Origin of the sequence: Gordonia sp. VNK1, assembly GCF_040049135.1 — a bacterium.
In the GTDB taxonomy this organism is placed as follows: domain Bacteria; phylum Actinomycetota; class Actinomycetes; order Mycobacteriales; family Mycobacteriaceae; genus Gordonia; species Gordonia oleivorans.
The window spans coordinates 57165-105876 of sequence record NZ_JBDZDJ010000022.1; the positions used below are offsets into that span (position 1 = coordinate 57165).

46 protein-coding genes (1 of these 46 running past the window's edge) are annotated in these 48712 nt (G+C 66.7%); 25 read left to right on the forward strand and 21 right to left on the reverse strand.

Annotation, left to right across the window (positions count from 1 at the left end):
- A protein-coding gene (locus ABLE94_RS21390) for an FAD-dependent monooxygenase (protein ID WP_348807082.1) crosses the window boundary here: on the reverse strand, positions 1–928 show its 5' portion. The gene continues 287 nt to the left of window position 1, outside the view; only the first 928 of its 1215 coding nucleotides appear in the window; the start codon lies at positions 926–928; its stop codon lies beyond the left edge, outside the window.
- A gap of 65 nt (positions 929–993) precedes the next feature.
- Positions 994–1164, reverse strand: coding sequence for a hypothetical protein (locus tag ABLE94_RS21395; RefSeq protein WP_348807081.1), 171 nt, complete (start codon positions 1162–1164; stop codon positions 994–996).
- 49 nt (positions 1165–1213) lie between these two features.
- Here ABLE94_RS21395 and ABLE94_RS21400 point away from each other — a divergent pair, with 49 nt between their 5' ends.
- The 4 genes from ABLE94_RS21400 to ABLE94_RS21415 all read left to right on the forward strand — a co-directional run bounded on the left by ABLE94_RS21400 (position 1214) and on the right by ABLE94_RS21415 (position 4835).
- On the forward strand, positions 1214–2011 hold the full coding sequence (locus tag ABLE94_RS21400; protein WP_348809803.1) for an IclR family transcriptional regulator: 798 nt from the start codon (positions 1214–1216) through the stop codon (positions 2009–2011).
- Positions 2012–2129: 118 nt separating this feature from the next.
- Complete coding sequence (locus ABLE94_RS21405; RefSeq protein ID WP_348807079.1) at positions 2130–3230, forward strand: cupin domain-containing protein; 1101 nt, start codon at positions 2130–2132, stop codon at positions 3228–3230.
- Positions 3231–3274: 44 nt separating this feature from the next.
- Positions 3275–4093 (forward strand): fumarylacetoacetate hydrolase family protein, encoded by an 819-nt coding sequence (locus ABLE94_RS21410; protein ID WP_348807078.1) that lies wholly within the window; start codon positions 3275–3277, stop codon positions 4091–4093.
- A gap of 10 nt (positions 4094–4103) precedes the next feature.
- The gene (locus ABLE94_RS21415) at positions 4104–4835 is read left to right on the forward strand and encodes a maleylpyruvate isomerase family mycothiol-dependent enzyme (protein WP_348809784.1); all 732 of its coding nucleotides are present in this window, start codon (positions 4104–4106) and stop codon (positions 4833–4835) included.
- 90 nt (positions 4836–4925) lie between these two features.
- Here ABLE94_RS21415 and ABLE94_RS21420 read toward each other — a convergent pair whose 3' ends face one another.
- The 5 genes from ABLE94_RS21420 to ABLE94_RS21440 all read right to left on the reverse strand — a co-directional run bounded on the left by ABLE94_RS21420 (position 4926) and on the right by ABLE94_RS21440 (position 9827).
- A complete protein-coding gene (locus ABLE94_RS21420; RefSeq protein ID WP_348807076.1) occupies positions 4926–6068 on the reverse strand; it encodes an acid phosphatase in 1143 nt (380 codons plus the stop codon).
- A 404-nt stretch (positions 6069–6472) separates the two neighbouring features.
- Positions 6473–7162 (reverse strand): TrmH family RNA methyltransferase, encoded by a 690-nt coding sequence (locus tag ABLE94_RS21425; protein ID WP_348807075.1) that lies wholly within the window; start codon positions 7160–7162, stop codon positions 6473–6475.
- 5 nt (positions 7163–7167) lie between these two features.
- Positions 7168–7734: an orotate phosphoribosyltransferase gene (pyrE, locus tag ABLE94_RS21430; RefSeq protein WP_348807074.1), complete on the reverse strand. Its 567-nt coding sequence runs from the start codon at positions 7732–7734 to the stop codon at positions 7168–7170.
- Positions 7735–7780: 46 nt separating this feature from the next.
- A complete protein-coding gene (locus tag ABLE94_RS21435; RefSeq protein WP_348807073.1) occupies positions 7781–8800 on the reverse strand; it encodes a TtfA family protein in 1020 nt (339 codons plus the stop codon).
- 16 nt (positions 8801–8816) lie between these two features.
- Positions 8817–9827 carry a D-2-hydroxyacid dehydrogenase gene (locus ABLE94_RS21440; RefSeq protein WP_348809785.1) on the reverse strand — a complete coding sequence of 337 codons (1011 nt, stop codon included), beginning with the start codon at positions 9825–9827 and terminating at the stop codon, positions 8817–8819.
- 117 nt (positions 9828–9944) lie between these two features.
- On the opposite strand from ABLE94_RS21440, the gene ABLE94_RS21445 reads away from it, so the two are divergent.
- Positions 9945–10553: a DJ-1/PfpI family protein gene (locus ABLE94_RS21445; protein ID WP_348807071.1), complete on the forward strand. Its 609-nt coding sequence runs from the start codon at positions 9945–9947 to the stop codon at positions 10551–10553.
- The gene (locus ABLE94_RS21450; RefSeq protein ID WP_348807070.1) at positions 10550–10993 is read left to right on the forward strand and encodes a MarR family winged helix-turn-helix transcriptional regulator; all 444 of its coding nucleotides are present in this window, start codon (positions 10550–10552) and stop codon (positions 10991–10993) included. The genes ABLE94_RS21445 and ABLE94_RS21450 overlap by 4 nt, the downstream gene beginning before the upstream one ends.
- Positions 10994–11090: 97 nt before the next feature.
- Here the strand turns inward: ABLE94_RS21450 and ABLE94_RS21455 are convergent, their stop codons facing one another.
- Together ABLE94_RS21455 and ABLE94_RS21460 are read right to left on the reverse strand one after the other, a co-directional pair.
- The gene (locus ABLE94_RS21455; protein ID WP_348807069.1) at positions 11091–11657 is read right to left on the reverse strand and encodes a hypothetical protein; all 567 of its coding nucleotides are present in this window, start codon (positions 11655–11657) and stop codon (positions 11091–11093) included.
- A gap of 120 nt (positions 11658–11777) precedes the next feature.
- Positions 11778–12341, reverse strand: coding sequence for a hypothetical protein (locus ABLE94_RS21460; protein WP_348807068.1), 564 nt, complete (start codon positions 12339–12341; stop codon positions 11778–11780).
- A 94-nt stretch (positions 12342–12435) separates the two neighbouring features.
- On the opposite strand from ABLE94_RS21460, the gene ABLE94_RS21465 reads away from it, so the two are divergent.
- From ABLE94_RS21465 to ABLE94_RS21490, 6 genes are all read left to right on the forward strand, one after another.
- Positions 12436–13746 carry an aspartate aminotransferase family protein gene (locus ABLE94_RS21465; protein ID WP_348809786.1) on the forward strand — a complete coding sequence of 437 codons (1311 nt, stop codon included), beginning with the start codon at positions 12436–12438 and terminating at the stop codon, positions 13744–13746.
- Entirely contained in the window at positions 13743–16778 is a 3036-nt protein-coding gene (locus tag ABLE94_RS21470) for an FAD-binding and (Fe-S)-binding domain-containing protein (RefSeq protein WP_348809787.1), read from the forward strand. The genes ABLE94_RS21465 and ABLE94_RS21470 overlap by 4 nt, the downstream gene beginning before the upstream one ends.
- A complete protein-coding gene (locus ABLE94_RS21475; protein WP_348807065.1) occupies positions 16775–18274 on the forward strand; it encodes an NAD-dependent succinate-semialdehyde dehydrogenase in 1500 nt (499 codons plus the stop codon). Before ABLE94_RS21470 ends, ABLE94_RS21475 begins: the two co-directional genes overlap by 4 nt.
- Entirely contained in the window at positions 18275–19468 is a 1194-nt protein-coding gene (locus ABLE94_RS21480; protein WP_348809788.1) for a M24 family metallopeptidase, read from the forward strand.
- A gap of 9 nt (positions 19469–19477) precedes the next feature.
- On the forward strand, positions 19478–20704 hold the full coding sequence (locus ABLE94_RS21485) for an aminotransferase-like domain-containing protein (protein WP_348809789.1): 1227 nt from the start codon (positions 19478–19480) through the stop codon (positions 20702–20704).
- 70 nt (positions 20705–20774) lie between these two features.
- The gene (locus ABLE94_RS21490; protein ID WP_348809804.1) at positions 20775–21920 is read left to right on the forward strand and encodes a M20 family metallopeptidase; all 1146 of its coding nucleotides are present in this window, start codon (positions 20775–20777) and stop codon (positions 21918–21920) included.
- A 295-nt stretch (positions 21921–22215) separates the two neighbouring features.
- On the opposite strand, the gene ABLE94_RS21495 is transcribed toward ABLE94_RS21490, so the two are convergent.
- The 8 genes from ABLE94_RS21495 to ABLE94_RS21530 form a co-directional block, all read right to left on the reverse strand.
- Complete coding sequence (locus ABLE94_RS21495) at positions 22216–23613, reverse strand: MFS transporter (protein WP_348809791.1); 1398 nt, start codon at positions 23611–23613, stop codon at positions 22216–22218.
- Between the two features lie 107 nt (positions 23614–23720).
- Entirely contained in the window at positions 23721–24443 is a 723-nt protein-coding gene (locus tag ABLE94_RS21500) for a GntR family transcriptional regulator (protein ID WP_348809792.1), read from the reverse strand.
- Positions 24444–24627: 184 nt separating this feature from the next.
- Positions 24628–25323 carry a response regulator gene (locus ABLE94_RS21505; protein ID WP_348809793.1) on the reverse strand — a complete coding sequence of 232 codons (696 nt, stop codon included), beginning with the start codon at positions 25321–25323 and terminating at the stop codon, positions 24628–24630.
- A complete protein-coding gene (locus ABLE94_RS21510) occupies positions 25316–27880 on the reverse strand; it encodes a DUF4118 domain-containing protein (RefSeq protein WP_348809794.1) in 2565 nt (854 codons plus the stop codon). Before ABLE94_RS21510 ends, ABLE94_RS21505 begins: the two co-directional genes overlap by 8 nt.
- 9 nt (positions 27881–27889) lie before the next feature.
- Positions 27890–28513 (reverse strand): potassium-transporting ATPase subunit C, encoded by a 624-nt coding sequence (locus ABLE94_RS21515; protein WP_348809795.1) that lies wholly within the window; start codon positions 28511–28513, stop codon positions 27890–27892.
- A 5-nt stretch (positions 28514–28518) separates the two neighbouring features.
- Positions 28519–30678 (reverse strand): potassium-transporting ATPase subunit KdpB, encoded by a 2160-nt coding sequence (kdpB, locus tag ABLE94_RS21520; protein ID WP_425476257.1) that lies wholly within the window; start codon positions 30676–30678, stop codon positions 28519–28521.
- Positions 30675–32543, reverse strand: a complete 1869-nt coding sequence (gene kdpA / locus ABLE94_RS21525; RefSeq protein ID WP_348807057.1) for a potassium-transporting ATPase subunit KdpA — start codon at positions 32541–32543, stop codon at positions 30675–30677. Before kdpA ends, kdpB begins: the two co-directional genes overlap by 4 nt.
- A gap of 6 nt (positions 32544–32549) precedes the next feature.
- Positions 32550–32648, reverse strand: coding sequence for a potassium-transporting ATPase subunit F (locus tag ABLE94_RS21530; RefSeq protein ID WP_348807056.1), 99 nt, complete (start codon positions 32646–32648; stop codon positions 32550–32552).
- Positions 32649–32992: 344 nt separating this feature from the next.
- Here ABLE94_RS21530 and ABLE94_RS21535 point away from each other — a divergent pair, with 344 nt between their 5' ends.
- Positions 32993–33514 carry a DUF6611 family protein gene (locus tag ABLE94_RS21535; RefSeq protein ID WP_348807055.1) on the forward strand — a complete coding sequence of 174 codons (522 nt, stop codon included), beginning with the start codon at positions 32993–32995 and terminating at the stop codon, positions 33512–33514.
- A gap of 28 nt (positions 33515–33542) precedes the next feature.
- On the opposite strand, the gene ABLE94_RS21540 is transcribed toward ABLE94_RS21535, so the two are convergent.
- The gene (locus ABLE94_RS21540; RefSeq protein ID WP_348807054.1) at positions 33543–33947 is read right to left on the reverse strand and encodes a PPOX class F420-dependent oxidoreductase; all 405 of its coding nucleotides are present in this window, start codon (positions 33945–33947) and stop codon (positions 33543–33545) included.
- Positions 33948–34170: 223 nt separating this feature from the next.
- Between ABLE94_RS21540 and sigK the strand changes: the two genes are divergently transcribed.
- Complete coding sequence (sigK, locus tag ABLE94_RS21545; RefSeq protein WP_348807053.1) at positions 34171–34737, forward strand: ECF RNA polymerase sigma factor SigK; 567 nt, start codon at positions 34171–34173, stop codon at positions 34735–34737.
- On the opposite strand, the gene ABLE94_RS21550 is transcribed toward sigK, so the two are convergent.
- A complete protein-coding gene (locus ABLE94_RS21550) occupies positions 34738–35796 on the reverse strand; it encodes an oxygenase MpaB family protein (RefSeq protein WP_348807052.1) in 1059 nt (352 codons plus the stop codon).
- A 129-nt stretch (positions 35797–35925) separates the two neighbouring features.
- Positions 35926–36522, reverse strand: coding sequence for a DNA-3-methyladenine glycosylase I (locus ABLE94_RS21555; RefSeq protein WP_348807051.1), 597 nt, complete (start codon positions 36520–36522; stop codon positions 35926–35928).
- Positions 36523–36823: 301 nt separating this feature from the next.
- On the opposite strand from ABLE94_RS21555, the gene ABLE94_RS21560 reads away from it, so the two are divergent.
- The gene (locus tag ABLE94_RS21560; RefSeq protein ID WP_348807050.1) at positions 36824–37141 is read left to right on the forward strand and encodes a hypothetical protein; all 318 of its coding nucleotides are present in this window, start codon (positions 36824–36826) and stop codon (positions 37139–37141) included.
- A gap of 85 nt (positions 37142–37226) precedes the next feature.
- On the opposite strand, the gene clpB is transcribed toward ABLE94_RS21560, so the two are convergent.
- On the reverse strand, positions 37227–39779 hold the full coding sequence (clpB, locus tag ABLE94_RS21565; RefSeq protein ID WP_348809796.1) for an ATP-dependent chaperone ClpB: 2553 nt from the start codon (positions 39777–39779) through the stop codon (positions 37227–37229).
- 205 nt (positions 39780–39984) lie between these two features.
- Here clpB and ABLE94_RS21570 point away from each other — a divergent pair, with 205 nt between their 5' ends.
- The 10 genes from ABLE94_RS21570 (at position 39985) to ABLE94_RS21615 (ending at position 48440) form a co-directional block, all read left to right on the forward strand.
- The gene (locus ABLE94_RS21570; protein ID WP_348809797.1) at positions 39985–40938 is read left to right on the forward strand and encodes a LysR family transcriptional regulator; all 954 of its coding nucleotides are present in this window, start codon (positions 39985–39987) and stop codon (positions 40936–40938) included.
- 230 nt (positions 40939–41168) lie between these two features.
- On the forward strand, positions 41169–42140 hold the full coding sequence (locus ABLE94_RS21575) for a putative oxygenase MesX (RefSeq protein WP_348807306.1): 972 nt from the start codon (positions 41169–41171) through the stop codon (positions 42138–42140).
- 26 nt (positions 42141–42166) lie between these two features.
- Complete coding sequence (locus ABLE94_RS21580) at positions 42167–43192, forward strand: methionine synthase (RefSeq protein ID WP_348809798.1); 1026 nt, start codon at positions 42167–42169, stop codon at positions 43190–43192.
- Positions 43193–43355: 163 nt separating this feature from the next.
- On the forward strand, positions 43356–43592 hold the full coding sequence (locus ABLE94_RS21585; protein WP_348807308.1) for a type II toxin-antitoxin system Phd/YefM family antitoxin: 237 nt from the start codon (positions 43356–43358) through the stop codon (positions 43590–43592).
- Positions 43589–43987: a type II toxin-antitoxin system VapC family toxin gene (locus ABLE94_RS21590; RefSeq protein WP_348807309.1), complete on the forward strand. Its 399-nt coding sequence runs from the start codon at positions 43589–43591 to the stop codon at positions 43985–43987. Before ABLE94_RS21585 ends, ABLE94_RS21590 begins: the two co-directional genes overlap by 4 nt.
- Before the next feature lie 45 nt (positions 43988–44032).
- The gene (locus ABLE94_RS21595; protein ID WP_348807310.1) at positions 44033–44512 is read left to right on the forward strand and encodes a TspO/MBR family protein; all 480 of its coding nucleotides are present in this window, start codon (positions 44033–44035) and stop codon (positions 44510–44512) included.
- A gap of 93 nt (positions 44513–44605) precedes the next feature.
- On the forward strand, positions 44606–44842 hold the full coding sequence (locus tag ABLE94_RS21600) for a type II toxin-antitoxin system VapB family antitoxin (protein WP_348807311.1): 237 nt from the start codon (positions 44606–44608) through the stop codon (positions 44840–44842).
- Entirely contained in the window at positions 44839–45258 is a 420-nt protein-coding gene (locus ABLE94_RS21605; protein ID WP_348809799.1) for a type II toxin-antitoxin system VapC family toxin, read from the forward strand. Before ABLE94_RS21600 ends, ABLE94_RS21605 begins: the two co-directional genes overlap by 4 nt.
- Positions 45259–45411: 153 nt before the next feature.
- Entirely contained in the window at positions 45412–46278 is an 867-nt protein-coding gene (locus ABLE94_RS21610) for an alpha/beta fold hydrolase (protein ID WP_348807313.1), read from the forward strand.
- 338 nt (positions 46279–46616) lie between these two features.
- The gene (locus tag ABLE94_RS21615; protein ID WP_348809806.1) at positions 46617–48440 is read left to right on the forward strand and encodes a sulfatase-like hydrolase/transferase; all 1824 of its coding nucleotides are present in this window, start codon (positions 46617–46619) and stop codon (positions 48438–48440) included.
- The last annotated feature ends 272 nt before the right edge of the window (positions 48441–48712 follow it).

Sequence of the window (48712 nt, forward strand, 5' to 3'; positions counted from 1 at the left end):
TGGCCATCACCGCGCCGGAGGCGAGGTACTGCAGCGGCGGATGTGCGGCGTCGCCCAGCAGGATCATCCGTCCGTCGACCCAGTTGTCGATGGGCTCACGGTCATACATCGGCCACCAGCGGTCCCGCCACAGGTGATCGGTGGCGGCGCGGACGGTCTCGTGGCAGTGGTCGTAGGCGTGCGCCAGTTCGTCGGGACCACCCCACTCCTTCTCGCCCGCAAGGTATTTGGGTGATCCGAACACCGCCACCTGATTGAGCATGGAGCCGCCGCGCAGCGGGTACTGGATGAAGTGGCAGCGCGGTCCGATGTAGCCGACCACGTCGGTGATGTCGGCACCGGCGGACACCTCCTCCCGCGGGAAGGTGCCACGGTAGGCGACATACCCGGATGCGACGGGTTCATCGTCGGAGAGCGTGCGGCGCAGACGGGATTTCAGACCGTCCATCGCCAGCACCACGTCGGCCTCGTGGGCCTGCCCGTCGGCGGTCGACAGCACCGCCCGGTGGCCTTCGGTGACGACGTCGGCGACGGTCTGCCCGGTGAGCATCTCGGCGCCGGCCGCACGCGCCGCGTCGATGATGAGCGAGTGCAGATCGCTGCGGTGGATGACGAAATACGGTCCGCCGTAACGGTTCCGGAACTCGGTACCGAGATCTACACGGGTCAGTTCCGCGCTGGTGACGGCGTCGCGAAAGACGATATTGCCGGGCAGCACGCCGCGTTCCAGGGCGGCGTCGAGCAGACCCCACGAGTCGAGCATGCGTGCTCCGTGCGGGCCGATCTGCAGGCCGGCACCGACCTCACCGAATTCGGCGGCGCGTTCGAAGAGAGTGACCGAGGCACCCTTGCGTGCCATGGCGAGGGCGGCGGCCGCACCGCCGATTCCGCCGCCGGCGATCAGGACCCGGGACGTTGACAATGACATTTCTGACTCCGATCTGAAGACGAGGATTGAGGGAGAACCGGTGACGGACCAGGGGTCACCGACGCTCAGGCGGCAACCGTGGACGTGGCGATGGCGGACGGCTGCGGGCCGCCCGCCGCGGAGACCGCGACGAGCACCACCGAGGCGATCAACGCGCCGACGCCGAAGAGTGGAGACAGGCCGTGGTGTGCCGCCGCGTCACGCGGGGCGTGGGTGCCGTGCGGTGAAGCGGTCATGACAATCACGGTGATGGACACCACAACCCCGTCGCAATACAGTTCTGCTATGCAGAAACGCGTGATCGAGCGGCCGTCGTACGTCATCACCTCCGTCGACAACGCCCTACGCCTGGTCGTGCTGCTCCGTGACGTGGGCGCGGTGCGACTGTCGGATGCGGCCGCCGAACTCGGGGTGGCCAACTCCACCGCCCACCGACTCCTCGCGATGCTCGTGTACCGCGGTTTCGCCGTACAGGACGAGCATCGCGTCTATCACCCCGGGCCGGCACTCGGAGCCGGACCGGCACGACGCGGCTGGACCCGCGACCTCACCGATCGCGCACGGCCCTACCTCGAGGCGCTGACCGCCCAGACCGGGGAGACCTCCAACCTGGTGATCCGGGTGGGCACCCAGGCGAGATTCCTCTACTCGGCCGAATCCGCCACCATCCTGCGGGTCGGTGACCGGCAGGGCCAGGTGCTCGACGCACACCGCACCGCGGGTGGCCGGGCCCTGCTCGCCGAACTCGACGACGCGGTGCTCACCCAGCTCTACCTGCTACCCGACGGTCAACAGCGGCGCGACGACGCCGATCCCCGGCTTCCGGCCGACGAGTTCGCCGCGTTCAGCACGTCGCTGCGCACGATCCGCGACTCCGGCGTAGGCATCAACTTGCAACTGTCGGAGAACGGGGTGTCGGCATTCGGCATGGCCATCCACAATCACCGGGGTCTGACCCTCGGCGCGATCACCGTCGCCGTCCCGTCCACCCGCTACGAGCAGCACGCCCGCGGGCCGCTGATCGGCCAGATGCGGCGATGTGCGCACGAGATCGAGATCGACGTCGCCGACCTCGAACCCTGACGCCGGGACCCACCCGACCATCACCCACGTTCTGCTATGCAGAAACTCCGAGATCTTCCGTCGCCCTGCCCCTACCGTCGAGAGCAGTGATCCATCCCATAGGCAGACGGAGAACGCGATGACCACCACCACCCCCGGCGGGACCGACACCGCCCATGGCAGCGCCCCCGAAGAGGACGCGGCCCTCGACGCCCTGTATTCCGACTTCAACGCCGCCAACCTGATCCCGCTGTGGACCCAGATCGGCGACCTGATGCCGATGTCGCCCGCGCCCCGGGCGATCCCCTATGTCTGGCGATGGGCCGAGCTCCTCCCCCTGGCCGAGCAGGCCGGCAAGCTGGTGCCCGTCGGCCGCGGCGGCGAACGCCGCGCGATCGCGCTGGCCAACCCCGGTCTCGGTGGACGCCCGTACGTCAGTCCCACTCTGTGGGCAGCCATCCAGTACCTCGGACCACGCGAGACCGCACCGGAGCACCGGCACAGCCAGAACGCCTTCCGCTTCGTCGTCGAGGGCGAGGGTGTGTGGACCGTGGTCAACGGCGACCCGGTCGCGATGCGCCGCGGCGACTTCCTGCTGACCCCCGGCTGGAACTTCCACGGCCACCACAACGAGACCGACCAGCCGATGGCCTGGATCGACGGCCTCGACATCCCGTTCAGCCACTACGCCGACACCGGCTTCTTCGAGTTCGGCTCCGACGGCGTCACCGACGAGTCGATGCCCGAGGTCTCGCGGTCCGAACGCCTGTGGTGCCACCCCGGCCTGCGTCCGCTGGTCGGGCTCGACGCCAAGGTCAGCTCGCCGATCGCGTGCTACCGCTGGGAGTACACCGACGCCGCGTTGCGTCAGCAGCTCGAGCTGGAGACCGAGGGCTACGCCTCGACCACCGAACCCGGCCATGCCGCCGTCCGCTACACCAACCCGACCACCGGGGGCGACGTCATGCCGACCATCCGCGCCGAGTTCCACCGGCTGCGTGCCGGCGCACAGACCGCCACCCGCCGCGACGTCGGCTCCACCGTCTTCCAGGTGTTCGACGGCGAAGGCGAGGTCACCATCGGCGACGACCGCCGCGAACTGTCCACCGGCGACCTCGTGGTCGTCCCCTCCTGGGTGCCCTGGTCGCTGGCCACCGATCCCGGCATCGACCTGTTCACCTTCTCCGACGCTCCGATCATGGAGCGCCTGCACTTCGATCGCACACAGATCCAGAAGTAGCCCACCCCATCACCCGCCCCGCCCACGATAAGGACCACCACCCGATGAAACTCACCACCCTCCGCCTCGCCGGCACCACCACAGCCGCCCGCGTCGACGAGACCACCGCAACCGTGATCGATGGCTACGCCGATCTGGGAGCCCTTCTCGCCCAAGACAACTGGCGTGACATCGCCGAGGCCGCCGACGGCACCACCGTCCCCCTCGCCGACGCCGACCACGCCCCGGTGATCCCCCGCCCCGGCAAGATGTTCTGCGTCGGACTGAACTACGCCTCGCACATCGTGGAGATGGGCCGCGACCTACCGGAGTACCCCACCCTGTTCCTCAAGGTCGCCGAGGCCCTCACGGGCCCGTACGACGACGTCGTCGTCCCCGAATACGCTGCCGCACAGCTCGATTGGGAGGCCGAACTGGCCGTCGTCATCGGCAAGCATGCCTACCAGGTCACCGCCGCCTCGGCTGCCGACCACATCGCCGGCTATTCGGTCATCAACGACTACACGATGCGTGACTACCAGTACCGCACCCTGCAGTGGGATCAGGGCAAGAACTTCGAGAAGACCAGCGGTTTCGGGCCGTGGCTCGACACCGACTACCAGCTCGGCAGCCGCATCGAGACCCGCCTCGAAGGCGAGGTCATGCAGGAGTCGACCACCGATGACCTGGTGTTCAAGCCCGCCGAACTCGTCGAATACATCTCGCACATCGTGACCCTCAACCCGGGCGACGTCATCATCACCGGCACCACCGGCGGCGTCGGCCACGCCCGCAAGCCGGCCCGCTACATCGGCGACGGCCAGACCGTCGAGGTCACCGTCGAGGGTCTCGGAACCGTCCGGAACAAGACCATTGTCAAGTAACGTCAGCGCGGTGAGTGCCGACATCGCGGGCTTCCACCAGCTCCCCATCGACGAGCAACTGGCCATCGCCCGCAACGGAACCGCGTACTTCGTGCAGCACCTGGCACGCGTCTCCGACGACGAGCTCGCCGGGCCGTCACTGCTTCCCGGCTGGTCACGCAAGCATCTCGTCGCGCACGTCGGCTACAACGCCGCAGCCCTGTGCAACCTGATGACCTGGGCCGCGACCGGAGTCGAGACACCGATGTATTCCTCGGCCACACAACGCAACACGGAGATCGAGGACGGATCGACGTTGGGCGCGCAGGCCTTGCGCAACCTCGTCGATCACACCGCGGCACGTCTCGACGAGGCATGGCGGCGGCTGCCCGCCGAGAAGTGGGAGGCGCAGGTCAAGACCATCCAGGGTCGCACGGTTCCGGCCGCGGAGACCGCGTGGATGCGCACCCGGGAGGTTTGGATTCACACCATCGATCTCGGCGCGGGTGGCTCCTTTGCCGACTTCCCCGAGGCCGTGCTGCTCGACCTGTTCGGCGACATCGCCGGCGCTTGGGCCCGCAAGGGCAGCGGTGCCGAACTCCGGCTGATCACACCGGCAGGCACCACCGACGTCGACCCGGATTTCGCCGGTGATCACACCGAGGTGCGCGGGGAGTTGTCGGCCGTCGTCGGCTGGATGGCCGGGCGCACCGTCGACGGCGTGCAGACGACCACGGAAGTCGCTGCGCCGCACTGGCTGTGAACCACCGACGCCAAGCCGGCTGAGCTACGAAAAGTGGGGGAAGAAATCTCTTCCCCCACTTTCTCAGATTCGCCGACGTCGAGCCGTCCGCTACCCCGCCAGCGCCGCCGCGAGGTTGATCCGCAACCAGCCGCCGTTGGCGCCACTCTGATCGAGGGGGTAGCCGGCCGGAATCGCGGTGCGACGCAAGATGTCCAGCCGCTGCGCGTCGGTCAGGTTCGGGTACCGGCCACGCAGAAGCGCGGCGGCCTGCGCCGGGATCGTATTGGTCTGATTCGGGTTGATCCGCGCGAAGCCCCAGGTCATCTGCTCATCGGCTTCGGCGACGGCGGCGGTGTCGCTCAGATACGGCGTGTCCGCGGCGACGGCCTGCGCGACGGAGGTGCCCAGCGCGGCGCTCAACCGCGTACGCAACTGGACCCCGGCGCTGTCAATGAGCCTCGCGAACGCCGGGTCGGCCAACCGCTCGGCGGCCACGGCGAGCCCCATGATCCGCCCGCCCATCACATCGAGCGGATAGTGCACACCGAGAACCATTCGGCCATACCCGATCTCACCGGATCGGGCGATGATCTGCGGTCCGAGTTCGGGCAGCCAGTAGGCCAGCAGCGCACCCATCCAGTAGCCCTGGCTGGCGTGGCCCGACGGGTACGATCCGTTGCTCGCGAGTTCGGGGTACAGATCCGAACCCGGCCGGTTGTAGCGCTTGATCCGTGTCGGTGCGACGACGAAGGGCCGCGGGTTGTTGTAGTACTGCTTCTCGATCAGGGTGGTCTGCAACGGAATCCCGGCACGCGCGGTGTCACCCTCGACCAACTGGGCCACCTCGGGGATCCGACCCTCGGTGAGCAGTTGACGGAAGGTCGCACCGACCTTGGCGCCCAACGCCTCCGACAGCGACACGATCCGATCGTCGTAGTTGATGGCCAGCGCGTCGGCCTGCTGCGCGGCGGTGGCGTGGTTGTTGATGGCGACGACCGTCGACAGGTTCTGACCGATGACCTCGGGGTGGTCGGCCTTCACCGACGCGAAGCCGTCGAGGATCGGGATGTAGGTTCCGCCGGGCGGGACGTCCGAGGCAAATGGGCCGACGAGTTGTGCGGTGGAGAAACCCGCCGGCGGAGCCGCCGGAGCAGGTGCGGCCTGCGCGGTACCCGCGCCGACGAGGGTGAGGACGACGACCAACGAGACCAGGACAGTACGGATACGCATCGACAGCGACGGGACATGCATGGGAAACACTCTCGCGCATGCACATACACTCGGGCAAGACGGACAGGTGGCCGGTGAGCAGAATCGCGGCCCCAGGCGGGTCCGTTCATCCGATGTTTGCCGTCCGGTCACCCCGGTCGGATCACTCACCCGAGATCGATGTCCCCGGCCTCGACGCGCTGCCAGATCTCGTCGGTCTTCTCGATGGGAGCAACCAGACGACATGACACCTCGACCCTGCATCGATGCCTCCCCGGTGGCCTCCGTCAACCATGCCGATCCCCCGTGAGGCCGGATCGGTCGGCCGGCCCGTCGCCGGCGTCAAGCGCAATGTCATCGGGCGAGGACGAGATCCGCGGCTCGCGAAGAATCGGCGGGCGGCCTACGAGTATCCGCGCATCATCCGGACCGTCGACGAACTGCCATCACCACGCCTGCCCGAGATCGGCGTGCTGCCGAATCCACGCGTGCATCGCAATGCCCGCTGCCACACCGGCATTGATGCTGCGAGTGGATCCGAACTGGGCGATCGACACCGTCAGGTCGGCCCGCGACTGTGCATCGGCGCTCACCCCGGGGCCTTCCTGCCCGAACAGCAGGACGCATTCGCGGGGCAGATCAGCGGTCTCGAGCGGCACCGCGCCGGGTGTGTTGTCGACGGCGACGATCGCCAGGCCACGCTCCCGAGCCCAGGTGATGAGGTCGGCGACGGTGTCGTGGTGTTCGAGATGCTGATAGCGATCGGTCACCATGGCGCCCCGGCGGTTCCAGCGTCGCCGTCCGACGATGTGCACCGCTGCGGCGGCAAAGGCGTTGGCGGTGCGCACCACCGTGCCGATGTTGGCGTCGTGGGCGAAGTTCTCGATCGCCACGTGGAACGGGTGGCGGCGGGCGTCGATGTCGGCGACGATTGCCTCCCGCGTCCAATAGCGGTAGGCGTCAACCACATTGCGGGTGTCACCGTCGGCAAGGAGTTCCCGGTCGTAGCGGGGATCGTCGGGGATCGGGCCGTCATGTTCGGCCGACCAGGGGCCCACCCCGACGGGTGGGGTCGACGCCGACTGCCATTCGGTGGGGCCGGGCTCACCCGGACCCGACGCCGTTTCCGGTGTCACCGACCTCAGGCGAGGCCGAGATCGGCCAGGCTGAGCAGTGAACGGTAGGGCACACCCAACGCCTCGATGACGGCATCGGCGCCGGTCGCGCGGTCGACCACCGTCGCCACGCCGACCACGGTCGCGCCGGCCTCACGGGCGGCCTCGACGGCCGTCGACGGTGACGCGCCGGTCGTGGAGGTGTCCTCGACGACGAGTACCCGCTTGCCGACGATGTCGGGTCCTTCGATCCGACGCTGCATACCGTGCGCCTTGGCGGCCTTGCGCACGACGAAGGCATCGATGGCGCGGCCCGGTGCGTGCATGATCGCGGTGGCCACGGGATCGGCACCCAGTGTCAGCCCGCCGACCGCGTCGAAATCCCAGTCGGCGGTCAGCTGCCGCATCAGGGTGCCGATCAGCGGGGACGCCTGATGATGCAGGGTCGCCCGGCGCAGATCGACGTAGTAGTCGGCTTCCTTACCCGAGGACAACGTCACCCGCCCGTGAACCACCGACAGGTCGGTGACCAGGGCGGCGAGAACGTCACGGTCGGCGGCGTCGACGGTGGGCTGGGGGGTGGGCGCAGACACGGGCGAACTCACTCTCTTGCTGAACTGATCGGGTCGCGACCGGAGATCACTGACGCCGGTGGCGGTTGCGTCGCACCGGCATCTCGCTGGGGCCGGTGCGCGTCGCGCGTGGGGCGATACGGGTCTCCGGTGCGGGTGGCTCGTCATCGAAGTCGAGGTCGGCGTCCACGGGATCGAAACCGGTGGGATCGAAGCCGGGATCGAGGTCGGCACCGACGTCGCGCCGGGCCCGACGCGGGGCCGGCGGGCGTTCGGCCGGACCGCCGCCCCGCGCCCCGTCGGGACGCTTGCTCAGCAGGGTGGGCGGCGCCGCCCCGTCGGCGCCGTCCTCGCGGGCCGCGGCCTCGAGGCGGGCGCGACGATTCTTGTCCCGCATGTGGTCGGTCTTCTCGTCGGCCAGCTCGGCCCGGGTCGGGCCGTGCGGATCCCGCGGGTCCGGCGCGTCCTGCGGTTCCCGCAGCGGCGGCAGCACCCGCAGCAGGTCGGCGAATCGACGCACGACCTCCAGGGCCGTGTCCAGTTCGGCCGGGTCATCGGTCAGCGGGATCGACCCCAGCGCCCAGTTCCCCTCGTTCCACAGCACCTCGACGTAGGTGGGTGCCTTGGTGGCCAGCGCGACCATGCGGCGGTCGCAGACGCGGCGCGCGGCGTCGAGGTTGTTGGAGAACATCACCCGCGATCCCATCGCGCCGAGCAGTTCGACGTCGTCCTCGGCGGGCGCGAGAACATCCTCGTGGCGCAGGTCGACGACAACGCTCGACGGCGTGGACCTTCGGACGGCGATCACCGTCGCGGTCTCGGCGAGGTCGAACACCACTGCCTCGGCGCCGCCGTAGTGCCCGTAGGCCACGTTCTGGACTGCGATGTGGCCGGGGACGTTCATGGTCGCGCGGCGGAACACCGTTCGCAGCTTGGAGTCGGATTCACGGAACTTGAAGTCGTGCTCGTCGCCCCAGATGGCGCGTTGATGCCGCGTGACCGAGGAACGCCGGCGATCCAGCCACAGCAGAAACACCGCACCGGCCAGTGCGATGGCGGCGATCACGAAGTAGACGATGGTGGTCATCGCGCTACAGAGTACTTCAGGCGGTCGGCGGACCGCCCGGCACGACGTATCCGCGCCCCTTGTCGACGACGTTGTTCAGCGTCGCCGACAGCTTCGCATCGGGGTCGTCGGCATATCGTCGCAGGTTGTCGAGGATTTGCGCGGCGATCACCTCCCGCCAGCCCGCGACGTCGCCGCTCATGTGCGCCGAGATGGACACGTTGTCCATGTCCCAGAGCGGGCTGTCGGCGGGCAGCGGTTCGGTGACGAACACATCGAGTGAGGCCGCGCCGATCTGCCCGGCGCGCAGCGCCTCGATCAGCGCGGCCTCGTCGACGAGTGCGCCGCGGCCGACGTTGACGAGGTGCGCGTCGGGACGCATCGCGGCCAGCACGTCGGCATCGATCATGTTCTCGGTCTCGGCGGTGAACGGAGCGATCACCACGACGGTGTCGAAGTCGCCCACGTAGTCGGCCAGCTGTGCGGACTCGCGCACCTCACCGAAGTCGGGGTCGCCGGTCCGGGCGCGGCGTCCGGCCCCGGTCACCTCGATGCCGACCGCCCGCAGCAACCGTGCGATCTCGCGGCCGATACCGCCGGTGCCGATGACCAGCGCGGAGCGACCGGCGGCCATCAGGGTTTCACGATGCTGCCACCGATGTTCCCGCTGCAGTTCCCTGGATTCGTGTAACCGCTTGTCGCGGGCCAGGATCGAGGCCAGGACGAACTCAGCGATGGGGCGGTCGAAGGCGCCGTGCGCATTGGTCACCACGACATCGGAGGCGACCAGATCGTCGAACAGCAACGAGTCCACTCCGGCCGCGCACACGTGTATCCACCGCAGCGAGTCGGCGGCGGCCCAGTTCTCGCGGAGCGCGCGGGAGAAGTAGTCCCAGAGCACGAGGGCGTCGGCGCCCGGCAAAGCAGTGCCCAGGTCGTCGGCGGTGGCGTGCCGGATGACGGCGAGTTTCTCCAGTTCGGCCAGGTTGGGAGGGGGTGGCGCATCGGGCGAACCGAGCAGGACCACCACCGGATCGGGTGCAGCCATGCGCCCCACGCTACCGGCCGCGGAGATCCCCCGTTCGGGTACATTGACAGAACATTGTCATATTGACAGCTTTCTGTCATTATGGAGGAGCGCCCACCTCAGAGATCGGAGCTCCCCGTGCCCACCGTCCACCTCGCCCTCTACGACACCCTGGCCGACTGGGAATACGGCTACGTCGCCGCCGGCATCAACAACCCTGAATTCCAGCTCACACCAGGCGAATTCCGGATCGTCACGGTCGGCGCGTCCACCGACCCGATCACAACGCTCGGTGGCATCCGGATGGTCCCGGACATCGCACTGCCCGAGGTCGACCCCACCGACAGCGCCATGCTGGTGCTGCCCGGCGCGCAAACCTGGGAGAGCGACAATGACGACTTCGTCGAAGCCGCACGGCGATGGGTCTCCGCCGACGTTCCCGTCGCCGGGATCTGCGGCGCCACCATCGGATTGGCACGCGGCGGACTCCTCGACGACCGCGCTCACACCTCCAACGCCGCCGAGCAGCTCGCGCCGACCGGATATCGAGGAGCCGGCCACTACGTCGACGCTCCCGCCGTCACCGGACGCGGCGTCATCACCGCGGCCGCCGTCGCGCCGGTGGAGTTCGCGCGAGAGATCTTCGCGCAGTTACGGATCTACGACGAAGCCGTCCTCGACGCCTGGTACCAGCTCTACGGCCACCGCGATCCGTCCGGCTTCTATCGGCTGGCGGGTCAGCAATGAGAGAGCAGCCTTCTCATCAGGAACTCTTGAGCCGGTCGGCACTGACGGCGTTCCGACTCAACGGCCAGTTCCTCGCTCTCGCCGAGGAACTGGCCCGCCCGGCCGGCCTGACCGCGACTCGGTGGCAGGTGCTCGGTGCCGTCCTGGAACGTCCGCTCACCGTGTCCGACATCGCCCGCGCCATGGGCATCACCCGTCAGAGCGTGCAGCGCACCGCCGACATCCTCGCCGCCGACGGCCTGATCGCGTACCGGGACAATCCCGCCCACGTTCGCGCCAAACTCGTCGCACCCACCGACGCCGGGATCGCCGCGGTACGACGGATCAACCCGCAGCACAGTGCCGCCGCAGACGCGCTCGCCGAGCGACTCGGCGAGCAACGATGGCAGGCCGCACTCGAAGCACTCGAAGCACTCTCGGCCGCGTTGACAGCGCCCTGAATCCCGCTGACAGCGCTCTCAATTCCGTTGACAGCGCCCTGAATCTCGTTGACAGCGCCCCGAAGCCGGATGCGTCGGTTCCCCAGGTGACGAGTGATCAGATCCGCACCGCGATCACGCACGTCTCATGACCGAGTTCGCGCGTCAGGTCGGCCACGAAGTCCTCGGACAGCGGCCACCACCACGTCCAGAACCTGATCGCGAACTCGCCGAGCGCCCACCGTTCGCCGTCGGCCCACTCCCAGTCACTCGTGCGCAGTACCGCACCACACCCGGGACAGGGCAGCGAGTCGACGGCTTCGGGCGATTCCAGCCACTCGGTGAACATCTCCGATGCCTGCGCAACCCAGTCGTCGAGGTCGACTTCGCAACCGCAGCGAGGGCACCGTGCTGCGGTCCCCACATTCTCACCCGGATGGAACACCCGGCGTTCGGTGACGAACTCGATGCCTTCGGCCTCCATGTCACAGCCCGGGTCAAGGTGCACCGTCGTTGCGGCGCCCGATCCGGGTAGCCAGAGCGCCCCGCCACCGAGCGCATCGGTCCGCTCGTCGACGATGACACCGCGGCCCAGGAGCCATTCCCGCATGCGTTCGTAGAGAGCCGCCACGTCACCCTCGCCCCCGACGTCGAGGTCCACGATGTCGACACTGGTATCACTCACCGGTCAATCCGATCACGGATCGGTCCTGCGCGCCCGACGCCGGATACACATCCGGGCGCCGTCAACGGAATCCGGGCGCCGTCAACGGAATCCGGGCGCCGTCAACGGAGATCAGAGTGATCACATCCGCACCGAGATCACGCACGTCTCATGACCGAGTTCGCGCGTCAGGTCGGCGACGAACTCCTCGGACAGCGGCTGCCACCAGTTCCAGAAGCTGATGGCGAACTCGCCGAGTGCCCAGCGTTCCCCGTCCACCCACTCCCAGTCACTCACGCGCAGGTCGGCACCGCACCGAGCGCACGGGAGAAGGTCGACACCATCGGAATCCCACCACTCGTTGAACACGTCCCAAGACCTGGCCTGCCAGGCGTCGCAGTCCTCCTCGCCACCGCAGCGCGGACACCGCGCGGCCCGCCCCACCAGCTCGACCGGGCTGAACACCTGCCGCGCGCTGACGAATTCGACACCCTCGGACCACATCTCACGACCCGGGTCGAGGTCGACGGTCGTCGTGGCGGCCGGTCCCGGCAGCCAGAGCACCCCGCCGCCGAGCGCACTGTCCCGCTCATCACGGATGACGCCGCGGTCCAGGAGCCACTCGCGCATCCGGTCGTGAACAGCCACGACGTCCACCTCACCCCGGACCTCGATGTCCACGATGTCGACCTTCGTATCACCCATGACCGCCATCTGATCACGCCGCACCTTCCCTCGAGCACGGCAGACGCGGTGTCTAATTGTTGACAATCCGACGATGAGGCCTCACGGTGGACCCATGACCGCCGTGGCACCCCGCACCCAGACCGCATCGTTGTCGCCGATCCTCAAACAGGCCACGCCGGTCGTGGTCGATCACGCGCAGGGTTCGTGGATTCACGGCACCGACGGCAGGGATTACCTCGACTTCACCACCGGAATCGGCGTGACCAGCACCGGACACTGCCACCCACGCGTCGTCGCCGCGGCACAAGCGCAGTGCGCCAAGGTGATTCACGCTCAGTACACGACGGTGATGCATACGCCGCTACTGGAACTCACCGAACGGCTCGGCGGAGTCCTCCCACCCGGACTCGACTCGGTCTTCTACGCCAACTCCGGCTCGGAGGCCGTCGAGGCCTCCATCCGCCTGGCCCGGATGGCCACCGGACGGCCCAACATCATCGTCTTCCAAGGCGGATTCCACGGACGCACCGTCGCCGCGGCCAGTCTGACCAGCGCCGGAACCCGATTCTCGGCCGGCTTCTCCCCGCTGATGGGCGGTGTGCACATGGCGCCCTTCCCCTACGCCTACCGATACGGGTGGGACGTCGAGACCACCGTCGACTTCGCGCTCGCCGAACTCGACTACCTGCTCACCTCGCACGTCGCCCCCAATGACACCGCCGCATTTCTCATCGAACCCGTCCTCGGCGACGGTGGCTACCTGCCCACCCCGCCTCGATTCCTGCACGGCCTGCGTGAACGTGCCGACGCACACGGCATCCTGCTGATCGTCGACGAGGTGCAGGCGGGCTTCGGCCGCACCGGCAGGTTCTGGGGACACCAGCACGCCGACGGCCTCATCCCCGACATCCTCATCACCGCCAAGGGACTCGCCTCCGGCTTCCCGATCTCGGCGATCGCCGCTCCCACCGAGGTGATGAGCAAGGCATGGCCGGGTTCGCAGGGTGGTACCTACGGCGGCAATGCGGTCGCCGCGGCAGCCGCCATCGCCACCCTCGACGTCATCGACGACGAAGGCCTCGTCGAGAACGCCCGGGTACGCGGGCAACAGTTGATCGACGGAATCCGGAGCGCCACCGCACCTTTCGACACTGTCGGTGACGTCCGCGGACTCGGACTGATGGTCGGGGTCGAGTTCGTCACCCGCGACGGGGAACGCACCGTCCCCGATCCGGCAGCCGCCCTGGCCGTCCAGCAGGCCACCACCGAACACGGCCTGCTCACCCTCACCTGCGGGCCGGCCGGCAACGTGGTCCGCCTGATCCCGGCGCTGGTGGTCACCGAGGACGAGATCGCCACCGGCGTCGACCGTTTCACCGCCGCACTGGAATCGGCGCTGGGCGCACGAGCGCTGGGCGGATGAGCTCGCCCGTCCTCGCCGACCTCGCCGCGCACGGTCTGTCCGTCGACGACTCATCACGCCGACGCGCCGAATACTCCTACGACGCCTCCAATTACCGTGTCCCACCCCTGGCGGTGGTGTTCCCCCGCAGCGCCGACGAGGTGGCGACCGTCGCGCTTCTGTGTCATCGCCACCGGGTCCCCATCGTCGCCCGCGGCGGCGGAACCTCCATGGCAGGCAACGCGATCGGCGCCGGGATCGTCCTCGACCTCTCGCGTCACCTGACCACGGTCAGCACGATCGACGCCGACGCACGCACCGCCACCGCCGACGCCGGCGTCATCCTCGCCGAACTCGCCACCGCGGTCGGACACGCCACCGACGGTGCCCTCACCTTCGCGCCCGATCCGTCGTCGGCGTCCCGGGCCACCATCGGCGGAGCGATCGGCAACGATGCCTGCGGCAACCACTCCGTCCGGTACGGACGTACCAGTGACCACGTGTTGTCACTGGACCTCGTCACCGCCGACGGCCTGCGGATCACCGCCACCCGAACGGGTTTGGCCGCCACCCGGCCCGGCGACGCCGCCGCCACGGCACGCGCCGCCGACCTCACCGAGTCGATGCGCGAGCTCATCGCACGCAATCTCGCACCCCTGCGCACCGAACTCGAGACCATCTCTCGACAGGTATCCGGATACCACCTCGCACACCTGTTGCCGGAGAACGGGTTCGACGTCGCCCGTGCACTCGTCGGCAGCGAGGGCGGCTGCGCAATCGTGGTGGCCGCCACCGTGCGACTCGTACCGGCCGCGACGTCGCAGCAATTACTCTGCGTCGGTTACCGTTCCGTCGCCGACGCCGCCCGCGACGTGCCGGCGATCCTGCCGTTCGAACCGTCCGCGATCGAGGGGATCGATCACGCCATCGTCACCACCATGGCGGCCCGACGCGGACCCGACACCATCACGGGTCTGCCCGACGGGCAGTCGTGGTTGTTCATCGACCTCGACGACCACAGTGCCCGGGCCATATCCGAACCCGATGTGGCGTCGACCAGCAAACGACTGCTCGAGCACCTCACCGCGCAGGGCCGGATGGTCGATGCCGTCCTCGTCGACGATCCGTTGACCCGAAAGTCCCTGTGGCGCATCCGCGAGGACGGAGCGGGATTGTCGGCGCGCCTGGTCACCGACAGCACAGCCGACAGCCCACCCGAGGACGACACCACCGCCGCAACGGCCTATGAATCCTGGCCCGGCTGGGAGGACGCGGCCGTCGCCCCCGACCGGCTCGCCGACTACCTCGTCGACTTCCAATCACTGCTCGACGAGTATCGCCTCACCGGGGTGATGTACGGCCACTTCGGCGCCGGCTGCATGCACGTGCGCATCACCTTCGACCTCCGTACCGCCGACGGGCGGGACACGATGCGCCGATTCTGCACGGCCGCAGCACGACTCGTCGTCGCCCATGGCGGTTCCCTGTCCGGCGAGCACGGTGACGGACGTGCCCGGTCCGAGTTGCTGCCCATCATGTACTCGCAGGCCATGCTCACCGCATTCGGTGAGTTCAAGAGGGTCTGGGACCCCGACGGCATCCTGAACCCCACGGCCATCGTCGATCCCGCGCCGATCACCGCGAATCTCGCGTTGGCCGACGTGAGCAATCGGCCGTGGTCGGACACCGACGACTCATCCACGCCGCCAACGACACTCGATCCCTTCATCCATGCCGTCCAGGGATGTATCGGCGTCGGACGGTGCCGCAGCTCCAGCGGCGGCGTGATGTGTCCGTCGTATCGGGCCACCCGCGACGAGAAGGACTCCACCCGCGGCCGGGCCCGGGTGCTCCAGGAGATGGTGCGCACCGCCCCCGACATCCAATCCGGTTGGCGGTCCGACGATGTGGCCGAGGCCCTCGACCTTTGCCTGTCCTGCAAGGCGTGCTCCTCGGACTGCCCGACCGGCGTCGACATGGCGTCCTACAAGTCGGAGTTCCTGCATCAGCACTACCGGAGACGACTGCGTCCCGCATCGCACTACTCGCTGGGATGGATGCCCGCGTGGCTTCCCGCCGCCACCGCGACCGCACCGATCATCAACCGCTTTCTGCACATTCGCCCGGTCCAGCGGGTCGCCTCACGGCTCGCCGGCGTCGATGCCCGCCGAGCCATGCCCGCATTCGCCACCCGACGCCGGGTGCGGGAATCCCTCGACGGATTGACCGCCCCGGACCCGCACAGCGACACCATCCTCCTCGTCGACACCTTCACCCGCGCATTCCGGCCGCAGGTGGCCGCCGCCACCGCCCGTCTCCTCTGCGCCACCGGCGACGCGGTGGGTACCCGCAGTGACGTCTGCTGCGGCCTGACCTGGATCTCCACCGGGCAGCTCACCCACGCCCGAAAGGTTCTCGCCCGCACCGCCGATGCCCTTGACGACGGTACCGACCGCCCCATCGTCGTACCCGAACCGAGTTGCGCCTCGGCACTGCGCACGGATCTCCCCGAACTCGTCGACTCCCCGGCCGCGCATCGGGTGGCGGCGCGGGTCCACAGCATCGCCGCATTCCTCCCGCGGTTGATCGAGGCGGGATTCACCCCCGAGGGCCTACCCGAGTCGGTGACGCTGCAGACCCACTGCCATGAGTACGCCACGTTCGGGGCGTCGACCGGCGCGGCCGCGCTGCGCAGCCTGGGTCTGACCGTCCACACCGCCGACGGATGCTGCGGCGTGGCGGGCAATTTCGGTTTCGAACGCGGCCACTACGAGGTCAGCCGCCAGGTGGCCGAGCAGGCCCTCGCACCGGCCTTGCGTACCGATCCACGAAACCCGGTGATCACCGACGGGTTCAGCTGTGCCATGGCCGTCGATCACCTCGCCGCCACCGATCCCCTGATCTCGGCCACCGGCACTCACCTCGCCGAGATCCTCGCGCCACCACCGAAAACCGTTGACAGCGCCCGATTCCCCGTTGACAGCGCCCGCGCACCCGTTGACAGCGCCCGATTCCCCGTTGACAGCGCCCACCCACCCCGGAGGCACCCATGACCACCACCGAATCCCGCACACACCCGGCGATCGACGGTATCCCCACCGATCTGCTGATCGACGGCCGGTCGACGCCCGCCGCGTCGGGTCGCCGATTCGACGTCGAGAATCCCGCCACCGGCGAGATCCTGACCACCGTCGCCGATGCCGACGCCGATGACGCGATGGTCGCCCTGCGAGCCGCGGCCGCACACCAGGCCCGGTGGGCGACGACGAGTCCCCGCCACCGCAGCGAAATCCTCTACCGCGCCTATCAACTCATCACCGACCGCGCCGACGAGTTCGCCGCGGTGATGACCGCCGAGATGGGTAAGCCCCTCGCCGAGGCCCGCGGTGAGGTAACCTACGCTGCGGAGTTCTTCCGGTGGTTCGCCGAAGAAGCGGTCCGTATCCCCGGCGATGCGACCACGACCGGTGACGGCGGCAACCGGATCGTCGTCACCCGACGTCCCGTCGGCCCGTGCGTGCTCATCACTCCCTGGAACTTCCCGCTCGCGATGGGAACCCGCAAGATCGGCCCGGCCATCGCCGCGGGATGCACGATGGTGTTCAAACCCGCCGAGCTCACGCCCCTCACCTCCCTCCTGCTCGCCGAGGTGCTGCGCGACGCCGGACTCCCCGACGGCGTTCTCAACGTCGTGACCACCACCGATCCCGCCGACGTCGTCGGCGCCTGGATGAGTTCGGGCCTGGCCCGCAAGGTCAGTTTCACCGGCTCCACCGAGGTCGGCAAACTCCTCATCGCGCAAGCCGCCGACCATGTGATGCGCACCTCGATGGAGTTGGGTGGCAACGCACCGTTCATCGTCTGCGATGACGCCGACATCGACCGCGCGCTCGACGCCGTGATGGTCGCCAAGATGCGCAACATGGGGCAGGCTTGCACCGCAGCCAATCGAATCTTCGTCCACCGCAGCATCTTCGACGAGTTCGCCGACGGACTCACCCAGCGAATGCGCGCCCTGACGATCGGCGACGGCGCCGCCGACGGCACGCAGGTGGGTCCACTGGTCGAAGCGAAGGCCGTTGCCAAGGTGGAGCGGCTCGTCACCGACGCGGTCGATCGTGGCGCCGAAATCCGTTGTGGCGGTATTCCTGTCGATGGTCCCGGACACTTCTATCCGCCGACCGTGCTGACCGGTGTGAGCGGCGACGCCGAGTTGATGCGCACCGAGATCTTCGGTCCGGTCGCGGCGCTGATCCCGTTCGACGGCGACGGCACCGACGCCGACGACACCGTGATCGGCATGGCCAATGCCACCCCGTGGGGTCTTGTCGGTTATGTCTGCTCCGCCGACGCCGACCGCCTCGCCGAGATTGCCGATGCGCTCGAAGTGGGTATGGTCGGACTGAATACCGGCCTCGTCTCCAACCCGGCCGCCCCGTTCGGGGGTGTCAAGCAGTCCGGGCTCGGCCGCGAGGGCGGTCGGCTCGGGATCGAAGAGTTCCTCGACGTCAAGTACACATCCACCCCGATACGGCAGAGGAAGCGTTAGGTGTATCTCGGAACCCAGCTGTTCACCGACAGTGAGTACGCCGACCGGCTGACCCGCGTGCGGGAACGTATGGATCAGCAGGGGCTCTCGGCACTCATCGTCACCGAACCGGCAAACCTCTTCTACCTCATCGGCTACAACGCGTGGTCCTTCTACACCCCGCAGATGCTCTTCGTACCCATCGAGGGCGACCTGGTGTTCTTCGCTCGCGAGATGGATGCCCATGGCGCTCATCGCACCACGTGGCTGCCGGAGGAGCAGATCGTCGGCTATCCGGAGAGCTACGTGCATCGCCCGCACGTGCATCCGTTCGACTGGGTGGCGTGGGCGTTGCGGCAGCGTCATCTGATCGCCCCGGCGTCGCGTGCCGGATCGGTTGGCCTGGAGATGGATTCGCACTACTTCACGCCCAAGGCGTACCGCGCGCTGTACAACGCGATCCCGGAGTGGAAACTCGTCGACGGCTTCGAACTGGTCAACTGGGTGCGATCGGTGAAGTCCGACGCGGAGATCCAGTTGATGCGGCAGGCCGGGATGGTGTGTTCGGAGGCGATGCGCGCCGCCATCGACACCGTCGACGTCGGGGTGCGGCAATGCGATGCGGCGGCGGCCATTTCGCAGGCACAGATCACCGGCACCGAGGACTTCGGCGGCGATTATCCGGCGATCGTCCCGATGATGCCGACCGGCGCCGCCGCCGACACCCCGCATCTCACCTGGCATCAGGGCACTTTCGCGAACAACGAGGCCGTCGTCATCGAACTCACCGGCGCACACAACCGGTATCACTGCCCGCTGGCCCGCACGGTCGCGCTCGGCACGCCGTCGAAGGATCTCGACTACGTCGCGCAGGCCACCGCCGAAGGCCTCAACAATGTCCTCGACGCCATCCGCCCCGGGGTGGCCACCCGGGAACTCGCCTCTACCTGGAACTGGACGCTGGCCAAGTACGGTCTCGAAAAGCCCTCTCGTCTCGGCTATTCCATCGGAATCGGGTATCCGCCGGATTGGGGTGAGCGCACCATCAGCATCCGCACCGAGGACGAGACGATCCTGGAGACCAACATGACCTTTCACATCATCTGCGGAATGTGGATGGAGAACTACGGTTTCGAGCTGTCGGAGTCGGTTCGGGTGAGCCCGACCGGGGTCGAGACGTTCACCAGCTTCCCCCGCGAACTCATCCAGAAGTGAGATGCCCCCATGACATTCACCGCACCAACCGCACCCACCATCCCCCTCGCCGGACGCGCCAAGGACCTCGTCGGGTCGATGATCGACTCGTCGACCTCCCTGCTGGCGGCGCAAACCCACGACATCGTCCGATTCGCGATGGGTTCCCCCGCCGACGAGGCCGTCCCGGCCGAGGAGTTCCGGCAGATCGCCGGTGAGATCCTGGACAATTCGTCCTTCACATACGGCGCCACCGAGGGTGAACCACGACTGCTGCAACTGCTCGTCGACTACCTCGCCACCACCCCGGATCCGTCGACGCATGACCGCCTCGTCATCACCACCGGCGGTATGCAAGGGCTCGACCTCGCGTCGAAACTCTTTGTCGATCCCGGTGATCTGGTCATCGTCGAGTCCCCCACCTACACCAACGGCAGCGCCACCGCCCTCTCCTACGGCGCGCAACTCCTCGAGGTGCCCGTCGACGACGACGGCATGCAGGTCGACACCCTGGTCGATCTCGTCGAACGCACGCGCCGGACACCGAAGGCCATCTACACCATCCCCACCTTCCAGAACCCGTCCGGCGTCACCCTGAGTGAGGAACGCCGGCGGGAACTGCTGCGCCTGGCCCATCGGTGGGGTGCGGTCATCATCGACGACGACCCGTACGGTCTGCTGCGCTTCTCCGGCGAGGACATCCCCACCTTCCAGACCCTCTCCCCCGGCGATCCGCTGGTGTTCTCGGTGCGCACGTTCTCCAAGATCCTCGCGCCCGGCTGGCGGGTCGGCTGGGTGGACGCCGATCCGTCGCTGCGCCAACTGCTCATCAACGGCAAGCAGGCGATGGACACCTGCACCAACGTCCCCAATCAGCACATCGTCGCCGAGTACATCGCCCGCGGCGGCCTACAGGATCATCTGGCCTCGCTGCGCACGCTGTACCGGGAACGCAAGGACGCGATGCTCTCCTCGATCGGCCGTCACCTCGGTGATCGCGTCACCACCACCAACCCGGACGGCGGGTTCTTTCTGTGGGTGACCCTCGGCGCGGAGTTCGCCGAGATCGATACCCGGGAGCTCTTCGAGGTGGCCCTCACCGACGGCGTCGCGTTCATCCCCGGCCCCGCGCTGTCCCCGAGCGGACGGTTCCGCAACGCGCTGCGACTCTGCTTCGCCTCGTCGACCCCCGAGCGTATCGAGGAGGGTATTCGGCGTCTGACGGGCACTCTTGAGAGGATGTCAGCACGACCCTGACTCCCGGGTTGTGTGACGAAGGGACCCGAGCGTGACCCCCAGCGAATCCGGTGCGGCAGCCACGTCGACGATGATCGACGTCGACGAGCTCATCGCACTGACCGTGGCGCTCGTCGGGGCACCCAGCGAGAATCCCGGTGGCACCGAGGCAGAGGCCGTCGGTGTGTTGGAAAAGGCTTGCCAGAAAGCCGGTTTCACCGTGTCGACGCAGGAGGTGGCACCCGGGCGCCCCAATCTCGTCGCCACGTTGCCGGGCGGCGACGGCCCCGGGTTGATGTTCCTCGGGCACTCCGACGTCGTCCCCGCCGGACCCGGGTGGTCCGGCGATCCGTACCGTGCCCGCGTCGTCGATGGCACGATCCTCGGACGCGGCAGCACAGACATGAAGGGCGGTCTGGCCGCGGTGGTGGCGGCCATGTCGGCACTGTCTCGCTCCGGCGCCATCTTGTCCGGGCCGGTGACGCTGGTCTGTACCGTCGACGAGGAGGAACACGGCGCCGGTGTCCGCGACTTCGTTCGGCGCCCATCCGGGGAGTACCTCGGCTGTGTGGTCGCCGAACCCACCGGCCTCACCGTGGTACGCGGTTGCCGCGGCGCCTCCTACATCGAGGTCGACATCACGGGTCGCGCAGCACATTCCGGCCGCCCCGATGACGGCGCCAGCGCCATCTACGCGGCCGCCGCCATCGTCGATCTCATCCGCGCCGATCATGTCGCGATGGTCGGGTCCGCGCAGGGCCTACTGGGTTCGGGTACATGGAATGTCGGCACTATCGCAGGCGGACAAGGTATTTCGGTGGTCGCCCCGATGGCGTCGCTCGGTATCGATCGGCGACTGATGCCCGACGAGGACGCCCACGACATCGCCGCCTGGCTGCGTACGCGTATTCACGACGCCGGCATCGATACCGGCGGTATCGGTGTCGAGGTCAAGGTGACGATGGAGATGCCGGGTTTCGAAACCCCCGCCGATCACCGCCTGGTGACCACCGCCGTCGACACGATGTCTGCCATCGGCGCCCCCACCACCGTAGGCGGCTGGACCGCCGCCTGCGACGGCGGATTCATCAGCCGCGACAAGGGTATTCCGGCAATCGTCTTCGGCCCGGGCGAGATCAACACCCAAGCCCACCAGCCCGACGAGATGGTCCGTATCGCCGACCTGCGCACGGCTGCAACGGCATACGCACTGATGGCGCAGGACCTACTCGGCTGAGACCGTCGGTCGAGTAGCCGCGAGGAACGAGGGCGTATCCGCCGGGCCGAGCTTGTCGAGGTCGAGACCACCCACCCCCGCTGGTCGAGGTGCGAGGAGCCCCCAGGGCGACGAGCCTCGAGACCACCGCAACCCGAAAACACAGCCAGCCCAAGACTTCCCAGCCCCAACCCACCAGGCCTCGACACGACCTCCGTTACGACGAAGCTCAACGCAAGGCTAACGCTCCGGTCAGCTCGACCAGCGGACATGGCTCACAACCAGCGGGCGGTCACCCCGCCGGCTGAGGACGCACCTACCGCCGACCGGAGAGCACCCCGGCGCCTTCCGACACCTCGAGATCTTCTGTGCGTTCCGGTATCTCGGTGCCGCGAATCGAGCAACCGGCGGTCTCCTTGAGGAAGACCAGCGCGACCATGCCGATGGCGCAGGCGCCCATCATGTACACCGCGGGGAACAGATTCCAGCCGGTCGAGTCGACCACCGCGTCGTTGACGAGTGGTGCGGTACCACCGAAAGCCGCGGTCGCGACGTTGTAGGAGATCGCGAATCCCGCATATCGCACCTGGGTGGGGAACATCGCCGGAAAGGTCGCCGAGATCGTCGACAGCTGCGGAATGTAGAGCAATCCGAGGATGACGAATCCGACGATGGCCCAGGCGAATCCCTGACCCATGAGCCAGTACAAGGGCAGCGACAGGACGAACAGTCCGATCAACGATCCCCACCACATGGGTTTGCGTCCGGTCGAATCCGACCAGGCACCGAAGAACGGGATCATCACCATCATCACCAGCTGGCCGATCAGCACGACCGTCGAACCCGACGACTCCGACAACCCGATCGTGCTCTTCAGATACGTCGGCTGATACGCGAGCAGCGTGTAGTTCACCACGTTGAGGGCAATCACCATGCCGAACATGATCAGAATCGGACGCCAGTAGTTGCTCAGCAGGTCCTTGAACCGGGTCCACGCCGTGCCGGTGATCTCGTTGTCCTGCTCGAGTTCCTGGAAGACGGGGGTGTCCTCCATCTGCGACCGCAGATACAGGCCGATCAGACCCATCGGCAGCGCGATGAGGAACGGGAGGCGCCAGCCCCACGTCTGCATCTGCTCGTCGCTGAGCAACACCTCCAGCAGCAGCACAAACGCGGTGCCCGCGGAGAATCCGGCGAGGGTGCCGAATTCGAGGAAGGAACCGAACCGGCCGCGCTTGCGGTCGGGCGCGTACTCGGCCATGAATGTGGCGGCGCCGCCGTATTCGCCGCCGGTGGAGAATCCCTGAATCACGCGCAGGGCGATCAGCAGGATCGGTGCCCAGACGCCGGCCACGGCATGTGTGGGCAGCACACCGATCAGGGCGGTGGCCAGTGAGATCAGAATGATCGTGATGGCCAGCACCGACTTTCGTCCGATGCGATCGCCGATCGGTCCCCAGATCATGCCGCCGAGGGGGCGGAGCACAAACGAGATCGCGAATCCGAGCATCGTGCCGATGGTGCCGAGATGGCCGGGAAAGAAGGCCTGGGTGAGATAGGTGGTGGTGGCGGCGTAGACGCCGTAGTCGTACCACTCGGTGGCGTTGCCGATCGCTGACGCCCCGATTGCCTTACGGAGCAGCGCTTTTCCTTCTCGCGACTCCGGATCGGGTGCGAGGTCCTCGAAGCTGGCCGAGGAGTTTGCCGTGGTCATCTGTGCCTCTCTGGTGGAGTCGGGGGCCAGTTGTTCTCGGGCTGACTCACATCGGTGGGCGATGATCTCGGACGTACCTCGGTCCTCGAGGGCGATGACCAACCGGTCTAGGAGACTTCTTCTCCTGCCGCGGCGTCACCGATCAAACGGTGCAGCCCGTCCCTCATGTGTTCGATCATCAGCACGTCGGCCGCCGGCGCATCTCCTGCCGCGATGGCGTCCACCAATGCCTGGTGTTCGTCGATTCGGTCCTTTCCCGAGGAGTACGTTCCCCGCATCGCCCGCAGGCACATCCGTGTCTCCACGAGAATCGTCTCGTGCAGGCGCGAAAGCCGCTGACTTCGAGCATGTTCCACCAACGTCTGGTGAAACACCATGTCGGCCTCGGCCATGTCGGGCCCGTTGGGGTCGTCGGCGTACTCGCGCATCAGTACGACCGCGTCGGACAGGGCCGCAATCGATTCCGGGTCGTCGTGTGCAATGACCTGCTCGATTGCCGCCCGCTCCACCGCGGTTCGCGCAATGTACATGTCCCGAATGTCGTCATCATCCATCGAGACGACGAACAGTCCGCGGTTGCGGTGACTCACCAGCAGACCTTCTGCGGTGAGGCGTTGCATCGCCTCGCGCAACGGACCGCGGCTGACCCCGAGATCGGCCGCCAGGCCTGATTCCGTCAGTTGCGAACCAGGCGGAAAACTACCGTCGGCGATGGCCTCATGCAACTTGCGGGCGATGATCGCCGGTGTCGATTCCTGCACGATCGGCGCCAACACCCGTGTGCGTCCCGAGGTCGAGTCACCCCGGCCTCGTGAGCGCGCATCCGCCATCTCTGCTCTACCTTCTTACTCTTCACCGGCCGCAATGTCAGCTTCGCGCTGGACATCCAACGCGAATCCCATCCTGACCAGCTACTTCACGCGTCGATCCGACAAGCCCACAACTCGCACTACCATTGTGCGATTGTTGACAATCTACTCGGATGTCGCGGCGCCTGGCAACCACACCGACGATTCATCCCCGCACGAATCGGTACCCCATCCCGGCCTCGGTCAGCAGATGCACGGGGTGACCGGGATCGTCCTCGAGTTTGCGGCGCAGACTCGCCAGATACACCCGCAGATAGTTGGACTGATTGAGATACGACGGCCCCCACACCGCGCCGAGAATGTCGCGCTGGGACACCAACTTTCCCTCGTTGCGCACCAACAACTCCAGAATTCCCCACTCGGTCGGCGTGAGATGCACCGGCTCGCCGGAACGCGTCACCTGTTTGGCGGTCAGGTCCACGACGAATCCACCGGCATCCACCACCGCCGAACCCGGGGTATCCGACACCGCGGCACCACGCCGGACCGCCGCACGCAGCCGCGCGAGAAACTCTTCCATCCCAAAGGGTTTGGTGACGTAGTCATCGGCACCGGCGTCGAGTGCGGCCACCTTGTCGACGGATTCGCCCCGCGCCGAGAGCACGATCACCGGAACGTTGGTCCACCCACGCAGCCCTTGCAGGACGGTGATGCCATCGATGTCGGGAAGTCCGAGATCCAGCACAACGACCTGCGGGTTGGTTTTCGCCGCGGCCGCCAGAGCCGACGCCCCGGTCGAGGCGGTGGTGACCTGAAAACCCCGCGCCGCCAGATTGATCCGCAATGCTCGCAACAACTGTGGCTCATCGTCGACGACGAGCACCCGCACCCCGTCACCCATCGACGACCTCCCCGACCCCGTCACCCTGCACCGCGACATCATCGTGCACCGCCTCGGAGGTCGGCAACGTGATCACCATCGTCGTCCCACCTCCCGGCGTGTCGACCACCGCCAGCGTGCCACCGATCGCCGAGACGAATCCGGCGGCCACCGACAATCCCAGGCCCACACCACCGTCGGCGCCATTGCGGTCACCGCCCTGGGTGAAGGGTGCGAACACCTGATCCCGGCGATCCGGTGGGATTCCCGCTCCGTGATCGATCACCCGGATCACCGTCTGTGACTCGCCACCCTCCGATACCTCCGGCGCCACCTCGACCTCCACCTCCCCCCCGCCGTGCCGCACCGCGTTGTCGATGAGGTTGGCCACCGCCCGCTCCAGCAATCCGCCGTCGGTATCGGCCCACACGGTGCCGAAGGTCATCCGCACCTCGGGATTGCCCGGTTCTCGCCGCGTCACGGTCGCGACAGCGCGATGAAGGACCTCCACCAGATAGGTCCGTCGACGCTGCGGCCGCACCGCTCCCGCAGCGAGCCGCGTGGAGTCCAGCAGGTTGCTGATCAGTGCCGCGAGCTGATCCACCGATTCTTCGATGGTGGCCAGCAGTTCGGCGGTGTCCTCGGGACCGAAGGTGACGTCGGTACTGCGCAGGCTCGACACCGCCGCCTTGGCACCGGCCAACGGTGTGCGCAGGTCATGACTCACCGCCGAGAGCAACGCCCGCCGCAACTCGTCGGTCTGCGCCAGCGCCCGCGCCTGGGCGGCCTGCGCCTCGAGGTCGCTGCGTCGCACCGCCGCGGCGGCCTGCGTTGCCACGGAGGTCAACACCCGACGGTCCCGCCCACCGACAGCCGGTCCGGCCAGCAACAACTCGAACTCCCCACCCGGTACCGGACACACCGTGTCGGCCTGCTCGGGACTCGTCGGCGGCCGCTCACCCACGGCCGCGGCCACCCGATGCGTCGTGGCGGACTCGGTGCGCACCACCGCGACCGCCCGCTGATCGTAGGTCTCGCGCACCTTCTCCAGCAGCCCGCCGACACCGGCACCACCGAGCACCGCATCACTGAACAGGGCCAGCAGTTCCGCGTCACGACCCGCCCGCTGCGCCTGCACCCTCCGCACGGTGGCCGAATCCACCAGCACCGCAACCGCAATGGCCACCACCAGCAACACCAGAATGGTGATCATGTTGTCGGGTTCGGCGATGGTGAAGGTGAACCGCGGATCGGTGAAGAAGTAGTTGAGCAGCAGACCCGACACCACCGCCGACAACGCCGCAGGCCCGACACCGCCGAGCATCGACACCGCCAGCACCGCCACGAAGAACAGTGCCGATTCCGACGCGAAGCCCAACCACCGATCCAGAAATGCGAGTACCCCGGTCATCACGAGCGGAATGACCAGTGCCGCCAACCAACTCAGCGGCCGATGAAACCGGGTGTCGCGGATGTCGAGTCGCGACCTGCGCCGGGTCTCGTCGTGGGTCACCATGTGCACATCGATGCGCCCGCTGGAACTGACGACGGTGGCGCCGACGCCCTCGTCGAAGATCCGTTTCCAGCGCGGTCGCCGGGATGTCCCCAGCACCAACTGGGTGGCGTTGACCCCGCGCGCGAAGTCGAGCAGCGTCGACGGGATGTCGTCGCCGACGACGGTGTGGATGCGCGCCTTGAATCCCGCTGCGAGGTCGCGCAATTCGTTCAGATCCGCGGCGCCGGACAGGCCGTCCCCACGAATCACGTGGACCGCCACCAACTCCGCACTCGACCGCGACGCGATCCGGCTGGCCCGCCGCAGCAGGGTGGCCGATTCCGGCCCACCGGTGATGGCCACGACGACCCGTTCGCGTGCCTCCCAGGTATCGGTGATGGCATGTGCCGCACGGTAGTCGGCCAGGTTGTCGTCGACCTGATCGGCCAGCCACAGCAGCGCGAGTTCCCGCAACGCCGTCAGGTTGCCCTGCCGGAAGTAGTTGGTGAGTGCGCCGTCGATCCGTCCGGCGGCATACACCTTGCCCGCGGTGAGCCGTTGCCGCAACGCTTCCGGGGCGATGTCGACGAGCTCGATCTGATCGGCGGCGCGCACCACGTCGTCGGGAACCGTCTCGCGTTGCACCACGCCGGTGATCTGTTCGACGACGTCGTTGAGGCTTTCCAGGTGCTGGATGTTGACGGTGGTCAGCACGTCGATCCCGGCGTCGCGCAGATCCTCGATGTCCTGCCGGCGTTTGGCGTTGACCGAACCGGGCGCATTGGTGTGCGCCAGCTCGTCGACCAGTGCCACCTGCGGACGACGCGCCAGCACCGCGGCGAGATCCATCTCCGACAGGGTGGTGCCCCGATGGGTGACTTCGTGGCGCGGGACGACCTCCAGTCCGTCGACCATGGCCGCGGTGGCCGCCCGGCCGTGCGTCTCGACCACGGCGACCACCACGTCGACACCCTCGTCGACCAACCCGCGTGCCCCGGCGAGCATTTCGTAGGTCTTGCCGACACCGGGGGCGCACCCGAGGAAGACCTCGAGGCGCCCTCGGCCCTCACCTGCGATGACCATCCTCGAAGTCTATCCGCAGACGGTGTGCCCCAACGCGAGGTTCACCTCGAGGACGTTGACGCGCGGCTGCCCGAGGTATCCCCATTGCCTGCCCTCGGTGTAGCGGTCGACGATCTCGCGCACCTGCGCCTCGGAGCGATCACTGTTGCGGGCGATCCGCGGGATCTGCAGCGCCGCATACTCGGGGCTGATGTGCGGATCGAGTCCGGAACCGGATCCGGTGACCGCATCCACCGGAACCTGCTCGGGGGCAACATCTTCGCGCTGCGCGATCACAGTGCGTCGGGCCTCGATGTTGCGCGCCAGCGTCTCGCTGTTGGGTCCCTGGTTGGATGCCGCCGACGCCGACGGGTCACCGGTGGCCATCGGGTCATCGGCCGAACCCAGCACGCGGGCATGTAGATACGAATCCGGTTGTCCCGCAGGCACCTGCGGGTCGACACCGATCAGCGTCGAACCCGCCGGACATCCACGCGCGTCGGTGACCTGCGATCCCTCGGCCGACGACGAGTCGATCCGCGAGGCCGCCCACACGACCGCCGGATACCCCACGCCCAGGATTGCGGTGAGCGCGGCCAGGATCAGCACCGCGGCACTACATTGCCGGGCGAACCCGGTGATGATTGTCTTCATGTTCCTTACCCCATTCCCGGGATGAAACGCACGACGAGGTCGATCAGCCAGATCCCCACGAACGGGGTGATCACACCGCCGACGCCGTACACGAGCAGATTGCGTCCGAGCAGCCGCGACGCCGAACTGGGCCGGTACCGGACTCCCCGCAACGACAGCGGGATGAGCGCCACGATGATCAACGCGTTGAACACGACCGCGGAGACGATGGCCGACTGCGCCGAATGCAACCGCATGATGTTGAGCGAGTCGAGTTGCGGATAGATGCCGACGAACAGTGCAGGCAGGATCGCGAAGTACTTGGCGAGGTCATTGGCCAGCGAGAACGTCGTCAACGCCCCACGGGTGATGAGCAGTTGCTTGCCGACGGCCACCACCTCGATGAGCTTGGTCGGGTCGGAATCGAGGTCGACCATGTTGCCGGCCTCCTTGGCCGCCGACGTCCCGGTGTTCATCGCGACCCCCACATCCGCCTGTGCCAGCGCCGGTGCGTCGTTGGTGCCGTCGCCGGTCATCGCGACGAGCCGCCCACCGGCCTGCTCGGACCGGATCAGCGCCAGCTTGTTCTCCGGGGTCGCCTCCGCGACGAAGTCGTCGACGCCGGCCTCGGCGGCGATGGCCTGCGCCGTCAGCGGATTGTCGCCGGTCACCATCACCGTGCGGATACCCATCGCCCGCAACTGCGCAAACCGCTGCGCCATACCGGGTTTGACCACGTCGGAGAGCTGGATGACACCCAGCACGCGCGGTTCGCAGTCGGCGGCACGCTGTGCGACCACCAACGGAGTGGCCCCCGCGCTGGACACCGACGTCACCGTCGCCGACACCTCCGGCGCCACCGCGCCACCGTGCTCGGCCACCCAGCGCGTCACCGCGTCGGCGGCACCCTTGCGGTACTCGACGATGCCGCCACCGTCGTCGGCCGGCAGATGAAGATCGATTCCGCTCATCCGTGTCTCCGCGGTGAACGGCACGACCTCGAAGCTCGGATGGTCGCGACGCCGCCCGGCCGCGATGGTCCCCGCGTCCAAGGTGTCCACCCCGTACACGCCGACACACAGTTCGACGATGCTGCGTCCCTCCGGGGTGTCGTCGGCGATGCTGCAGCGGTAGGCGACCTCGGCGAGCTCCGGTGTCGAGACACCGGGTGCCGCATGCAGTTCGGTGGCGCGCCGATTGCCGTAGGTGATGGTGCCGGTCTTGTCCAGCAGCAGGGTGTCGATGTCACCGGCGGCCTCCACCGCCCGGCCGGACATGGCCAGGACGTTGCGCTGCACGAGCCGATCCATGCCGGCGATGCCGATCGAACTGAGCAGTGCCCCGATGGTTGTCGGAATCAGGCAGACCAGCAGCGCGATCAGCTTGACCGGGTCGGGCGACTGCCCGGCGTACTGCTGCATGGGACCGACGGCGACGACGGCGAGCAGGAAGATGATGGTGAGGCTTGCCAGCAGGATGTCCAGGGCGATCTCGTTGGGCGTCTTCTTACGTGCGGCGCCCTCGACCAGCGAGATCATCCGGTCGACGAAGGTCTGTCCGGGTTCGGCGGTGATCTCCACGACGATACGGTCCGACAGCACGACGGTACCGCCGGTCACGGCACAACGGTCACCTCCGGATTCCCGCACCACCGGAGCAGATTCGCCGGTGATGGCCGACTCATCCACCGTCGCAATACCCTCGACGACGTCGCCGTCACCGGCGATGACCTCACCGGCCTCGACGACGATGCGGTCACCGACACGCAGGGCGCTGCCGGCCACCGTGTCGATCGCACCGCTGGTTGAGATTCGGCGCGCCATGGTGTCCTGCTTCACCTTTCGCAGGCTGTCGGCCTGCGCGCGACCGCGGCCTTCGGCGACGGCCTCGGCGAGATTGGCGAACAGGACGGTGAACCACAGCCACGCGGTGATCAGCCAGGCGAACCACGACGGCTGCCAGATCGCGAGCAGCGTGGTCACGATCGACCCCAGATAGACCACGAACATCACCGGATTACGTGCCTGCGCACGAGGATTCAGCTTCCGCGCCGCCTGCGGCAACGAGGTGATCAGCGACCGGGCGTCAAACGCACCCTGCGTCACCAACCCCGGCTCGTCCGGGCCGTCCCCGACGGGAGGTGATATCTCGGAATCGAGAGTCTTGTCGGTCAGATCAACGCTCACAGGAGTGCCTCCGCGATGGGTCCCAGCGCCATGGCCGGGAAGAAGGTGAGTCCGGCGACGAGCAACGTCGTGCCGAGCAACAGCGCACCGAACAGCACGCCGTGGGTGGGCAGGGTCGACGCGTTCTTCTCCACCGCAACCCTTTCCGCGACAGCAACGCCGCCGCCGCCCCCCGTCGACTGGGCGCTCTTTTCCGTCGACTGGGCGCTCTTTTCCGTCGAGTGGGCACCCTTTTCCGTCGAGTGGGCGCCCTTTTCCGTCGAGTGGGCACCCATTCCCGTCGAGTGGGCGCCCTTTTCCGTCGACTGGGCGACCCGCCCCTTCTGTCCGGCGAACAATCCGGCGAGAGCGAGGACGAACACGATGGGCAGGAAACGACCCAGCAGCATCGCGAGTCCGAGCGAGGTCTGGAACCAGTCGCTGGTCACCGTCAATCCGCCGAAGGCACTGCCGTTGTTGTTCGCGGCCGAGGCGTAGGCGTAGAGCACCTCGCTGAACCCGTGGATGGACCCCGGCGATCCGGGATCCCCACCGTTGCCCTGGGCGTCGAGTGTCGCTCCCATGACGACGCTGATACCCGTGCCGGTCAACACCAGGGCCGGCATGACGAGGATGTACAACGCGGCCATCGTGATCTCGTTCTGCCCGACCTTCTTTCCGAGGAACTCCGGCGAACGCCCGACCAGCAATCCGCCGACGAACACGGTGATGACCGAGAGGATCAGCAAGCCGTAGAGGCCCGAACCGACACCGCCGGGCGCGACCTCGCCGAGCAGCATGTTCCAGATGAGGGCACCTCCGCCACCGGCGGAGAAGCTGTCGTGGGCGCCATCGACGGCGCCGGTGGAGGTTCCCGTCGTCGACACCGCGAACAGTGCCGAGGCCGGTATCCCGAATCGTTGTTCCTTGCCTTCCATCATCGCGCCGGCCAGGTTCGCGGCCACACCATTCGGGTGCGTCTCGAACCACCACACGACGGCGAGCATCCCCGCCCAGATGGAGCCCATGACGGCCACCAGGGTCAGGCCCTGACGACGATCACCGACCAGCGTTCCGTAGGTCCGGGTCAGACACACCGGGATGAGCAGAAGCGCAATGATCTCAACGACATTGGACAACGGTGTCGGATTCTCGAAGGGATGCGCGGAGTTCGCCGACAGGCTTCCACCGCCATTGGTGCCGAGTTCCTTGATCGCCTCCTGAGAAGCGAACGGCCCGACCAGGCTGCGCGACGATTCGCCGCCGAACACCGAGAACCCGAATCCGCTGTGCAACGACTGCACGACGCCCTGGGTCAACAGGATGAATGCGACAATCACCGCCAGCGGCAACAGGATTCGCAGATTTCCGCGCACCAGATCGACCCAGAAGTTGCCGATCTGCCCGGTTCCCCGCCGGTTCACCAACCCGCGGATCAACGCCACCGCGACGGCCATCCCGACCGCGGCGGAGACGAAGTTCTGCACCGCCAGGCCGAGCATCTGCGTCAGATTGCTCATCACCACCTCCGGCGAGTACGACTGCCAGTTGGTGTTGGTGACAAAGGAGATCGCGGTGTTGAACGCGATCGACGGGTCGACGCCGGGTTTACCGTCCGACCATGGCAGCACTGTCTGCAGACGCTGCAGCAGGTACAGGAAGAGGAACGAGATCAGCGAAAAGGCCAGCACCGCAAGGGTGTAGCCCTTCCATGTCTGCGACTGACGCGGGTCGACGCGGGCGATCCGGTACATACCACGCTCGACGGCGAGGTCCCGATCGGATCGGTAGACGCGTGCCATGTAGTCGCCCAGCGGAATGTAGGCGGCCGCCAGGACGAGGACGACGGTGGCCACCTGTGCCACCGCAGCTGCAGTTGGGTTCACGGCCGATCAGAACCTTTCCGGGAAGATCAGGGCGCACAGCAGGTACACCACGACCATCGCCGACAGCGCCAGCAGGACAACCGTCTCGACGCCGTCCGCGGTCATCGACGTGTCCTGGTGTCGACGCCCTGGACCACCAGGACGCACAGGGCGAAGCCCACCACCGCGGCGAGCACATACAGGCCATCGGCCATGACGCAAACTCCTCACAGACATTCCTCACGCGACCCGGTGGGATCACGCACCCAGCGATGATGCGGCCGCGCGCCGCGCGTCGGAAGACCTCTTAACGAGATCCATACGCGATCCGACGACTTGTTGACGCCCCTTTCGCGGGCGCCTCCGCGGGCACCTGCGCCCGTCAAGAAGTCGTCAAGAATTCGGTTGCCGGCGTTGAGATCTGGTCAGGAACACGCCGGGGTGGCCGAAGCCGGACTACTCCGGATGACATGAGTGAGATCGAGTGCCGCCGACCCGTCGTCGCGGGCGACGCGGTCTGGGGATACGTGCAGGTCGGATACGCCCGTCAGTGGGTTCGGCATCGCCTGGTGATCTATCCGCCCGGGACCAGTCCGGAGCAACTGCGATGGTTGCGGTTGTGGCGGTGGGTGCCCGCGGTGGTGGCGCTGGCGCTGATCGCCGGCATCTGCGCGGCAGCCAAGTCCGGTGTGCATGCCGCGATCGGGGTGGCCGTCGGCGCCGCGGTGGCGGTGGCCGTCGTGGTTCCGATTCAACGACGCACGGCGACCTGCCGGCATCGCATGTGCATCCTCGAATCGTGGTCGGGGCCGGGACAGGGTCTGGAGGACCTGGTCACGCGACGCATCATCGAGAAGGCTGCCGGCGAGCTACGCACCGCCGATCGCGAGGTGGCCGCCGGGCGGATGACGCCGGTCGACCACGAGGCGATCTGGGCACGGTGCCACGAGCAGATCGCCACTGCCCGGCACCGGGTGACGGCGAAGGTCTGATTCCCCTGGCCCGCGCGGCGCTGGTTCGTCAGCCGGCGGCCGGCGTGATTCGCACACCGATCGTGCCGTCCTTGCCGCGTCGCAGCAGGCTGGCCTTGATCGTGAGCCACCCGAGAATTCCGTACTTGCCGGAGATGAGTGCGCGGGCCCTCTCGGTGCCCGCGGCATCGAGGACCTCGGCGGTGCCGTTCACCGGTTGACCGATCAGTTTCCGGCCACGCGCATCGCATCCCTGCACGATCACACTCGGGTTGTTGCGGATGCGTTTGACCTTCCACGAGTCGGTCACCGTCCACATGTAGAGATTGTCTCCGTCGGAGGCTGCCCACAGTGGTGACGCCACGGCGTTGCCGTTCTTGCGGAACGTCGTGAGCTGCACATACTTCGCATCGGTCGCGGCATCGAAGGGTGGGGTCGGATCGCCTGGCGTCACGACGACCAGCCTACTGACCCGCGGACTGCACCATCGCCGGTTGCGCCGACCCACCTTCGTTATCAATCCGTGATCATCGTTGCTATCGCGTCGCGGTTTCGTGCTGAACAGTAATCCGCCCGGTGTCGGCGCCTAGCGTCGTAGACACCGGGTCAGCCTCCCAGTCGGCATCACGCCACTGCAGCGGCAACACCGACCAGCCGCTCACGAGGGAGACCGACTCATGCGAACCCAACTCGATGACATCGACATCCTCCTCACCCGGACCGCCGGCGGCGATCACGCGGCGTTCGCCGACCTCTATGACCTCACCAGTTCCCGGGTGTACGGCATGGTGCTGCGCGTCCTACGCGACCCGGGCCACAGCGAGGAGGTCACCCAGGAGGTGTACCTCGCGGTCTGGCGGTCGTCCGCGTCGTTCGACGCCGAGCAGGGATCGGCGATCAGCTGGCTGATGACCCTGGCCCATCGTCGGGCGGTGGACCGGGTGCGTTCGGAGGCCGCGTCCAAGCGGCGCACCCTCACCTACGGCACCACCGAGCACGCCGACCGAGCCGACCGCGACGTCGTCATCGAGTTGTCCGAGCGCAGGGAACTCGCTCGCACGATCCGTTCGGTCCTCGGCCTGCTCACTCCCCTGCAGCGGGAGGCCATCGAGTTGGCGTACTTCCAGGGCCTCACCTACCGCGAGGTCGCCGACCACCTCGGCGTCGCCCTACCGACGGTGAAATCACGAATCCGCCAGGGCCTCAAGCGGCTTGCACCGCAGGTCACCGATCTCGCTGCGTGATCAGAACGGGCAACCCGACGACTTCCTGGTCGCCTTCTCCGTCGTTGCCTTTCGGGCCGATTTCCGGCTCGTCAGGCGTGCGATGGTCCGCAGGCCACCGCCGTCCTTGACGGGCAGGTCGGAGACGCGCAGCTTGCCCAGGACGGGGACGTCGAGGCGGCGCCGGATCCGGTAGTCGATCATGTACGACCAGACGAGTCCCAGCGCCAGGTAGCGTCCCCCGAGCTGATCGAACGTTCGCATCCGGCGCAGGGTGCGATCGAACTTCTTCTGAGCGCCTTCCGACCACTCCCAGCCCATCAGTTCGCGGAACTCGGGCGGGAGATTTCCCTTGGTCATGAACTCGAAGTGATTGCCCAGGATCGCCGGGAACGCCTTGCCCACGGGTCCCCACGCCTCCAGGACGAACTCGAGGTTCGACAGCGTCTCGAAGTCCTGACGCACCGCCGGCGCGATAGAGAGGTTCGGCACCACGGTGTCCCAGTACTCGGTGAACTCCGCCCAGCTCTGCGGCCATTGCGACGGCCGCACATTGACACCGGTGGCCAGCGGTTCGGCGGCGCGCGTCAGCACGTCGAGATCGGCCTCGGGCAGCTCGCCGTAAAGCAGCTGGTATTGATCGAGGTAGAAGCGGAACAGGCAGGCGGCCACCCACAGTTGCAGTTCGGGGCTGTTGCCGCTGTACCGCACCGGGCTCTCCGGAGTCGACACCACCGGCGTGTGCATCTCGACGATGTGCTTACGCAGGTCGTCCTTTTCCTCCTGGGTGCCCAGCAGCGCGACGGACAGGTAGGTGCCGGTGGTGCGCGAGCGCTTCATCGGATATCGCCGCGGACTGCCCGATGCGACTCGACTCTCGTTGACTCCGTGGCCGACGGGAGGCAACGACAGTTGCATGATGATGTTGGCCACGCCACTGGTCAGACCGACAACCGTGATGAGCTCCACCATGGTGGTCGGATGCCGACGGCCGTGCGGCAGCGGCAGATACGGGCGTTTGGGCGTGTGAACGTGTCCCCGTGCCGCACGAACAACCGGAGCCATCGTATGCGTCGCCATCTTGCGACCCCCTTTTCTGATAACGATCGTTTCCAGATCGAATCTAGGCCCGCTCTGTGACGTGGTCAACACCTCGTGGCCAAACCGGGACCATAGGCCCGGCCGAAACGAGATGATCGCTTCGCCCCGCTACGGCCGCGGGTGAGCCGCGATCGCGGCCGCGACCGTCGGCCTGATCACGCACTCATGGGCGTGATCGTTGACGAAGCCGGCGGCCTGCATGAGCGCGAACATCGTCGTCGGCCCGACGAACCGCCAGCCGCGCTTCTTCAGATCCGTCGACAGGGCCGTGGACTCGGGCGAGGTGGTCATCGACCCCGGCTCGTGATCGTCACCGGGCGCGTACTCCCAGAAGAACGCCTCCAGTGATCCGCGCTCGTCGATGAGCCCTTCGGCGTGGCGGGCATTGTTGATGGCCGCCTCGATCTTGCCGCGGTGCCGGATGATGCCGGCATCACCCAGCAGGCGCGCGACATCGGCGTCGGTGAACCGCGCCACCGTGGGAATGTCGAAGCCACTGAACGCTTTTCGGAAGTTCTCCCGTTTGTTCAGGATGGTGCGCCAACTCAGCCCCGACTGGAAACCCTCGAGACAGACCCGTTCGAACAGGGCGGTGTCACCCGAGAGCGGGAATCCCCACTCGGTGTCGTGATAGGTCGTCTCGGGTTCGACCGCCGCCCATACACACCGCGCCCTGCCGTCATCGCCGACGATCACATCCGTCATCGCTACCTCCCTCGGATTGGCCACGACGTTACCCACCGGCACCGACAGTCCCGGTCCGCCGCCGGCCGAGCCCGACCATCCCCACCCCGATCCACCCCGACGACCCCCACCGCCGGTCGAGCCCGACACCCCACCGCCGATCCACCCGATGCCCCCACCGCCGGTCGAGCCCGACGAAGCGAAGCTGAGGAGGCGTCGAGACCAGGTGACACGACAACGACAACCGACCCCGGCCCAACCGCCCCGATCACCACCACTCCACCCGTCGCGGCGTTATCATTTTTTCCCGAAGGGATACGACATGAAGCACTCACTTTCCCGCGCCGTGGCCGTCGCCGGCGCCGTACTCGCGATCAGCATCGGCGCTGCGCCCACCGCGTCCGCTTACCCTGTCGGCCCCAATCACATCGAGGGACCGTGCAAGGGCGTACGGCCCTCGCAGTGCCCGATGCAGCCGTCACCGGATGGCCTCACCTGGTCGTTCCACGGTGATGCGTGGAATTACGACAAGACCGGCCGATTCGTGTGCATGTCGAGCACGTTTTATTGCGCACCGCTGATGGTGGTGGTGCGGGCGCTGCCGCCGGTCAACATCGGCGGGATCATCCATCCCGGCTGACATCCTCGGCCGTTCGGCACCAGAAAAGAACTGAGCCGCAAGGCCCCCTGTCGGGAAACCTTGCGGCTCAGTCACATTGCTCAGATCAGCCGAGCACCAGGCCTTCGCCGTCGGCGGAGACGTTCACCGGCACGACGTCGCCGTCGCGGATGTCGCCGGCCAGCAGTGCCTTGGCGAGCTGGTCGCCGATGGCCTGCTGCACGAGCCGCCGCAGCGGACGTGCGCCGTAGAGCGGATCGAATCCCCGCTCCGCCAGCCATTCCTTGGCCTTGGGCGTGACCTCGAGTTCGAGGCGACGCTGGGCCAGCCGCTTCTGCAGTTGTGCCAGCTGGATGTCGACGATGGACACCAGTTCCTCCGGGCTGAGAGCCTGGAAGATCACCACGTCGTCGAGTCGGTTGATGAACTCCGGCTTGAAGGCCGCGCGCACCGCCGCCATCACCTGCTCCTCGTTGCCACCGGAACCGAGGTTCGAGGTGAGGATGAGGATGGTGTTGCGGAAGTCCACGGTACGGCCCTGGCCGTCGGTCAGGCGTCCCTCGTCGAGAACCTGCAGCAGTATGTCGAAGACGTCCGGGTGGGCCTTTTCGACCTCGTCGAAGAGCACCACCGTGTACGGGCGACGACGCACCGCCTCGGTCAGCTGACCGCCCTGCTCGTAGCCGACGTACCCCGGAGGGGCACCGACAAGCCGTGCGACGGCGTGCTTTTCGCCGTACTCACTCATGTCGATACGCACCATCGCGCGTTCGTCGTCGAACAGGAACTCCGCCAATGCCTTGGCGAGCTCGGTCTTGCCGACACCGGTCGGCCCGAGGAACAGGAACGATCCGAGTGGCCGGTTGGGATCGGCGACACCGGCACGGGCTCGCCGTACCGCGTCCGACACCGCGACCACGGCGTCGGTCTGGCCGATGACCCGGTGACCCAGTTCCTCTTCCATCCGAAGCAGTTTCGCAGTCTCGCCCTCCAGCATCTTGCCGGCGGGGATACCCGTCCACGCCGACACGACCTGTGCGACGTCGTCGGGTCCGACCTCCTCCTGCAACATCACGTCACCGTCGGGATCGGTGCCGCTCTTCTCGATCGCGGCCTCGAGTTCCTTCTCCAGACCGGGGATCTTGCCGTAGCGCAGCTCGGCGGCCCGTCCCAGATCACCGTCACGCTCGGCGCGATCGGCTTCTCCGCGAAGGCGTTCCAGCTCTTCCTTGGTGTCGCGGACCGCGTCGATGGCGGTCTTCTCCGACTGCCAGCGAGCGGAGAGCTCGTTGAGCTTCTCCTTCTGGTCGGCCAGCTCCTGACGCAGCTTGTCCAGCCGCGCCTTCGACGCCTCGTCGTGCTCCTTTTGCAGCGCAACCTCTTCCACCTCGAGACGGCGGACGATGCGTTCGACCTCGTCAATCTCGACGGGGCGCGAATCGATCTCCATCCGCAACCGCGACGCGGCCTCGTCGACCAGGTCGATGGCCTTGTCCGGCAGGAACCGCGAGGTGATGTAGCGGTCGGAAAGCGTTGCGGCAGCGACCAATGCGGAATCGGTGATGCGCACACCGTGGTGCACCTCGTACCGTTCCTTGAGGCCACGCAGGATACCGATGGCATCTTCGACGCTGGGCTCACCGACGTACACCTGCTGGAAGCGACGCTCGAGAGCGGCATCCTTCTCGATGTACTGGCGGTACTCCTCCAGCGTGGTGGCACCGACCAGTCGCAGCTCGCCACGGGCCAGCATCGGCTTGATCATGTTGCCGGCGTCCATCGCGGAATCGCCGGTGGCACCAGCACCCACGATGGTGTGCAGCTCGTCGATGAAGGTGATGACCTGTCCAGCCGATCCCTTGATCTCGTCGAGGACGGCCTTGAGACGTTCCTCGAATTCGCCGCGGTACTTGGCACCGGCGACCATCGAGCCGAGGTCCAGCGAGATGACGGTCTTGTTGCGCAACGACTCCGGGACGTCGCCCTCGACGATCCGCTGGGCGAGCCCTTCGACGATGGCGGTCTTGCCGACGCCGGGCTCACCGATGAGGACCGGGTTGTTCTTGGTACGACGGGAGAGCACCTGCACGACGCGACGGATCTCGGAGTCACGGCCGATCACCGGATCGAGCTTGCCCTCACGGGCGGCCTTGGTGAGGTCGGTCGAGTACTTCTCGAGCGCCTGATAGGTCGACTCGGGATCCTCGGAGGTCACGCGGGCATTCCCGCGGACGGCAACAAACGCCTCGCGCAACGCCTGCGGCGTCGCACCGACGTTGTGAAGCAGCTTGGCGACATCGGAATCACCGGTCGCCAGACCGACGACGAGGTGCTCGGTGGAGACGTACTCATCGTTCAATTCTGTTGCGAGTTGCTGCGCGGCACTGACGGCCGCGATCGACTCGCGGGAAAGCTGGGGCTGCGCGCTCGCGCTCGACACCGTCGGCGCGCGGTCAACCATGGCCTGGGCCTGCGTACGAACCGCCGATGGGTCCACTCCCACCGCCTTGAGCAGGGGCGAAGCGATTCCGTCGGACTGATCGAGCAGAGCAACCAGGATATGGGCAGGCCGCACGTCAGGATTGCCGGCAGCGGCCGCCGCAGCCACCGCAGCGCTGAGCGCCTGCTGTGTCTTGGTGGTGGGGGTGAAGCTGTCCACTTCGTGTGCACCTTTCTCTACATTATTAAGTCGGTACGGCTCAAGTATGGCCGTTCGGTGGTGTCAACGCGAGTAGAGTTGAGTCCATTCCGCTCAAGTATTCTCGTGATTGTGATGGTGATCACATTACCGTTGCTGCCGCGCGCGGTCCGTTTCTGGACTGGCGGACGCTTTTCCTGGATCGGCGGCTCGATAGTCTCTTGCCATGGCACGGCAGACCGCGGGAGCGCTGCGGGGAATCACCCTGCAGCAGTTGCGCTACTTCGTGGAGGTGGCAGCGGAGGGATCGATCAGTGCCGCGGCCGACGTGCTGTATGTGGCGCAGCCAACCATGTCCGCGGCGCTCAAGGACCTTGAAGGTCGGCTGGGACGTACGCTCTTCGTCCGTTCGACGCGGGGAGTGACTCTCACCGACGATGGAGCGGAGTTCCTCGGGTACGCGCGGCAGGTCGTCGAGCAATCAGAACTTCTGGAACAGAAGTACCTGGGGCGCGGCCCCTCACGTCGACTCCTGGCCGTATCGACTCAGCACTACTCATTCGTCGTAGATGCATTCGCGCGCATGGTGAAAGCCTCTGAAGCCGCCGAGTATGCGTTCAGTCTTCGCGAGACCCGCACGTGGGACATCATCGAGGATGTTCGTACGCTGCGGAGCGAGGTCGGTGTGCTCTACCGCAACGACTTCAACGCAAGCGTGATCAACAAGCTGATCCGCGAAGCCGGGCTCGTCTTCACGCCGCTGTTCTTCGCGTCACCGCACATCTTCATCGCCCGTACGAACCCCCTCGCAGGGAGAGAGAGCGTGACGCTGAAGGACCTCGAGGACCTGCCCCGGCTCACGTTCGACCAGGGCGTGAACAACTCGTTCTACCTCGCCGAGGAGATTCTCTCGACGCGATCGTCGAAGCAAGAGATCCGCGTGAGCGATCGAGCAACCATTTTCAACCTGATGATCGGCCTCGGCGGTTACACCATCTCGACGGGCATCATCTCTGACGATCTGGATCCGTCGATCGTCGCCGTTGCGCTCGACGTGGACGAACGCATCGAGATCGGGTGGATCGGCCATGCCTCGGTCTCGTTGACCGCTCAGGCGCAGCGTTTCGTGGCGGAGATGCGCGATGTCGTCTCGGAGTTCGGAGTCGATCTGCTGACATAGCCAATGCCTATGCCTGGCGATCGAAAGAAGGAATTAGGCTATCGCGGCCGGTCTCCATACACTGACTTTCGCGCCGCTTCGGACTACTGACTCCCAGGTGTCGTCGGGTCCGTTCGATTGACCCTCGACCATCGCGAGCTCGATTTCGAAGCGCTATGAAACTCAAGCAGAGAACCGCGCGACGACGCGCACGTGGAATCACTCCTGCGCAGTGATAGGGGCATCAGAGCATGAGAAATGAATGTGTCTTCAGCATCGGCACGACGCGCTTCGACGAGGACTACACCCCGTCGAGCAACTCGCGCGGCACGACGAACTTCGCGAATCTCGCACGCGGAGAAGACCGTCAGCAGAACCTGCGCAACGCGGTGTCGATGATGAACACCCGTGTCAACGAGCTCCTCCATTGGGACAATCCGCGTGGTGACCGCTACGAACTCGAACTCGACATCGTCTCGGTGGATCTGCATCTCACGACAGTCGGGGACGACGCCGCCTTCCCGGTGATCGAAGTGCTCGACGTCGACATCCTCGACACCACCACGGGCGCCCGCACCGAAGGGATCGTCGGGAACAACTTTTCCTCCTACATCCGTGACTACGATTTCAGCGTCCGGCTCCCGGGACACCAGGCGACAGGAATCCCCAACGACTTCGGCGATCTGCACGGTCAGGTCTTTCAACGTTTCCTGGAATCCGACGAGTACCGCGACCGGTTCTCACAGGCGCCGGTCATCTGCATCAGTGTCTCGACGTCGCGGACCTACACCAGGCTCACCAATCGCCACCCGATCCTCGGCGTGGAGTACGAGGCGGACGCGCTGTCGCTCACCGATGAGTACTTCGGGAAGATGGGCCTCACGGTGCGCTACTTCATGCCTCCGGGCTCCGCGGCTCCGTTGGCCTTCTACCACCGCGGCGATCTACTCAACGACTACTCGTTCATCGCGCTCGCGGGAACGGTCGCGACGATGGAGACGTTCCAGAAGATCTATCGTCCCGAGATCTACAACGCGAACACTGCGGCGTCGGAGGTGTACCGGCCGAGTCTCGACAACGGCAACTACTCGCTTCCGCTGGTGACCTACGACCGTGTCGAGCGCACTCAGCTCGCCACCACACAGGGAAAGTTCACCGAAGTGAGTCTCATGCAGCCGTACGGCCATGTCCTGGAGCGTTGGGCCACCAAGCAACCGGCCTGACCACGCGAGACCGTAAGGAACGAGAGATGGACACACTCCTGCCCGCCACGATCGTCGGCAGTCTGCCCAAGCCCTCGTGGCTCTCGGAGCCCGAGAAGCTTTGGTCGCCATGGAAGTTGCACGACGACGAACTGCGCGATGGAAAACTCGACGCCCAGACGCTCGCCGCGCACGAGCAGAGCCGTGCCGGGCTCGACATCATCAGCGATGGCGAGCAGACGCGTCAGCATTTCGTGACCACGTTCATCGAGCACCTCAGTGGCGTCGACTTCGAACGGCGCGAGACCGTGCGAATCCGTGACCGCTACGACGCGAGCGTCCCGACGGTCGTCGGCGCGGTGAGTCGCGAAAAGCCGGTGTTCGCAGCGGATGCGGCGCATCTTCGAGCAGCGACCGATCAGCCGATCAAATGGGCGCTGCCCGGCCCGATGACAATGGTCGATACGCTCTACGACGCCCACTACAAGAGTCGCGAAAAGCTGGCGTGGGAATTCGCAACCATCTTGAACCAAGAAGCGAAGGACCTGGAAGCAGCCGGTGTCGACGTCATCCAGATCGACGAGCCCGCATTCAACGTGTTCTTCGACGAACTGAAGGACTGGGGCGTCGCGGCGCTCGAGCGCGTGACCGACGGGTTGAGTTGCCAGACCGCCGTACACATCTGTTACGGCTACGGCATCAAGGCCAACACCGATTGGAAGGCGACGCTGGGAGCCGAGTGGCGCCAGTACGAAGAGTCATTCCCCCTCCTACAACGGTCATCGATCGACATCGTGTCGCTGGAGAGTCACAAATCGCGAGTACCTGTCGAGGTCATCGAACTGCTTCGCGGCAAGACGGTCATGCTGGGCGCGATCGACGTCGCCGACGACACCATCGAGACGCCGGAGGAAGTCGCGGCGACACTGCGCAGCGCACTCCCCTACGTCGACAAAGACAAGCTCTGGGCCAGCGGGAACTGCGGGATGGCACCGCTCGCCCGACGTGTCGCACGGGACAAGATGGTCGCGCTCGCCCAGGGAGCCGAACTTCTGCGCGCAGAACTCTCCTAGCCGGCCCGGAGGTTCACCGTGCGGCGGGTCCGACACGACCGGGGTGTTCGGACGCTACGGCGATCCGGTGAGCGCGGCCTGGTCAGATGGCGTCGCACCTCCACGCAGCCAGACTGGACGAATATGACTATTCAGACTAGTCCGACCGGTGTACTGTGAGCCCATGAAGACCGTCAGCAGCACCGAGGCCAAGGCGCGTCTCAACGCGCTCCTCGCCGAGGTCGAGCGGACCGGCGAACCGGTCACGATTACCAACCATGGGCGTGCGGTGGCCGTGGTCTCCCCCACCGCTGCACGGCCTCGCGCGTTCGGCCAGTTTCCCGGACTCGTGATTCCCGACGATTTCGATGCCCCGTTGCCCGAAGCCGAGTTGGACATCTGGGAGGGGTCCGCTTCGTGACCGCGGTCCTGCTCGACACCAACGCATTCCTGTGGTTGCTGCAGAACCCTGACCGCCTCGGGAGTCACGCGCTCGAAGTGCTCGAGAATCCGGCCCATGAACTGTATGTCTCTGCGGCGTCGGCGTGGGAGATCGCCATCAAGACCCGACTGGGTCGACTCGATGCCGGACCAGTCCTGTCGACCTGGACTGCCACGCTGGACGCCATGGCCGCAAGCGATCTTGCCATCGACTCTGCCGACGCGGTGATCGCCGGGCAACTCAACTGGGAGCACCGAGATCCCTTCGACCGCATGATCGTTGCCCAAGCGACCCGGCGTGGCCTGACCATCGCGACCAGTGACAAGATCGTCCAGGACGTGACCCTCACACCGGTCATCGACACCCGGCGATGACACAGAGGCGCGTGCGCCTCGACTCCGCCGACGTACGGTGAAACCATGCGCCTGAAAACCCTCATCGCCACCGGAGCGTCCACCGCCGCTGCTGCCGTCGTCGGGAGCGTGGCATCGAAATCCGCTGTGGAGAACTGGTATCCGACGCTGAGCAAGCCGCCTTTCACTCCACCTCCGGTCGTGTTCCCGCTGGCCTGGACGACGCTCTACGCCGACATCGCACTCACTTCGGCCGCCACCCTGGACCGTCTGCACGACGACGCCCGCGACGACGAAGCGCGCCAGTTCGCCGTGGCGCTCGGCACGAACCTTGCACTCAACGCCGGCTGGAGCTGGCTGTTCTTCGGCGCTCACAAGCTCGGACCGGCCGCGCTGGCCGCCGGGTTGCTGACCGCGAGCAGCGCCGACCTCACCCGGCGGACCGCGCAGACTGACAGCACCGCGGGGGTAGCGCTGGCCGCGTATCCGGCGTGGTGCGCATTCGCCACACTGCTGTCGACGGAGATCTGGCGTCGCAACCGCTGACGGCCACCTCCTCGGGCCGGTTTTCGCAGAGCCCCGGTGGCCGCGACCGTAGTAGCTTGGTACCAAGATCACGTAGGTAGGTACCGCATGGCCATGAACATCAAGAACGACCACACGCACTCTGTGGTGAAGGAGATCGTCCAGCTGACGGGCGAATCGCAGGAGACAGCGGTACTACGCGCGGTCGAGGAACGACTACGCAAACTCAAGGCCGCCGATGCCGTCGAGACGACCCTCCGAGAAGGCGCAGAACTAGGGCACCTGCTGGGACTCGACCCCGGCGACGACCCCACTGCGACCCTGTACGACGACTCCGGGATGCCGGCGTGATCGTGGTCGATACCTCCGCCATCATCGCCATCATCGCCGCTGAGCCCGATGCTCGTGATTACGCAGAAGTCCTCGCTGATCACCAGCCGCTGATGTCGGTCCCCACGTACCTCGAATGCTGCATCGTCGTTGATACGAAGAAGATCCCGGAGGCCGGTCGGAGACTCGATCGCATCCTCGATGTGAACGGTGTCGATGTGGTGGACACCGACAAGACACAGGGCGACATTGCCCGCCAGGCATTCCGGGACTTCGGTAAGGGGATGGGTCATCCTGCCCAGCTGAACTTCGGGGACTGCTTCTCTTACGCGCTGGCCATCCAGCGCAACCTTCCGCTCCTCTGGAAGGGAAACGACTTCATCCACACCGGGATAAGGTCCGCCCTTATCGAGTTCCGCAACAACCGGGACGCGTAATCGCGGGCCTCGCGGCCGCGCACACCGACGTTTGAGCGGATCGAGAGCCCCAAACCGATTGTGGCGCCATCACTCACGTCGGCCCGCCATCCGTCGTCATGATCGTCTCGAGCATCGTTCTGCCGGCGACCCCTCATCACCTATGCTCGATGAATGGCGACCATTGGTGCACAAGACTTTTCCGTCGATGTATCCGGTTTGCGCATCAGCGGTGACCGGTGGCTCGGTGAGCGGTCCGCCGATCACCCCTCGCCCATCGTTCTGTTACACGGGGGCGGGCAGACCCGGCATTCGTGGGATCGCAGCGCAGCCGCGCTCGCGCAGCGGGGGTACGAGGTCTACAGCCTTGACCTGCGTGGACACGGTGACAGTGACTGGGCTCCCGACAAGGACTATGCGATCGGCGCATTCGTCGGTGACCTGGTCGGGTTCGTCAAGACGCTCGATGCACCCCCGATTCTGGTGGGCGCCTCACTCGGTGGCATCACCAGTCTGTGCACGGTCGGCGAGAATCCCGGAATCGCCACGGCGCTGGTGCTGGTGGATGTCGTGGTCGATATCGAGCCGGCCGGCGTCGATCGGATCAAGAAGTTCATGACCGACCACGTCGGCGGGTTCGCCACGCTCGACGAGGTCGCCGACGCGATCGCCGCCTACAACCCGGAACGCAAGCGGCCCCGCAACCTCGACGGCCTCCGCAAGAACGTGCGGCAACACGACGACGGCCGCTGGTACTGGCATTGGGACCCCGAGTTCATCGTGTCCGACGACGACGAACCGCGCCGTCACACCGACCCGGCACGTCTGAGTGCCGCCGCGCGTCGGGTCACGGTACCGACGTTGATCGTGCGCGGCGGCAAGTCGGACGTGGTCAGCGATGCGGGTATCGCCAGCATGCGCGCCCTGGTACCGCACGCCGAGGTCGCCGACGTCAGCGCGGCGGGCCACATGGTCGCCGGCGACGACAACCAGGTGTTCGCCTCGGCCATCGAGTCGTTCCTCGATCGGCACAAACTCTGACCCAGCGGCTTCTGAAGGAACAAATTTCACCGCCGTCGTCGACGACGTGCGACGCGAGACGACGGACAGGACCCCCACCGGCACAGACGGAGGCGACTTCGGCCCAACACGTCTCGAAACACTGCTCGGAACAAACGGCCCTGCCATGCTCTGCACATGCACCGCCAGACCCACGGCCCATCGCTCGCGACGGAGTCCGCTCGGACACGACCGTTCAGCCGTCGCCAGGTCGTCGCCGGTGGCCTGACCGCGGGTGTCGCCGCGGCCATGGCGCCGGTGGGACCGGCGCAGGCGAGCCCGATCGGCAGGCCGAACATTCTCGTCCTGGTGAGCGAGGACTGTGGAGCCCAGCATCTCGCCGTCTACGGCGGACGCGCACACACCCCACGATCGACGCGCTTGCCGCCAGCGGCATTCGGTGGGCCAACGCCTTCTCCGCCGCCCCGGTCTGCGCACCATCCCGGTTCGCAATGATCACCGGTGTCGCGCCGGAGCGGTGCGCGCCCGCCAACCACATGCGCGCCGACGGCGATCTTCCCACCGAACTCCACGGCGCGGGGTGGACCCAATACCTGCGCGACGCCGGGTACTACTGCACCAACAACGCCAAGGAGGACTACAACGCCGCCGGCCTTGATCTCGATCGCACCTGGGATGAGTCGTCCCCCCAGGCACATTGGCGCAACCGGCCCGCAGGCGCACCGTTCTACGCGGTCTTCAACCCGACGATGACCCACGAGTTGTCGATGGCGTTCCTGACACCGTCGCCACCCCCGGGCATCTCGGCGCCCTACCTCCACGAACTCGCCGGAATCCACGCCGTGGCACCGACTCCCATCGTCGGTGGACCGACACGGCCCGACGATGTCCGCATTCCCGACTACTACCCGGACACCCCGACCACACGCAACGATGCGGCCACCTATCTGAATCAGATCACTCAGATGGACTCCGAACTCGCCTTCCAGCTACGCGAACTCGAGGAGGCCGGCCTCGCCGACGACACCATCGTCCTGTACTTCAGCGATCACGGCGGGGTCCTTCCCCGGTCCAAACGGTTCTGCTACGACAGCGGACTCAAGATCCCGCTCATCGCGCGATTCGGACGGAATGTCGCCCACCTGGCACCCGGAAACCCCGGTTCGACCATCGACGACACCGTATGCGTCAGCACCGATCTCGCACCGACCGTCCTCTCACTCACGGGCATCGCGTTGCCCGAATGGATGGACGGCGACCCTTTCTGCGGGCCGGAGCTCGCCGTCTCCCAGTACGCCTTCGGCATGCGCAACCGGATGGACGAACGCTACGACTTCGTCCGAACGGTGCGCGACAAGCGATTTCGCTACATCCGCAACTACATGCCGGACGTCCCCAACGGCCAGCACGTGCAATTCATGTGGCTGCAGGCCGGGTACCGGGAATGGGCCTCGCTCAATCAGCACGGGACACTACCCGAACGTCACGCGCGGTTCTGGACGAGCCGACCGGCCGAGGAACTCTACGACATCCGCGACGATCCCGACGAGGTGACCAATCTCGCCGCGCGTCCCGCGCACGCGGAAGTCCCTGCACGACTGCGTGATGCGCTCGACGCACACATGCTCGAGATCAACGACAACGGCTTCATACCGGAGAGCGCATCGATCGAGGGATACGTCAACAGCAGATCGACGCAGGCCTACCCACTCGCCGAGATCGCGCACCTCGCCGGCCTCGCCATCACCCGGAACCCGATGAATCTGACCGTCTTTCACCAGATTCTCCGTCATCCCAACGCGGTGATGCGCTATTGGGCGGCAAGCGGATTCCGGCTGCTCGGCACGCACGGTGCGCGGGTCGCCGGCGACCTTCGCGACGCGTTCGCCGCGGAGACCTCGGCGCATGTCTCCCTCATGCTCGCCGAAGTACTGGTCATGGTGGTCAATGATCGCCGGGCCCTGCAGCACCTCGCCGACGCGATGGCCCGCCACCCGGACGGATGGATTCGTCTGCAGGCCGCCAATGCGCTGGACCGCCTCGGTGATCGCGCCCGCCCGGTGTCCGACACCCTCCGTCGGGTATCACTCGGAGTCGTTGGAGCCGAGCCGATCTCACTCACGCGCACCGCGGCGACCCATACGTTGCACGCACTCGAGGGATGGTCCGCGGCGATCCCCTGACCGGGCGAATCCGACCGGCGCACTCCTGTTCTCCACAGGTCCCATGTGGCCATCGACAGTTGCGCCACACACGTGTACCATGGAACACATATTCGAGATCCAGCGGGGGTGGGATGTTCGAGACGACCGACGACATCCGTCGAGCACTGACCTCACTCGTCGAGATGACCTCGGCGGCAACCGAAGCCGACGCCATCGACCGCCTCACCGTCCTCGAGGAACTGAAATCCGCGGCCACCGCCGCGCAGGTCCGTGAAACCGCCCGCCTCGAC

What these genes read in the sequence shown, in the direction of transcription:
- ABLE94_RS21395 (WP_348807081.1), bottom strand. Translation starts at nt 1,164, where the DNA reads ATGACCGCTTCACCGCACGGCACCCACGCCCCGCGTGACGCGGCGGCA.
- ABLE94_RS21400 (WP_348809803.1), top strand. Translation starts at nt 1,214, where the DNA reads ATGCAGAAACGCGTGATCGAGCGGCCGTCGTACGTCATCACCTCCGTC.
- ABLE94_RS21405 (WP_348807079.1), top strand. Translation starts at nt 2,130, where the DNA reads ATGACCACCACCACCCCCGGCGGGACCGACACCGCCCATGGCAGCGCC.
- ABLE94_RS21410 (WP_348807078.1), top strand. Translation starts at nt 3,275, where the DNA reads ATGAAACTCACCACCCTCCGCCTCGCCGGCACCACCACAGCCGCCCGC.
- ABLE94_RS21420 (WP_348807076.1), bottom strand. Translation starts at nt 6,068, where the DNA reads ATGCATGTCCCGTCGCTGTCGATGCGTATCCGTACTGTCCTGGTCTCG.
- ABLE94_RS21435 (WP_348807073.1), bottom strand. Translation starts at nt 8,800, where the DNA reads ATGACCACCATCGTCTACTTCGTGATCGCCGCCATCGCACTGGCCGGT.
- ABLE94_RS21440 (WP_348809785.1), bottom strand. Translation starts at nt 9,827, where the DNA reads ATGGCTGCACCCGATCCGGTGGTGGTCCTGCTCGGTTCGCCCGATGCG.
- ABLE94_RS21450 (WP_348807070.1), top strand. Translation starts at nt 10,550, where the DNA reads ATGAGAGAGCAGCCTTCTCATCAGGAACTCTTGAGCCGGTCGGCACTG.
- ABLE94_RS21460 (WP_348807068.1), bottom strand. Translation starts at nt 12,341, where the DNA reads ATGGGTGATACGAAGGTCGACATCGTGGACATCGAGGTCCGGGGTGAG.
- ABLE94_RS21465 (WP_348809786.1), top strand. Translation starts at nt 12,436, where the DNA reads ATGACCGCCGTGGCACCCCGCACCCAGACCGCATCGTTGTCGCCGATC.
- ABLE94_RS21470 (WP_348809787.1), top strand. Translation starts at nt 13,743, where the DNA reads ATGAGCTCGCCCGTCCTCGCCGACCTCGCCGCGCACGGTCTGTCCGTC.
- ABLE94_RS21475 (WP_348807065.1), top strand. Translation starts at nt 16,775, where the DNA reads ATGACCACCACCGAATCCCGCACACACCCGGCGATCGACGGTATCCCC.
- ABLE94_RS21485 (WP_348809789.1), top strand. Translation starts at nt 19,478, where the DNA reads ATGACATTCACCGCACCAACCGCACCCACCATCCCCCTCGCCGGACGC.
- ABLE94_RS21490 (WP_348809804.1), top strand. Translation starts at nt 20,775, where the DNA reads ATGATCGACGTCGACGAGCTCATCGCACTGACCGTGGCGCTCGTCGGG.
- ABLE94_RS21495 (WP_348809791.1), bottom strand. Translation starts at nt 23,613, where the DNA reads ATGACCACGGCAAACTCCTCGGCCAGCTTCGAGGACCTCGCACCCGAT.
- ABLE94_RS21500 (WP_348809792.1), bottom strand. Translation starts at nt 24,443, where the DNA reads ATGGCGGATGCGCGCTCACGAGGCCGGGGTGACTCGACCTCGGGACGC.
- ABLE94_RS21505 (WP_348809793.1), bottom strand. Translation starts at nt 25,323, where the DNA reads ATGGGTGACGGGGTGCGGGTGCTCGTCGTCGACGATGAGCCACAGTTG.
- ABLE94_RS21510 (WP_348809794.1), bottom strand. Translation starts at nt 27,880, where the DNA reads ATGGTCATCGCAGGTGAGGGCCGAGGGCGCCTCGAGGTCTTCCTCGGG.
- ABLE94_RS21515 (WP_348809795.1), bottom strand. Translation starts at nt 28,513, where the DNA reads ATGAAGACAATCATCACCGGGTTCGCCCGGCAATGTAGTGCCGCGGTG.
- ABLE94_RS21530 (WP_348807056.1), bottom strand. Translation starts at nt 32,648, where the DNA reads ATGACCGCGGACGGCGTCGAGACGGTTGTCCTGCTGGCGCTGTCGGCG.
- ABLE94_RS21535 (WP_348807055.1), top strand. Translation starts at nt 32,993, where the DNA reads ATGAGTGAGATCGAGTGCCGCCGACCCGTCGTCGCGGGCGACGCGGTC.
- sigK (WP_348807053.1), top strand. Translation starts at nt 34,171, where the DNA reads ATGCGAACCCAACTCGATGACATCGACATCCTCCTCACCCGGACCGCC.
- ABLE94_RS21550 (WP_348807052.1), bottom strand. Translation starts at nt 35,796, where the DNA reads ATGGCGACGCATACGATGGCTCCGGTTGTTCGTGCGGCACGGGGACAC.
- ABLE94_RS21555 (WP_348807051.1), bottom strand. Translation starts at nt 36,522, where the DNA reads ATGACGGATGTGATCGTCGGCGATGACGGCAGGGCGCGGTGTGTATGG.
- ABLE94_RS21560 (WP_348807050.1), top strand. Translation starts at nt 36,824, where the DNA reads ATGAAGCACTCACTTTCCCGCGCCGTGGCCGTCGCCGGCGCCGTACTC.
- ABLE94_RS21570 (WP_348809797.1), top strand. Translation starts at nt 39,985, where the DNA reads ATGGCACGGCAGACCGCGGGAGCGCTGCGGGGAATCACCCTGCAGCAG.
- ABLE94_RS21575 (WP_348807306.1), top strand. Translation starts at nt 41,169, where the DNA reads ATGAGAAATGAATGTGTCTTCAGCATCGGCACGACGCGCTTCGACGAG.
- ABLE94_RS21580 (WP_348809798.1), top strand. Translation starts at nt 42,167, where the DNA reads ATGGACACACTCCTGCCCGCCACGATCGTCGGCAGTCTGCCCAAGCCC.
- ABLE94_RS21585 (WP_348807308.1), top strand. Translation starts at nt 43,356, where the DNA reads ATGAAGACCGTCAGCAGCACCGAGGCCAAGGCGCGTCTCAACGCGCTC.
- ABLE94_RS21595 (WP_348807310.1), top strand. Translation starts at nt 44,033, where the DNA reads ATGCGCCTGAAAACCCTCATCGCCACCGGAGCGTCCACCGCCGCTGCT.
- ABLE94_RS21600 (WP_348807311.1), top strand. Translation starts at nt 44,606, where the DNA reads ATGAACATCAAGAACGACCACACGCACTCTGTGGTGAAGGAGATCGTC.
- ABLE94_RS21610 (WP_348807313.1), top strand. Translation starts at nt 45,412, where the DNA reads ATGGCGACCATTGGTGCACAAGACTTTTCCGTCGATGTATCCGGTTTG.